Raw genomic sequence first — 57418 nt, forward strand, 5'->3', positions numbered from 1 at the left:
AATATACGCATCGAGCACATAGGCAATTTAAGCGGATTACCTCAAGACATTCAAGATGAAATTAATTCGGTAAGGGATAAAACTTCCGCTTATACGGGAACTGCAATTGTGCTCGGTATAAATTACGGAGCACATGATGAAATCTTACGAGCTATAAAGAAACTGAATTCCGACGAGATTGCTTCAATAAATGAAGAATCGTTTTCTTTAAAATTGGACACGGGGAAAATTCCGCCTGTAGACCTGCTTATCAGGACAGGTGGAGAAAAACGCTTGAGTAATTTTTTGCTTTGGCAAAGTGCTTATGCGGAACTTTATTTTACGGATACCTTGTGGCCCGATTGGACTGTAGAAAATTTATATGAAGCGATAGAAGATTATAAAAAAAGAAACAGGCGTTACGGAAATGCCTAATGTAATAAATGGAGAAATAAAATGAAAATAAAAAAACTTATTGAAAGGCTTATCATATTTTTTGTAGGAGCACCTTTAGTTTTAGCTTCAATTTATTTTTTACCTCATTATAATTTCTTGGTTTATCATATCGAATTGTTTATTGCAGCCCTTATTGCAAATTATGAGATCTATAATATTTTGTCTCAAAGGTCTCCTGCCTATCCTAAAAAGATACTTGCTTGTTTCGGTACGATTTTAGTTCTGTCATCATATCTGATAGGCTTACATGCCGTACCGTTTCAATATATCTTCATTGTGTTCGGCTGTGTAACAGTCGGAATGATGTTTATGGAAGTTATATTTTCATTCTCGGGAAATTTTACCAACAGCATTGCCCGTCTCACAACCGGAGTGTTTATGCTGATTTATCCTTGGGGGTTGACGGTTTTTTTATCTGCAATTGCGAGCCTTCCAAATGCAGGCGCCCTTATCATCATGTTTTTCCTTATGACATTCGGCTGTGATTCCTTTGCATGGCTTTTCGGTATGCTGCTCGGAAAAAACAACAGAGGTTTTATTAAGGCAAGCCCCAAAAAAAGTATTGTAGGTTTTATAGGCGGCTTCATAGGTTCCATTACAGCCGCCGTTGCTTCATTTTATTTTTTTAATAAACAATTTAACGGAAAATTAAAAGAGCTTATAATCATAGCTCTTTTTACGGCCCTCTTTGCCATAATCGGAGACATAATAGAATCTATCTTGAAGCGTTCTGCAGACGTAAAGGATTCGGGGAAGGTAATTTTAGGACGCGGCGGAATTCTTGACAGTATTGACTCCTTGCTTATAGCTGCTCCCGTATTCTATACCCTTTGTATGTTCTTATTAGGCGGCTTTTAATGGAAAAAAAAAGGGTTATCGTTCTTGGTGCCGGAGGCTCAATCGGAAAAAACAGTCTGGAAATAATAAGGAGATTTTCCGATAGGTTTGTTCTTGCAGGTTTTTCGGTTCATTCGAATTCGGATTTTGCAAAAACTCTTCTAGCCGAATTTACCGATGCACAATTTGTTTCTACAAAAAAAAAGAATTCTAATTTAAAACACGAGATAGATGCGGAAGCTGTTAGACGACTGATTGAAAAATCAAAGGCCGACATTGTTATAAACGGTATAGCGGGTTCGGCAGGCTTAAAGGCCTCGGTAGAAGTTATAAAAAGCGGCTTGGATTTGGCTCTTGCAAATAAAGAAACCATAGTGGAAGCAGGGGAGCTGATTTTTCAAGATGCCGAAAAGTCGGGCAGTACAATAATTCCCGTCGATTCGGAACATGCTGCGATTTTTCAGCTTATAAATGCCCACAAAAAAGAAAACATCGAAAAGATTATAATTACCGCCTCAGGCGGCCCCTTTTTAAATACGCCGAGAGAAAAGCTTAGCACAATGAAGCTTGAAGATGCCTTAAAGCATCCGACATGGAAGATGGGCGGAAAGATTTCGATAGATTCGGCTTCTCTTGCAAATAAGGCCTTGGAAGTGATTGAGGCCGTAAAGCTCTTTTCTTTTCCTCCGGAAAAAATCGAAGTTACGGTTCATCCTCAAAGTATAATCCATTCGATGGTGCAGTGTAAAAATGGAGAAATATTTGCTCAAGCCTCTCCTCCCGATATGAAAAATCCTATTTTAAATGCTTTAAGTTTTCCGAAGATGCCTGAAAGCTTTTTAAGGCCCTTGGATTTTTCTCAAATTATAAACTTGGAATTTATACCTCCCAGAACAGATGATTTTCCCATGCTGGCTTTGGGATTTGAAGCAGCTGGAAAAGGCGGAGCCTATCCCATAGCTTTTAATGTTGCAAATGAAGAAGCCGTTGATGCTTTTATCAAAGGGAAAATAGGCTTTACGGATTTAGCCGATATTACGCAAGAAGTTTTAAATTCGGATTGGACTATGAAACCTTCTTCTTATGAAGAAGTTTATGACTATGAAAACAGAGCAAGAGTGATCGCTTTGGCAAGGATACTTGACAGAGTAAACGGCTTGCAATAAAAATAAAACGGAATAATTTATGGTTAAGATTTTAATAGGTTTGATTATATTGAGTATCATGGTCTTTATCCATGAGCTTGGACATTTTATTGCCGCAAAACTCTGCGGTGTTGTGGTCGAAAGTTTTTCGATAGGCTGGGGTCCTGTTCTTTTTAAAAAAAAGAAGGGAGATACGGAATATAGAATTTCTGCAATTCCCATGGGCGGTTATTGCGGCATGAAGGGTGAAAAGGCCTTTCAGCAAGCTATCGAAGAAAATCTCCCTGCAATTCCGAAAAAAGAGGGAGAGCTTTACGGGGTGCATCCTTTTAAGAGGATTATAATTGCCTTTGCCGGCCCCTTTGCAAACTATATAAGTGCGGTTCTTGCTCTGGCTATTGTAAGTGCTATCGGTTCAAGCTATTATACAAGCTCGAATAAGATAGCTCCCGTTTACTATTATAACGAAGCCGACGATTCTCCTGCCCGCGAGGCGGATTTAAGGATGGGGGATATAATTTTAAGCATTAACGGCGAAAAGACCGAAACCTTTGCCGATATCGTGCGCCTCATTGTGCCTGAAGCAAAGGAAGAGGTTACGCTGGAAATAGAAAGAGAAGGACAAATCCTCACAAAAAAACTTAGGCCCAAGCTCGATCCAAAAACCGGTGCAGGCATAATAGGTTTTTATTCTTTTATTCCTCTTGAAATTGACGATGTAAAGCCTTCTTCATCTGCCGAACTTGCAGGGCTTAAAAAAGGCGATCTTATTACGGAAGTAAACGGAATTGAAGTTGCCAATACGATAGACTTAAACCGTGCCCTAGATGGTATAAGCGGCAAGACTGCCGAATTAGGCATTTTAAGGGACGGAAACAAGATTACAAAAACCGTAAACCTTATCAGAACCGAAAACGGAATAGACCTTGGGCTAAATATTAAAAACATCAAGGTAGAGATTCCAGGAACAGGCTTTTTTAAAAGCATAGTGAACGGCTTTGTTTTAACTCACAAGGCCTTTGTTTTGACATTTAAAAGTTTAGGCCTTTTGTTTAAGGGAGTTGATTTTAGGCAAGCCGTTTCGGGCCCCGTACGCATTACCCACATGTTGGGTGATGTTGCCGCCCAAGGTTTTAAGGCCGGCTTTTTAATCGGGCTTTCGGATATCTTAAACTTTGTAAGCATAATTTCTATTTCTCTTTTTATAATGAATTTACTGCCGATTCCGATTTTGGACGGAGGCTTAATTCTTTTTGCCTTTATAGAATTTATTTTTAGAAGGCAAATTCATCCGAAAGTGTTGTACTATGTTCAGTTTATCGGCATAGCCTTTATCGGCGTAGTTTTTCTCTTTGCCCTCTGGGGAGACATAGGATATTTTTTAGGAAGGTAAGTTTTTTAATATGAAGAAGATTTGTTTTACCATTATAGTTTTTGCTTTGAGTATTTTTTTGTTTTCTTGTAATGTAAAAAATGATGAAAAAATTGTTTCGGGTGTTTTTGAAGGAAAGGCCGAAGGCTTAATGGGAAATATAAGCGTAAGGGTTGTGATAGAAAAAAACGAAATTAAAAATATAGATATCTTAGAGTATGCCGATACGCCCGGCTACAGCGATACCGTTTTTGAATACCTGCCTAAGAGGGTTATCGAGAAGGACTCTACAGATGTGGACCTTGTGGCCGGTGCTACCTTAACGAGTAAGGCTTTTTTAGAGGCGGTAAATGACGCCTTAAAAAAAGCCGGTCTCTATGTCGAAAAAGAATAAGCCTTGTTAAGTAGGGATGCCCTATTGTACTACAATATTTACGAGCTTATCGGGCACTGTAATTATCTTTTTAATCTCCTTGCCTTCAATGTTGCGGACAGCTCCTTCATTCGATAAAGCCAGGCGTTCCAGTTCCTCTTTAGAGGTTCCTGCTTCTACCTCAAACTTACCACGGAGTTTTCCGTTTACCTGTACTACCACAGTGCAGGTTTGGTCAACGCAGAATTTTTCGACAAACATCGGCCAGTGAGAATAAGCTATCGATTCATCATTACCCATCTTTTGCCAAAGCTCTTCGGCCAAGTGAGGAGCGTAGGGGTTTAAAAGTTTTACAAAATTATACCAAACATAGTGGGGTATTTTTTTGTGCTTTGAAACCTCATTTATAAAAATCATCATCTGGCTTATGGCAGTGTTAAAGTTAAGAGAGGCTGTGTCCTCGGTTACCTTTTTTATGGTCTTATTTAAAAGAACTGTCAAGGTCTTGGTTTCAGGGGTCGAGGTATCGTTGACGGGAGTTTTATATATTTCTCTGTCGGATAGATTCCAGATTTTTTCCAAAAACCTAAATACGCCCATGATGCCGCTTGTGTTCCAAGGTTTTGAAACCTCTAAGGGGCCTAAGAACATTTCGTAGAGGCGCAGAGTGTCTGCCCCGTATTCCTTTATGATGTCGTCGGGATTGATAACATTCTTTAAGCTCTTGGACATCTTGGCTATTACCTGCTCAAGTTTTTCTCCGGTTTCGATGTCTTCAAATTCGGTTTCCGAGATTTTTTTAACCTTATCGACCGGAACAAGGCTTTTGTTTTTTCTCATGTAGGCAAAGGAGGTTATCATTCCCTGATTTACAAGCCGTGTAAAGGGTTCTTTTGTAGAGACCAGACCCAGATCATACAAGACCTTGTGCCAAAACCTTGCATATAATAGATGGAGAACTGCATGTTCGGTTCCTCCAACATAAAGATCTACAGGCATCCAGTAATCGCATTTTTCTTTGTCGGCAAAGGCTTCGTTGTTATGAGGGTCTATAAAGCGGAGATAGTACCAGCAAGAACCGGCCCACTGAGGCATCGTATTGGTTTCCCGTTTTGCTTCCTTTCCGCATTTTGGGCATTTTGTATTTACCCAAGAGTCAATAGCCGCCAAGGGGCTTTCTCCGGTACCTGTTGGAGCATAGCTTTCTACTTGGGGAAGGGTTAAGGGAAGGTCATGCTCGTCCAGTGGAACTATGCCGCAAGAGGGGCAGTGTACCAATGGTATAGGCTCACCCCAATAGCGCTGACGGCTGAAAATCCAGTCACGGAGTTTATAGTTTACGGCTCTTTTTGCAAGGCCCAAGCTTTCAAGATATTCCGTGATCTTTGTCTTTGCTTCTTCCGTTTTTAGGCCGTCAAATTGTTTTGAGTTTACCGAATAGCCGTCCTCGGTTGTACAAACCTTAGGCTCCTCAGAAAAGTCTCTTTTCCCGCTTTCCCATTCTTCTGCACCGGCTACAACCTTGATTTTAGGCAGATTGAATTGGGCAGCAAACTCAAAGTCTCTTTCGTCATGGGCGGGGACTGCCATAATTGCTCCCGTTCCGTAGGAGATTAAAATATAGTCCGAAATCCAGACGGGGATTTTTTGTTCCGTCAATGGATTGATTGCATAGGCTCCGGTAAAAACACCGGTCTTGTTTTTTGCAAGGTCTGTTCTTTCGAGGTCGCTTTTTTTTGCGGCCTCTTCGATATAAGCGGCAACGGCTTTTTCTTGGTTACTTGTAGTTATGCTTTTTACGAGCTCGTGTTCCGGGGCCAAGACCATGTAGGTAGCTCCGAAGATCGTGTCGGGGCGGGTTGTATAAACCTTGATTTTTTGCCCTGTTTCTTTTCCGTCCTTATCGACTAGGGCAAAGTCAACCTCGGCTCCAGTACTTTTGCCTATCCAGTTTTTTTGCATGATTTTGATGGATTCGGGCCAGTCAAGTTCATCCAAATCTTCTAAGAGGCGTTCGGCATATTTGGTTATCTTTAAAATCCACTGCCTCAAGTTTTTGCGTTGAATTTGAGCTCCGCATCTTTCGCATTTTCCGTCCTTTACTTCTTCATTTGCAAGGCCTGTTAAGCAGGAAGGGCACCAGTTGATGGGGGCTTCCTTTTCGTAGGCCAATCCCTTTTTAAATAATTGGAGGAATATCCACTGGGTCCATTTATAATAGGATTCTTCGCTTGTAGAGATTTCCCTATCCCAGTCATAGCTTAAACCTATCGATTTTATCTGCCTTCTAAAGGTTCCCATATTTTTTCGGGTGGTGATAAGAGGATGAATTCCCGTCTTTATTGCATAATTTTCTGCAGGTAGTCCAAAGGAATCAAAGCCCATCGGGTGGAGTACATTGTATCCGCTCATGCGTAAAAAACGGCTGTAAATATCCGTTGCAGTATAGCCTTCAGGGTGCCCCACATGGAGCCCGTCTCCCGAAGGATAGGGAAACATATCCAAAATATAGAGTCTCTTATCCTTAGGATAATTTTTGTCTTCAACTGTTTTAAAGGTTTTGTTTTCTTCCCAATATTTTTGCCATTTGGGTTCTATCGTGCTAAAAGGATAAGCCATATTTTACTCCAAGAAAATTGATGAATCTATCAAAATTGACGGAAAGTATTCTATAGAAAAGAGGAGAAAAATGCAAGTGCCGATGAAAAATGTACTTTTAAGAAATTCTTTTCAAAATTTTACTATTTATTCAACTTAGAACCCTATAATTATGTGAAGACAGGCAAAAATAATTTGCTGTTTTAAGGAGAAAAGTTATGTCAAATGAACAAACTATTTTAAACCCCAAAACCGATTGGGTTTTTAAGTTGATGTTTTCCAAAGGTGAAGAAGGCAACAAGGCTCTGATAAGCTTTTTAAACGCTTTTTTGGAAGATTCTTACGGTAAAATCAACAAGGCAGAAATCATAAACACCGAGCTTATTCGGGACAGGCCTTCGGGAGAAACTTACCGCCTCGATTTTTTGATTAAAACCGATAACGGCCTTATTATAGACCTTGAGATGCAGCAGTTTTGGAAAACAAATTATCATCGCAGAAGTCAAATGTACCTCATGCGCCTCGCTTCCCGCTTTTTAAAGACGGAGCCCAAAGAGGACGATTTTTTGTACGCAATAAGTCTTTCCGTTTTTGGCTGCGATGTTCCTAAAAATGCAGAGCTTGTAAGAATGCCTGAAAGCTCGATAATTCAATATCTTTATGTTGAATTAAACGAGCTAATAGTTTATACTATGAAAAAGAGATTGGAAGAGTATAGCTTAAAAGATTTTTGGATAAGATTTTTGACCAACTATGAAGAAGACAAAAAAAGCGGAATGTTGGAAGAATTGTGTAAATTAGAGGAGGGTATAAAAATGGCAGAAGCAACACTCTTTAGGGTAACTGATGAAGAGAGGCGAATGGCAATAGAACTCTCTGACGAAAAATACCGGATGTATGTGGAAGATGAACGCAGTGAAGCTAGAAGAGAGGGTTTGGCAGAAGGCTTACATCAAGCAAAAGTGGAAACGGCAAAGAACTTAATTGAAATAGGGTTATCTATAGAAAATATTGTAAAGACAACAGGCTTAAGCCGTGAGGAAATTGAAAAGATCAATTAAATAGGGGAGGACAGCCTCCCCGGCTTGTTACAAAATTTATGTTCAATTCTTATATTGCCCAGTTTCCGTTTTTTAGGATTTGAACTTGGGTTCCGTCTTTTTTTACGCCTATAACGGAAAGTTCTGGGCCGCCTACCATGAAGTCGACGTGAATGATCGAATTATTCATTCCTATTTTTTTCTTGTCTTCATCGGAAAATTCTGCTCCGCCTTTTATGTTTTCGCTGTAGGCATTTCCTATGGCAAAATGACAGGAGGCATTTTCATCAAAAAGGGTGTTTTTAAAAAGGACTCCGGTATTGCTGATGGGAGAGTCATCTGCGACCAGAGCTACCTCGCCCAATCGGCGGGCTCCTTCATCGGAATCTAATAGGGATTGAAGCACATCCTTCCCTTCTTTGGCATCGAAGTCTATAACCTTTCCATCCTTAAAGGTAAAATGGAAATCGTTGATAATTCTTCCTCTGGCAGCCAAGGGCTTTGTGGCTTTTAATGTTCCGTTTACCTTAAAAGCATGGGGCATCGAAAATACTTCTTCGGTTGGGATATTGGCCATAAAGACATCTCCTCGGGTGCTCTTGCCTGAGCCGCCTACCCAGCGGTGCCCTTCGGTAAGATATACTTCCAAGTCTGTTCCCGGGCCCTTGTATAAGAGCTTTTCAAAGGCCATTTCGTTTAAAAAGTTTTGATGTTTTTTTAAAGCGGCATCGTGTTCTTTCCATGCGGCGACTGGATCGTCCATGCTGACCCTTGTTGCATCAAAGACCTTTTCCCAAAGTTTTGTAAGGGCTTGCTCTTCAGGTAATTCCGGAAAGACCGATTTTGCCCAAGCCGGAGTAGGGTGGGCCGCAACGCACCATTTTACATGGTTTTCCATAGTGTATTTCATTATGGGCTTTGAAGCTATGGCTCTGGTTTTGTTCCATTCCGAAACTTTTTTTGCATCTGCATTTTTTAAGAGTTCCGGATTGTCGGCTACTATTGCAAGGCGATGATAGTTATTTTTATAAGCCGCTTCCATGTAGTTGATTTTAAATTTAGGCATTTCCTTAAAGATGCTTTCGTCTCCATAGGCATAGCGGGCAAGAGTCATCTCATCATCCGAAAAATCATAGACAACATCCTTAGCTCCCATCTTATAAGCCTGTTTTGTAACTTCACGAACCATGCCGATTGAGTGTTCGTTTACAAGTACAAATATTCCGTCGCCCTTTTGTATATTAAGGCCGACTTTTAAAATAAGTTCAACATACTTTTCTATATTTCGTTTAAAATCCATAAAATCCTCCAACGAATACTTATATGTCCGGTACTGTAACATAAATATGGAAAAAAGTAAATAAAAACTTGAAAATTCGGTTATTCAATGGTAAGATTATAATAGCTTTGACTAAGGTTTTCTTGGTCTTAAAAATAGGAGGAAGCTAATGAATAAAAAGCTTGTATGGATGATTTTTATAGCATTCATCATTGGTTTGGTTGTCGGTATCGTCCTTTGGCAAACAGGTGTAGATGTCGGCGGTTATGTAACTTGGGTATCGCCTTTTGGAAATATCCTTGTATCTATGTTAAAGATGATCGTTATTCCGGTTATCTTTTTGTCTCTTATTTCCGGTGCTGCTTCTTTGCCGACAAAGGAATTCGGTAAGATAGGAGTTAAGGTTGTAATCTGGTATTTTGTTACTTCATTGTTTGCAGCGATTGTAGGATCCTTTCTTGCCCTTGCCTTTAATCCGGGATCGGGAACTTCACACTCAGAATGGGCGAGCCTAATGAGTATGGGTTCAGCCGAGATTGCTCCGGCTTCTGCAGGCTCTCTTGCAGATGTATTTTTAGATATGTTCCAAAATCCCTTTAAAGCCCTTGCTCAAGGAAATTTCTTGGCTATCATAGTTTTTGCTATTGCATTCGGTATTGCTTTAAAAATAATTTCCGAGAAAAATGATGCAAAATTACAGGAAGGTGCAAAGCTATTTTTAAATATCGTTGAAACTTGTAAAGAAACCGTATTTAAGATGGTTGACTGGATATTGGCTTATTCGCCCATAGGTGTGTTTTGTTTAACTTCTGTAAATTTTGCACAATACGGTTCAAAACTTTTCGGCCCATATATAATGCTTACATTGGGTGTTGTTATCGGTATTATTGCAATGGTCTTCATTGTTTATCCCATAATGATTGCCGTTTCGACACGCAAGAACCCGATTAAGATTATGATGCAGATACGCGAACCCATGCTTACTGCCTTTGTTACCCGAAGCTCTGCCGCTTCTCTTCCCGTATCTTTGAGAACGGCAAAAGAAAACTTGCACATAAGCGATAACCTTTCATCATTCGCTCTTCCCCTAGGCTCGACCGTAAATATGGACGGGGTATGTGTTCACTTACCTATGTTTGCTGTTTTGGCTGCCAATATGTTCGGGGCGGATATCGGTTTTACAGCTCTTTTGGTTTTGGTAATTACGACAGTCCTTGCCTCGGTAGGTGCAGGCGGTGTTCCGGGCGGCAGCTTAATGCTCTTATTTATTATTTTGCAGAATATGAATTTGGATCCGGGCCAGATTGCTATTATAGTCGGACTCGCCCTCGGTATCAATCCAATCCTCGATATGTTTGAAACGATGAACAACGTTGCCGGAGATTTGGTCTGTACCTATTGTGTTGCCGATATGTCTGATATGATTGAAAAGGATTCTTAATCTTTTATTATTGTCATATCGTTTGCCTGATATTCGGGCATAAAGCGTTTTATAAGGCCGGTTTCAAATTGGATGTTTACTACAAGTTCTCCGCTTGAAGCATCGGCCTTAATTATTGCCCCGTAGCCGTAATCGTCGTGATAAATTTTTTCTCCCTTCTTCCATTTGGAAAGGAGGGGATGTTCTTCTTTTTTTGTGCTAAAATCGTCAGGGATTTGTTTCCCGAAGCTGCCTGAAAAAGCAGAATAAGGAGATGAAGCCTCCGAGATGTTTACGAGGTCTTTATCTATTTCGAAGATAAAGCGGCTTGGCTGGGTAAAGGTCAGGCTGCCGTATAGGCGGCGCGAGGAGCAGCTTGTCATGTAGAGTGCATCCTTTGCACGGGTGCAGGCTACATACATAAGTCTTCTTTCTTCTTCAAGCTCATCAAAGTTTCCGTTGTCGCGGGGAAAAACTCCCGTTTCAAGGCCCGTGATAATTACGTTTTTAAATTCCAAGCCTTTTGTGTTATGAATGGTGATGAGGTTTACGGAATCTTTTTTTTCTTCGGAGTCGGCAAGGCTTCTATCCAATTCGATGTGCTCTAAAAATTCGCTCAAGCCCTTTACCGAAAAATCGTAAAGCGATGCTGTGTTTGCAAGCTCATTTAAGTTTGCCGTCTTTTGAGTGCCGGAAGCCGAGTCTACCGATTCGTAATATTCGGCGAAGCCCGATTGTTTTAAAACCTCATAGATAAAAGGTGCCAAGCCTTCGCCCTTTGGTTCTTCTTTTTTAAAAAAGATGTCTCCGGCTTCTATTATGCTGCGTAATTCCTTTATTGTGTTTAAAAAATTCTTTAGGCCATCCTTGGCTTTTTTTGTGAGGGAGACCGAATTCATGAGAGCAGACATGGCCGAGATATAATCGTCCTTGGACTCCAAACTGAGCTCATCGCTTTTTTGAGAAAACATAAGCTCTCGGGAAAGATCTATTAATTTTTTTTGAGTAATTTCTCCCACACCCCGTGCAGGTTTATTTATGATACGCCTTAAAGAGACCTCGTCCCTTCCGTTTGAGATAAGAGCAAGAACGGCAAGCGCATCCTTTATTTCTTCCCTCTCATAAAATTTTAAGGTACCTATGACCTGATAGGGAATTTTTTTGTGTAAAAAATCCGTTTCAAAATTTAAGGATTGGGCGTTAGTCCTGTACAAGACAGCCCAGTCGGAATATGCTCCTCCGTTTTCGACCTCTTGCGATATAAGGCGGGCACAAAGTTCCGCCTCGGTTTCCTGATTGGGCAAAAAATAAATATGAGGCTTTTGTCCCTTTCCTCTTTCGGCCACAAGAGTTTTACCAAGCCGGCCCGTATTCTTTTTTACGACGGAATCTGCGACTGCAAGAATTTCCGAATAGGAGCGGTAATTTTTTTCGAGCCTTATTATTTTCGTGTTTTTAAAAGTGTCGGCAAAGGTTAATATGTTTTGAACCTCGGCACCGCGGAAACGGTAGATCGATTGGTCATCATCTCCTACAACGCAGATATAGGTATTTTCTCCTGTGAGGACTTTTAAGAATTCAAATTGGGCTATGTTCGAGTCCTGATATTCATCGACCATTATTACGGAAAATCGATTTTGAATAGAGGCTTTGATTTGCGGATTTTCTTTTAAGAGCATAACAGGAATCATGATGAGATCCCCGAAGTCTACGTTTCCGGTTTCTTTTAATCTCTTTTGATAGTCGGCATAGATTTTTGCAAACTCGGGATTAGGATCAACTTCCTGCAAAAGCGGATCATCGGGGAGAAGACAATAATCCTTTGCACGCGAAATTTTTTTTATGATACCGCGGGCTCCATTTTTTGTAAGAGCGGGAGAGGCTTGGGTTAAAAGGGAAAGAGCGTCGTCATCATCATAGATTGTAAAATTATGTGAAAGCCCTGCCCATTCCGCATACATGCGTAAAATCCATGCTCCAAATGAATGAAAGGTTCGGATCATTGCCCGCTCTGCTCTTTTATCCAGATGAGATGCTCTTTCGGACATTTCTTTGGCTGCCTTGTTTGTAAATGTTACGGCGAGGATGCGTTCAGGTTCGATATTATGTTCGCCAATAAGGTATGCAATCTTGGTAGTAATAACCCGGGTCTTCCCTGAGCCCGCTCCCGCAAGAATCAAAAGAGGAGAACCCTGATGCTTAACAGCCGCAAGCTGCTCTTCATTAAGAATGTTCAAATAATCCGGTTGAGCCAAAATAATCCTCCCAAAAAAATTAAAAACCTTTCAGTTAAGCTAAGGTTTTGCATTGTACCACGTTTTTACGGATTGTACAAGGGAAAGAATTGAAGGGATTGATTGATGGTGCTAGGCTGAATTTAAAAATCGGTATTAAAATATTCTTTTTTCCAGTTCGTTATAAAAATATTCTTCAATGTTTGATTTCTTTAGGTTTTTAAATACCGCCTCCCATGATAATTGAATAAAGTTTCGGCTGTCTTTCAATGAATTTATAAATAATTTAAAATCGGAATCTTGATTCTCGTTAGAAAATAATTTTTGGGGAGCGAGATTTATCAGTTTAAAATTATTTTCTGCAAATATATTTCCTATAGTCCAATTTCTGATTAATTCATAATATGATGATTTTTTTGCCGCTTCAATATCGGTATAAAATTTATCCAATAAGTATTTATCATAATTTCTATTGTCTGCTGCTTGCTTATCATTTCCGGATTTTACTTTTACTTCTACAAACACTGATTCAGACTTTGTGATAATTATAATATCCGGTTCCGTGTAATATTTTTTGTCTTCTCCGAGGCTGTCACAGATATGTTTTAATTTTTCCGTACATCCCGAATTACGATTTATTTGAGGAACTCCCCACATTAGAATTTCCAAAATTCCATTTTCCAAATTAAATATTTGTTGCAAGACAGGAAGTTTATCATTTACAAGAAAATACTTAATGAATATCCAGCTGACGGCATCCTCGGATGTGGAAAACCCCAGTTTAATTTTCTTATTTTCTCTATTGGCTGTGTTTAATGTTTTTTCAAGAGTTTTATCCAGATATTCTAATAAATTATTAGGAATATTATTTCTGTAATCTTTATAAATAAGGGTAGGATTTACCTGGGCATTTGATGCTCCGATTTGACACTGTATACAACGCCTGATACAATCCTCGTATTTTGAGGCTTTTTTTGGTTTGATATCAAATTCCTGCATGATGGAATTACACTTAGGACATTCTATTTTTTCCATATTTACCTTCTTTCCCTAGTCATTATAACATATTTGGAGTAAATAAAACAATTGTCGTTTAAACCTGCATCCATACACATATTCGGCCTTTTATGGTATAATATAAGCCGTAGGAGCTCACGGTTACATGAAATCTAACCCCATAAAAAAAATAACCTTGTGTATTATTTTTCTCTTTGCTTTAATTTTAATAGGAATTGCAGGCATAAACATCTACATGCTTAACTATTCAAAACCTTATATTTATAAAAACATTTCCGCCTTGCCGGAAAAATATGTTGTAATCGTACCCGGAGCTAAGGTATATAAAAACACGGTTTCACACGTTGTGAGGGATAGGATCGAGGCCGCCGTAAATTGTTTAAAAAACAAAAAAGCTGAAAGAGTTTTGATTTCAGGCGACCACGGAAGAAAGGGCTATGATGAGGTAAACAGAATGCGTATTTTTATGCAGGATGTTTACGGCACTGATGAGAATCTAATCTTTATGGATCATGCTGGTTTTTCTACCTATGAAACAATGTACCGTGCCCGGGAAATCTTTTGTATTGAAGATGCCGTTGTGGTAACACAGGCCTTCCATACCGCAAGAGCCGTCTACATAGGAAGAAAACTAGGCCTCGATGTTATAGCCTATGAAGCTCCTGAGGTTTTAAGGTACAGCAGGGAAACCCGTATAAGCTGGGAAATAAGAGAAGCCTTGGCAAGGGTAAAAACCTTCTTTTTGGTAATGTTCAATGTGAAGCCTACATTCCTCGGTAAGAAGATACCTATAACGGGAAATGCAAAAGACTCATGGGATTTTTAAAAATAAAGCGTAAAAATAAAGCTAAAAAATGAACTTGAAAAAAACGGATATTTACGATAAAATAATCATAGTTAGTTTATATTGACGGAGGAATCTATGTCGTATGAAACTCTTGTTGAACAGATAAAAACCTTACCGGATGTTTGTTTGGAGGATATTTCCAAATATGTGCAGTTTTTAATGTATCAATATGGACACGAAAAGATGTCTCTTTTAAAAGAATCGGATGAAGAATTTGAAGCCAATATGAATAAAGGTTTTACCGATATGATTAATGGAAATGTAACTCCTTTAAAAGATGCTTTTGGAGAAATAGAGTCAAGGTTTATTTGATGAAATACCAAGTTGTTATTTCAGATCAAGCAAAAGAAGATTTGAGCAGTATTTATTCTTACATATTAAATAATTTAAAATCAAAAATTAATGCCGATGCCGTTTTTAAGCGTCTTTATGAAGCAATGCAAGACTTAAATTTTATGCCGTATAGGTATCATCTATATCCAAAAGAACCATGGTTATCTCGTGGGATAAGATTCTTTAGTGTAGGTAATTATTCAATCTTTTACGCAGTTGATGAAGATACTTTAACTGTTACAATTATTCATGTGGTTTGCGGAGGTATACAATATGAGATTCCTGCTTCTGAGGGTGGAATCGACGGATTATTAAATAGTGGAAAAATTGAGCGAAGATGAGACTTTTAGAATTCAAAAGAACAAAATTGTTCGATGGCATTGAGGATGGACTATTCGATAAAGATTTTCAATTAAATATAGAGGGAAAATCTGTGTTATTTATTGTGGATGACATTACTCCACATAAATTAATAGACTGTCCGGTCAAACAAGATGTAATAAATAAATTGCATCTGGAATCAGATGGCATATCCAATATTGTGACAAAAGAGCAGCGATTACAGGTTTATTACTTAAATGAAGATGATTTGTTGATTATCTTTTCAATGGGTGAATATCAACCAGGAAGATACATGCTTTTCCTGGAAGGAGTCTTTCTTAAACTGAACTTATTTCCAACTTAAATAACTCCTCTGGATTACCTTGTAGAACTCTTGGAATTCTCTGGGCAAAGTATTTCTATTTTCCAAGGGGCTTTAACTAATTCAGGATTGAAATATAAATAGCTAAGGAGTATTTTATTATGTTACATACTCCAACTGTTTTTGTAAAGAAATTTCTCCGTTTCACTCATTTGCCCAAAGGGATGGCCAATTTCGATCCATTCGGTGCTTGTGCTTGCTGCAATGGGTCGCCTTGTACAGCTCCCGTTATAGACTGGACCCATAAAAAAAATAACCTTATGCATTATTTTTCTTTTTGCTTTAATTTTAATAGGAATTGCAGGCATAAACATCTACATGCTTTTTGGTAATGTTCAATGTGAAGCCTACATTCCTCGGCAAGAAAATACCGATAACTGGAAATGCAAAAGACTCATGGGATTTTTAAAAATAACCCCGCCCGGCCGTTCAAAAGACAGCAAGGCGGGGTTATTTTTAGATAATCGTAAAATCGATTAGATGTGGATAAATGCTCCGGGGCCGAGGGGCAGACCGAAGATGTACCAAATAATCATGAGGCCTATCCATGAAAGCAAGAATGCTATTGAATAGGGTAGCATGGTTGAAATCAATGTTCCAAGCCCCGAATCTTCATCGTATTTTTTCATAAATACAACAATCATTGCAAAATAGCTCATCAAGGGAGTGATGAGGTTTGTACTTGAATCTCCGATTCGGTATGCAACCTGTGTTAAGGCAGGTGAAAGGCCGAGGTTTACCATCATGGGAACAAAGATAGGAGCCATAATAGCCCACTTTGCAGAAGCCGAGCCCATGAAGAGGTTAAGGAAGGCCGAAATAATAACGAAGGAGATTATAAGCGGCAAGCCTGTAAAGCCGATGCTCTTTAAAAAGTTTGCACCGTTTACCGAAATGATTGTTCCGAGGTTTGTTTTTCCGAAGTAGTTTACAAACTGTGCAGCGAAAAAGCTCAATACGAGATAACCGCCCATCGAGCTCATGGCATGCGACATACCCTTAACGAGGTCATGTGAAGAATTAATCTTTCCTGTTTTCTTTCCGTAGATAAGACCGGGGATCAAGAAGATTAAAAGAATTACCGGCAAAAGACCTCCGTGCATAAAGTTTGAAATTGAGCTTTCCCCTGTTTTAGGATCGATTTCTCTTAAAACTGCAAGCCCGGGGAGCTTGGGAAGACCGAAAAGGCCGATAATTAAAAGAACTAAAACTACTAAAATTGAAATACCCGCGAGTTTCAGTCCCTTGTTTTCAACATCGGAAATAGGCATGTTGTCCGGCTTGTATGAGCCGTTATATGTGCCTAAGTTTTTTTCAACAATTTTTTCCGTAACAAAGGTACCTACAACCGTAAGAAGGAAGGTGGAAGCAATCATAAAGAACCAGTTACATGTCGGGTCGATAGCTATATCCATTCCTGCGTTATGTAAGGCTTCAACAGTGATGCCTGTCAAAAGCGGATCGATTGTACCGAGCACGAGGTTGGCAGAGAAACCTCCCGAAACACCTGCGAAAGCGGCGGCAAGACCTGCCATCGGGTGGCGGCCTGCATTAGCAAATACGATGGCTCCAAGGGGAATAACTACAACGTATCCTGCGTCTGAAGCGATATTGCTCATAATACCTGCAAAAACAACAACAACAGTCAAAAGTCTGGGGTGAACGCCTGAAAGAAGTTTTTTAAGAGAGGTATTGATAAGTCCTGTCCACTCTGCAACACCTACACCGAGCATAGCAACCAAAACCGTTCCCAAGGGTGCAAAGCCTGTAAAATTCTTTGTAGCGGTGTTTAGAATGTACCTAAGACCGTCAAGGTTTAAAAGCGAAACAGCTCCAATAGTAACTTCTTTTCCCTTTTTTGCATCAAAGTAGGTAACGGGGGTACCGTAGGCTTCTGCGAGTGCAGAAACGATGATTACAATGATACTTAAAATTAAGAAAATCATAGCAGGATGCGGCAGTTTATTTCCGATCCTTTCAACTCCTTTTAGGAAGCCTGAAACTTCCTTGTTCTTTTTTTATCCATGAAGAACTCCTAGAAAATGTATTTGCCTATGTAAAAAGGCAGTTTCGGCATTATATATGATGATTCAAAATATGACAAGTTGGCTTTCTTCAAATTCGTCTGATATTTTAAGATTAGATTATTGATTTTTTTCCGAATTTTTATTATTTTTTATACATGAATATAGATAAGTATACAGTTAAGGCATCGGAAGCCGTTCAAGAGGCTTCTTCGCTTGCCCAAAGAGACGACCACAGTCAGGTTGAAAGTGAACATCTTTTGTATGTTCTTTTAGAACAAGAGGACGGAATTGTTCCGCCTTTAGTAGAAAAAATCGGAGTAAGTCCCGAAAGTCTTTTGGATGACCTCGATAAAATGCTTGACAGAAAGCCCCGTGTTACGGGACAGTCCGCTCAAACTTATATTTCGCCCTTACTTGCAAAGGTTTTTGCAAATGCCGAAGGCTATGCAGATAAATTAAAAGACGAATATGTTTCTACCGAACATCTTTTGCTTGCCCTTGCAGAGTCTAAAGACGAAACGGGAGAACTTTTGCGCTCACGCGGTATCAATCTAAAAAATCTCCTTTCTGCGCTTAAAGAAATCCGCGGAAACAACAGGGTAACGAGTGAAAATCCCGAATCTACATTTAGAAGTTTGGAGAAATTTTGCCGTGACCTTACACAGCTTGCAAAAAATGAAAAGATAGATCCCGTAATCGGACGGGATGAAGAAATAAGGCGGGTAATGCAGGTTCTTTCCCGCAGAACAAAAAACAATCCCGTTTTAATCGGAGAACCCGGAGTCGGAAAAACGGCCATAGTCGAAGGCCTTGCAAGGCGTATCGTTTCAGGCGACGTGCCCGACAGCTTAAAGGGAAAAAGACTTTTATCCCTCGACCTCGGAGCCTTGGTCGCAGGAGCAAAATTCCGCGGCGAATTTGAAGAAAGATTAAAGGCCGTAATTTCCGAAGTGCAAAAATCCGAAGGCCGAGTCATCCTCTTTATCGACGAGCTTCACACCCTTGTAGGTGCCGGAGCAAGTGAAGGTTCGATGGATGCTTCAAACTTATTAAAGCCGGCCCTTGCCCGAGGAGAGCTCAGGGCGATAGGAGCCACCACCTTAAACGAGTACCGAAAATACATCGAAAAAGACGCCGCCCTTGAACGCCGCTTCCAGCAGGTTTACTGTCCCGAACCTACGGTTGAAGACACAATAGCAATCCTGCGCGGCTTACAGGAAAAATATGAAGTTCATCACGGGGTACGCATAAGGGATGAGGCTCTCATAGCGGCAGCCGTACTTTCCAACCGTTATATCACAAACCGCTTTTTGCCCGACAAGGCAATCGACCTTGTAGATGAGGCTGCAAGCCGTCTTAAAATGGAAATAGAAAGCCAGCCTGTAGAGCTTGATCAGGTTGAGCGAAAAATTCTTCAGTTGAATATCGAAAAGGTTTCTATAGGAAAAGAAAACGATACGGCCTCAAAGGAAAGGCTTTTAAAACTTGAAGAAGAATTGGCAGAGCTTTCTTCAAAACGGAATGCGATGCAGGCCCAATGGCAAAACGAAAAGTCCCGCATTAACGAATCCCGCAAATACAAGGAAGAATTGGAACAGCTCCGTATCGAAGAAACCAAGTACAGCCGCGAAGGAAATTTAAACAAGGCTGCCGAGCTAAAATACGGAAAAATTCCCGAACTCGAAAAGAAGATAGCTGCCGTTACTGCCGAGCTTGAAAAAAAGGCCGGCCAACAGGGACAGCTTTTACGCGAAGAAGTTTGCGAAGAAGACATAGCCCGAATCGTTTCAATGTGGACAGGTATTCCCGTTGCAAAAATGCTTGCAAGCGAGATGCAAAAATTCTTGCAGCTTGAAAAAGTTTTACAAGCCCGCGTCGTCGGACAAGATGAGGCAGTAAGGGTTGTTTCGGATGCTATAAGAAGAAACAAGGCAGGTCTTTCAGACATGAACCGTCCCTTGGGAAGTTTTTTATGTATAGGCCCCACCGGTGTCGGTAAAACCGAATTAGCCAGAACCCTAGCCGACTTTTTGTTCAATGACGAAAAGGCCCTTACCCGAATTGATATGAGCGAGTACATGGAAAAACATTCCGTGAGCCGCCTGATAGGAGCTCCCCCCGGATATGTGGGCTATGATGAGGGAGGCCAGCTTACCGAGGCCGTAAGACGCAGGCCCTACAGCGTAATCCTCTTTGACGAAATCGAAAAGGCCCATCAGGATGTTTTTAATGTCTTTTTGCAGATTTTGGATGATGGGCGGCTTACCGACGGGCAAGGCCGTGTAGTCGATTTTAAAAACACAATTATAATTATGACCAGCAACATAGGCTCCGAGTATATATTGACCGCAAAGGACATGGGAAGCATAAAAGAAGAAATTAACCAAATCCTCCGCGATAATTTTAGACCCGAATTTTTAAACCGCATCGACGAAATCCTAACATTTAACAGGCTCGAAAAAGAACATATCCGAAAGATTGTCGATATTCAGCTTAAATCCGTTGCAGAACGCTTACAGGCTCGCCGGCTAGGCTTAAAAGTTTCGGATAAGGCTAAGGATTTTCTTGCAGACATAGGTTACGACCCGATGTTCGGTGCCCGCCCCCTAAAAAGGGCCATACAGGCCGAGCTTGAAAACAAACTCGCCCGCGAAGTCCTCGAAGGCAAATTCCCCGAAGGAAGCACAATACTGGTTGACAAGGGAGAAAATAGCCTTATCTTTAAGAAGGGATAAGAGGATGCTCAGTCCTTTTCTTTTATAAGATAATGCTTAAAACCCGGCTGCTACATTTTTGTAAAGGCCGTCTTAAAGATAAAATCCATATCGCTGTTCTCTTCGATGAGGGCAGCGAGTTTATCCAGCTCTTTTTCGAGCTCGGCATCGCTTTGGGCTTGGGTATTGCATTTTTTATCATCGTCTATGAGGCTGTCCTCATCGGCAAGTTCCAAGTGCATGTAGGGGATAGTTGCTATCACAGGAATCTTTACAAGGTCTTCAATCATCTTGATGCCGGGATCTAATAGGCTCTTATCTCCGCGGAATTTATTTATAATCATGCCCTTAATCCTCTTCCTGTCTTTTTCGGGGAGGAGCATTACGGTTCCGTAGAGCTGGGCAAAGACGCCGCCCCTGTCTATGTCGGCAATCAAGAGAACGGGAGCATCGGCCATCTCGGCCATGCCCATGTTGACAATGTCGTTTTGGTTTAGGTTTATTTCGGCAGGACTCCCTGCTCCCTCTATGACCACAATATCGTTTTCCTTTTCAAGTTTTTGAAAAGTTTCCAAAATCATAGGTTTACAGGCCTTTTTATATTCAAAATATTCCCTCGCTTTCATCTCCTTTTTTTCTTCTCCTAAGATTATAACCTTAGAGCCTACGTCCGTTTTGGGGATGAGGAGAATCGGATTCATTTCGGGACGGGGCTCAATACCCGCAGCCCTCGCTTGAAGGGCTTGGGCACTGCTTATTTTTTTCCCATCAGATGTGGTAAAAAAAATCGAGGACATGTTTTGAGATTTAAAGGGAACAACTTTTAAGCCCTTCTTTTTAAAGATTCTGCAAAGGCCTGTACAAAAAAGGGACTTGCCTGCAGAGGAGGTAGTCCCTTGAATCATTATGCTTGCCATCGGTTTAGAGCACAAAGGCTATAAGGTGGGCGACAAAGCCTGCAAAGAGACCGCCGATGGTGTGGCTTAAAATAGCTTTGCCCGTCATCTCCTTCGTGTCGAGAGCATCCATCATTGCGATATGGGTAGAAATATAACCGCTCCAGCACATACAGATAGCTGTAAAGACTGCTATATCGTTTGCATTTATTTTTCCGGCGAAAGACATTTCTTTTACAATGCCGAGGGCTGCTCCTGTAGAACCTAGAGCCGTAATCGGAACGGAGATAGCTTCAGGGCTGCTGAAGCCGTAAATAGGGTTCAATATAAAACTTAGTTTTTGACCAATCCACGGAAGAACAGCGATTCCTTCGCGGGCTCCTCCTGTATATGTACCGTCGGCACTAGGGCCGTTTGTAAGCATTATAACTATTGTGCAGATAATTACTACGCCCGGAATAATAGCCAAGCCCATGCTGACACCCGATTTGCCTCCGTCAAGCATGGCCTGAATAAACCTTCCTCCGGCTCCGCCTTCTCTGACTGGGCGCATTTTTTCGGGGATGGGCTCAATACTTTTTGTGGAAACAAAGGCTTCCGTTCCGTAGCGTTTTTTTGAAAAGTAAATCATCAAGCGTACTGAAACTATACTTCCGGCTATGGCTCCGACATTTCCGATTAAAGCTGCAGGAACTGCCGATTTTACGTTTAAGCCCATCATTGCCGTTGTGGTAATCAAGCCCATACCGAAGGCTGTACCGAGGTTTGTAAGGGCAGGAAGCTGGTACTGTTTAAAATAGCGTCTAAAATTATCGTCATCGGCAAGGGTTAAAATTGCGGGATTATCCGATAAAAAACAGTTTAAGATACCGAGGGAGGAGGCTCCCGGTAAATCGTACAAGGGTTTCATCAGTTTGGACAAGATTTTGTTAATCAAAGCGATGGTTCCGAATTCCGAAAAAAGCCCCGAAACGGCTCCGGCCAATACCGCTACAGCCATTAGATACAAACAGATATTGATAAGCAAATCAAAACCTGTTTCCATCATGGTCTTAATCATATTTACGCCGCCCATAACCGAGCCGACCCCAAAAAAGAAAGCAGAAAACAAAGCTAAAAATATAAAGTTTTCTGCCCCAATTTCTTTCTTAAAAAAAGATTTAGTTTCCATACCTTTAAGCACTCCAAAGCAACTTGTAAGTTATTTTTGGATTATATTCAAACTAAAGTTTTTTTTCAAGCAGGGGATAAGTTAACGATTATAAATTGAAGATTAGGAATTTACATAATCCCGTTTTTAAAGGCAAAGGCGGCAAGCTGTGTTCTATCTGAAACAAAGGTCTTATCGAATATTACGGAAATATTGTTTTTTATTGTGCCTTCCGAAAGCCCCTGTTTGTAGGCAATCTGTTTATTGGAAAGCCCTTCCGAAACAAGTCTTATAATTTCTATCTCCTTTTGGCTTAAACCGAACTCGTCTTGAATTTCAGATAAGGGCCTTATAACTCTTTCTTCCGCTTCTTCATGATTTTCAAAAAGCATGGTTTTTGCAACTTCAGGATTTATAACGATGTTCCCTGAAATAGCGGCCTTAATTCCGTCATAGATTACATCCGGCGAACTGTCCTTTAAAAGATAGCCCGATGCTCCGTATTGAAGGGCCTTTTGAATATATTCGGTATCGTTAAAGGTTGTGAGAATCAATATTTTTATATCGGAGAAACTCTTTTTTATTTTTTTTGTTGCTTCTACGCCATTACATTCCGGCATCCTTATATCCATGAGGAGAAGCTCAGGATTTTTTTCTTCGCATATTTTTAGTGCATCGTTTCCATTGCTGCCTGTTGCAATAACCTCAATATCGGGATAGGATTGAAAGATAATTTTTAGTCCCTCGCATATAAGTTTTTCATCGTCTACAATAGCTATTCTCATAAGCTTAATATAACACAGTTTGCCTGGGGAATCAAGAACAGCTTTTTTCGCTTAGATTTAACGTGAGGCAATGCGAGCTCTTTACAGACTGATTCATTTTAATTAAAATTAAAAAACTTTTATTTTAACATTTTAAGAGGTATTATATTTTATGCAAAATTTATTGGATAATGTTCAAAAATGGCTTTCGGAAGATTCGGTGAGAGGCGATATTTTTTGGCTGCTTGCCGTTTTGGCTGTTTCTTTTATTCTTCATAAAGTGTTAAAAAAAATATTGTCTGGAACGGTAAAAAAAATATTGTCACGCATTACAGCCAAAACGAAGAGCAAACTGGATGATTATATTTTTGATAAAATTCATATAGAACGTGCTTCGCTTATTATATATATTTTTGCCTTTAATTTTTTGTCTCTAAAATTAAGTTTTGGAGCCGGGCTTATGCAAAAACTTGCAAGCCTTATTTCGATATGGATAATAATAAGACTTTTGCACGGCCTCTTGGACGGACTTACAGCCTATACTGAAAATGAACCACGATTTGCGGGAAAGCCATACCGCAGTTATGTTCAGGTTTTTATCTTAATTGTTTATATTGCAGGCTTTATCATTGCTGCAGGAACAATCAGCGGAAAGTCCCCATGGTCTCTTTTAAGCGGAATAGGAGCTATGACGGCTGTTCTTCTTTTGGTATTCCGCGAGACGATTCTTTCCTTTGTGGCAAGCCTCCAGATTTCTTCCTACGATTTGGTTAGAAGAGGCGATTGGATTTCTGTTCCTAAATATGATGCCGACGGAGATGTTACCGAGGTCGCCTTACATACGATAAAAATTCAAAACTGGGATAAGACTATTTCCGTTTTACCGACAAGCGACCTAATGCAAAGCGGTTTTAAAAACTGGCGTGGAATGCAGGAAACCGGAGGAAGACGCATTAAGCGTTCAATCTTTTTGGACGTTTCTTCCGTAAAATTTATGGATGAAGAACTGAGACGCAGGGTAGGGAAGATAGACCTTTTAAAATCCTACTTTGCCGAAGTCGAAAGCTCGGACATAAGTGCCCAATACGGCAGCGATACGGAACATCCCTTAAACGATAGAAGGCTCACCAATATCGGCACCTTTAGGATGTACGTTACGCGCTATCTTCAAAGCCTTGATACTTTAAGAAAGGACTTGACCTTTTTGGTACGGCAGCTTGAACCGGGAGCTACAGGCGTTCCCATGGAGATTTATGTTTTTACTGCAACCACCGACTGGGGGGAATACGAAAAGATTCAAGCCGATATTTTTGACCATCTTTTTGCGTCCGTCCATGAATTCGATCTTAGAATCTTCCAGTATCCTGTAGGCGGCTTTTTAGCAAACAAGTAACAGAGCAAATAATCTAAAGTCTCTATTGAATATTTGGCTCTCATTTTATATAATTGAGTATGCATAAAAATAATAGGAAGGGCTTAAAATTATATAAATTCCTTAAATATGTGCTTTTTGCAATAGTACTTATTATAATTGTAGGTTCCGTTTTTTCTCTTTTTAAGAAAAAAAACACCGGCGAGGTTTTAAGATCTGAAAGTCCTTCGGAGATACGCGGAAAAAAGGCTCTTTATTCCGACTTGGGGAGGCTTAGGATTCCTACAGCCGATGCCAACTCCGGTACCCTTGTAGTTTTTCCCGTTTTGGAGTATAATTCTGAAGATAAGGCCTTTGAGGAAGAACTTGTCCAAAAGAAGGAAGATATCCGAAAAAGCCTTATTGACTGGTTTTCGCAAAAAACCGTATATGAGCTTTATACCATGCCTGAAAACGAGGTTAAAAAAGAAGTGTTGGCCGAGATAAATTCTATTCTAAATTTATCGCGTATAAAACGCATATATTTTAAAGACTTCGTTATTTTGGAATAAGGTTTATAGAATCATATTTTGGAGGAATTGAAATGAACGGACAACCCGTTGCGGCTGCGCAAGTTATTATAGCTGTTGTTCCTATAGTCGGTATTGTTATGGCCGGCGTTTTAATTTTTTTCTACTTATTTTGGCGTAACAAGCAGATAATCTGTCAAATTCAAACTAAAACATATATTCCGATAAAATTTAATTTGTCGGGTTTTTGCCTTATTTCGGGCATTCTTTTGCTGATGATAGGAAGCGTATTGACCATTTTATTTTCTGTCATAGACGGACTGAGCTACGTACTTTTAGGAGGTCTTGTACCCTTAAGCTGTGGTATAGGCCTTTTGCTCTACTATTTTATTTCATCAAAGGCCGGAAAGGAGAAGCTGAAAGATGATTAAATTTTCAAATTTACTCAGAAAAGAATCTCCTGAAGCCGTGCAAGACCGCCTCTTATGTAAGGCCGTCCTTGCAGGAAATACCGAGGCCTTCAGCCTAATTGCTGCAAAGTATCAAAAGCGTGTCTATTCTTTGGGAATGAGTTTTTTTAAAAACCATGATGACTCGGAAGATTTTGTGCAGGATATAATGCTTAAAACTTTTTCGGCCCTGCCTAAATTCCGCGGAGAGTCTTCTTTTTCTACGTGGCTTATGAGGATTGCCTATAATTCGGCTATCAATTCGGTTAAGCGTAAAAGAGAATTCGTTTCCGCCTTTGACGATTTTGAGATAAAAACAAACGATTTAACTCCCGAAGAAAGGCAAATCCAAAACTGTGTAAAAAATGCAATCAGACGGGCTGTAAACGATCTTCCCGAAAAATACAGAATATGTATCGACCTTTATTTCTTTTATGATATGCCCTATGCCGATATAGAATCCGTTACGGGTATACCCGTAAATACGATTAAGTCCCATATTTTCCGCTCAAAAAAAATATTAAAAACCGAGCTTGAAAATCAAGGAATTTACGGACAAGAGGAAAGCCCCGAATATCCCGTTTTATTTAAATTGAATTTGGCCTATGACATGTAATGAAGCTATTAACCGTTATATGATTCTTGATAAGCATGAGGCTGTTCCTTTTGCAGTTACCTTTCATCTTTTGCGGTGTAAAAAATGCCGAAGCCTTGTCCGTGCTCTTACGCAAGCTTCAAATCTATATACTTCTTCTTTTCAGACCAAGGCAGATGATGCGCTTACGGAAAAAACAATGGTAAAAATTCAGGCTGCAATTCCCGATCTTTTAAGCCTGCAGGCAGAAAAATACCGGCTGCCCAATGTAAGTATTTTGCCTTGGGCCGTCGTAGGCATATTGATGATTGTCGGCCTTGCCTACATGCCGTTTACAGAGATAGGTAAATGGGCTGCAGAGAATTTTAAGCTTCGTTTTGTTATTCCTTTTGCCCTTGTGTTTTCAGTATTTGTAAGCGTCTATTCGGCTATCTTTGTTTACCGTAATCTTGACTTTTTTGTAAAAAAATTCGATCTAAAAAAAGAGAAGGCTTAGTGCCATACGGCGACAGGATTTATCGTTGCTCCGTTTTTGTAAACAGTAAAATGAACGTGAGGGCCGGTGCTTCTTCCTGTTGTGCCTACGGTTCCTATCTTGCTTTGAGCGGTAACATATTTTCCGCGTGAGGTTAGAATGGAATTCATATGCCCGTAAAGGGTTTGATAGCCTGAGTGATGCCTTATTATTACATAATTGCCGTATACATTACTGTAACCTGTTGCGGCTATGGTTCCCGGAAGGGCTGCATAGATGGGGGCGCCGCGGTATGTTGCAAGGTCTATTCCGTTATGAAAGCTCCTCTTTCCCGTAAATGGATCCCGTCTCCAGCCGTAACGGGAAGTTACCCTGTATCCTCCGCGTATGGGAGACTTAAAGAGGTCTCCGTTTATTTCTTGAAGGGTTACCCAGTCAAGTTTTGCATCGGGCAGAAAGATGGCAGCTCCTGCTTTTAGTACGTTGTTATCCGAAATGTTATTAACCAGAGCTAATTTTTCAAGTGAGATTTTATAGGTGTCGGCCAATTTTTCAGGGGTATCGCCTTTTTTCGGGGTATAAACAATTCCGTCCATTGAGGGAATCTTTAACAACTGTCCTATTTGGAGGGTTCTTGTGTTTCTAAGTTTGTTTAAGCTTATAATCGCATCCTGACTTACCCCATAGCGGGAGGCTATTTCTCCTACCATATCGCCTTTTTTTACGGAATAGACTATGTAGTCGAGAGGCGGTAGGGTTATTTCCGAAATTTCCTTATCAGGTCTAAAAGTCGGCAATCTTGTATCTCCTCCGCCCATTCCGTCATCCAATACGGTTTGGGAAGTACCAATGGGAGTGGATATATCTAAGGCGAAATAGGCTGTACCTAGCACCAAGAGAAAAACGATTATACCTGCAAACAAATAGTTAGTTTTTTTCATTATGAACCTGCAAAACTTTTTCCATTTAATTATCGGCAAAAAAGCGGAATTTATTCACTCTTTTCGAATAGAATTATAATAAAAAACAAAAAAAATTGCAAGGTAATAGGCAACCTTAAACCTTTTAAACTGTCTAAATAGTTATGAAAGAAGAAAAAATTAAACGCAGATATTCTATAGGTGAAGAAATTGCAAATGCCGTAACTCACGGCATAGGGGTAGGTCTTTCGATTGCAGCCCTCGTGCTTTTAGTTATAAGGGCTGCCCGTTATGCTCCGCCGGATTTAAAGGCCGGTTACGTAGTAGGCTTTACCATTTTCGGAGCTTCCTTAATAATCCTCTATCTTTTTTCGACCCTATACCATGCTCTTCCGCTAAAGGCAAAAAAGGTATTCGGAATCTTCGACCACTGTTCAATCTACATACTGATAGCAGGAACCTACACGGCCTACTGCCTTTCGGCCCTTCACGGAGCTGTCGGCTGGACAATCTTCGGCATTATCTGGGGAATGGCTGTCCTGGGCATAGTTTTATACTCGATATTCGGAAGCAGGGCAAGGATTCTATCTGTTATTACCTATATCCCCATGGGGTGGCTCATCATCTTTGCGGCAAAGCCCTTAAAAGAACAGTTGCCGCTTTTAAGCTTTAGGTTTTTAATTATAGGCGGAATTATTTATACTGCCGGTTGTATTTTTTATGCAATGAAGAAGGTAAAATGGGCACACAGCATCTGGCACCTCTTTGTTATAGGCGGGAGTATAATGCATTTTTTTTCGCTTTATTACAGTCTTTAAAAAAGAAAAGTGGGCCCAGCTGGACTTGAACCGGCGACCCGCGGATTATGAGTCCGCTGCTCTAACCAACTGAGCTATGGGCCCTTAAAAGAGTTTTGAGTATATCAAAAACTTTAAAACTTGTCAATCGGTCAATGAAAAATATACATCCGTGTATATTTTTCATCTTAGAGTTTTGCTTATGCAAAACTCTCGAAGTTGGAACCACCGCCGTCCATGGCGGTTAATGAATATACATCCTTGTATATTTTTCATCGCTTATTTGCCGGTTTTCGGTAAAAAATTTGCTTCGTTGTTCACCAAGTTGGGAGATGGTTTGGGGCCGAATTCGCTGACTCCGTATTTATCGAATTTTTCTGCCGGTTCTTTTAAAGGTGCCGAAAAGCCCAAGTCTATGTCCGAAAAAGAAGCACTCATCGAGATAAATTTTTTAGGCTTGGACGGCGAAAGGGCTAAAATTTTATCGGTATAAGCTTCTCCCTCATATAAGAATTTTTCACATTTTTGTTTTGTTACAAAGAGGTTGCAATCCGCCTTTTCTTCGGCTATTTGAATCTTTGCCGTTGAGGTGTTTAAGCAAAAATCGGCCGCAGTTACAATCCCGTTATTAAAGGTAAGGCTGCCGTTTGAAAGTGCAATCAGGCTGTTTTTTAATCGGGAGCCTGTAATTTCAGCCCGATTAAAATTCCCCGAAACCGAAAAATGGACGGCCTTTATGCCTTCAACTTTTATTGAAGAATGGCTTGCAAGAATTCTGCATGATTCAAGTAAAAAATCTTTTGGGACATAGATAAAAAGTTTTCCGCTTGCCGGTTTTATCTCGGTAAACCTTAACTTTTTTTTATGTTCAACTATCGAAAGTTTTGTGCCCGCACTGAGCTCCGCTTTATAGGCTATTGTGTCCCCGTCATAGGCGCTTATAAAAATATCGACTTCCGACACGGCGGCTTCTATATTTACAACCCTCTTTTGAACCCTCGTCAATGTGTCAAAATCTTGGGAAAAGAGGGCAGGGGAGTAAAATAGAAAAAGAGAAAAAAAACATAAACCAAAAAGTTTAACCTTCAATTTTTGCATTTTCGTTCCAATAATAGGAATCGGGATAATTTCTTTTTCCGAAAATTGCCGTACCTACTCTTATTAGGGTTGAGCCTTCTTCGATAGCAACTTCAAGATCTCCCGTCATTCCCATAGAAACAACCTCCATCGAAACATTGGGAATGTTTTTTTCGGTTATTTCTTTTCGAATTTTTTGCAGGAGCTTAAAACAAAGTCTCACCTTATCCATATCATCGGAAAAAAGTCCTATTGTCATAAGGCCTTTTATTTTTAAGCGGGGAAGTTTTGCAATTTTTTCGGTTAGAGCAAGTGCTTCTTCAGGCTTACATCCGAATTTGCTTTCTTCTTGAGAGGTGTTTACCTGGATTAAAATATCCATGGTCTTTCCCTCGGATTCAAGTCTTTTGCTGAGCTTTTCGGCTAAGTCAAGCCTGTCGACAGACTCAATGCAGTCGGCATATTTTATTACGTCCTTAATCTTATTGGTTTGTAGGTGCCCTATAAAATGGGTCTCATGTTTTACCGACGAAAGAGGTTCATACTTTTCGCATAGTTCCTGAGCCTTGTTTTCTCCTATTAAAAGTTCACCGTATTCAAAGGCCTTTAAGATTCTCTCCGGTGTAACGGTCTTTGTTGCCATAAGAAGCCTTACCTCTTTAAGATCCCTTCCGCAGGCCTTACAAGCCTTTTCCATCCGTCTATGCACCTCTTCCAAATTTATTTTAATATCGTCCTTCATAAATTACCTCACATTTGTTTATGGTATAATCATATTTACTATATTGCAAACATGTGTTCGAGTCAAGGTACCGATATTTTCACACAAAAATCTTGATATTTGTATAAAACCGTGCTATACTGTACCATAGTGACAGACAAACGCACCGATAGCAGCTGCAAACATTCTCATAAAAAAAGTGCAAAAAGTTTTGCAAAATCACGGTAAGTTGTAAAATAAATTGCCCTAAAAATAAATAAAAAAGGTTCATCTGAACCAAAAAACCATTATAATGAAATTAGGAAAAACAAAGATAATGGGGAACAGATGAACCAAAACAATGATACCATAAAAAGTAAAAAATGGAAACACCTTAGCGAAAAAGAAAGATATGCGATAGAAGCATTATTCAAAAGCGACCATAACGCAAGACAAATTGCACAGTCTTTAAATAGGGATAGAAGAACGATACAGAGGGAGATAAAAAGGGGAATGGTAATAAAAGTAACAGAAAATCCATATGTAAGCCGTAATCCAAAAGTTCCTGACTATCTTGAAAAAATAGTTTACTCGGCACGAAAAGGACAACAAAGAGCCGATAAAATGAAATTACTAAAAGGCCGTGGTTTAAAAATAGGTAAGGATAAAAAACTTTTACATTATTTGGAAACATGTATAGCGGATAATAAATTTTCTCCTGATGCTGCTATAGGACAAATAAAAGAACTAGGCTTACAGTTTCCGGTTATGATATGCACCAAAACTGTATACAATATGATAGACAGAGGGGATTTTTCTAGGCTTACAAACAAAGATTTACCTGTAAAACGCAATAAAACTAAACGAAAATATAAAAAAATAAGCAAAATTGCTAAAAACAACATAAAAGGACGCAGTATTGAACAAAGAAGTGAACAGATAAATAAAAGACAGGAAAAAGGACATTGGGAAATGGATTTGGTGGTAGGTAAAGGAAGATGCTGCTTACAAGTTATGACTGAAAGAGTTACTAGAAAAGAATTAATATTTAAAATCCCCGATAAAAAACAGGAAAGTATTAAAAAAAATATAGATATGCTTGAGATGAAATATAAAGATGAGTTTAAAGAAATATTTAAAAGCATAACCATGGATAACGGGACTGAATTTTTAGACCAAGAAGGCCTTGAAACCTCTTGTTTAAAAGAAGGAGAAAAAAGGACAACTTGTTATTATGCACATCCTTATAGTTCTTGGGAAAGAGGAAGCAATGAGAATGCTAATAAATTAATTAGACGCTTTATACCAAAAGGAGCAGATATAAGTAAATATAGTGACATACAAATAAAACAAGTAGAGAATTGGATAAATAATTATCCTAGACGGATGTTTGGCTATAAAACGGCCAATCAAATGTATACATGAATTTCATAAAAATGGTATTTTTTGGGCAATACCTCTTACAATTTATAGTTTTGCAAAATCACCGTGCAAAGTACTTGACATAAAACCGCATATCGGCACAAAATTCACAGCTTCACAGCTTCACAGCTTCACAGCTTCACAGCTTCACAGCTTCACAGCTTCACAGCTTCACAGCTTCACAGCTGAGAGCTTCCTGTGCCCAAATAAAACAATCACCCACAGCCAAATTTTCTCACATAAAAAAGTATGTTCTACAGATTGGAACAATTCACCAAAAACAAAATCTTATATGGGGTTTCCAAAGGGGTTTCCCCTTTGGCAGCGCGGGAAAAAGAGGGGGTCATAGGGGGAGAGAAAACCCTGCTCTGAACGGGGTGTTCTCTCCCCCTAAAAGAGGAGTTAACTTATGAAAAAACTTTTAAAGATTTTAACAACAATTGCGGCAGTGCTGGCAGCTGCACTGTTTTTTGCAGGGTGCAAACAGTTTTTAGAAGACCCTGAAGAATTCCTAGGCTACTGGTCTAGCGAAGTTGTTCCTATTGACTTCAGCATCAATAAGCCCTATCAAATGAGTAATGACGGAGCACTGTGCATACCCTCTGCAGACGATGTAAAGCTTAAGATAAAACTGCGTAATCCGAGAAACTTTACCCTCATTATGCCGACCTCCGTCTTCGATGCGGGGAAAGTTATCAATTTCCCCGGGTTTCCTTCAGATCAGCAGCCTAGATACAACATTGACTACACCTTTAAACAGACAGGCGATATGCTCGAACTCACATACAAAGACACATTTTTAAAGGCACACGAGTGGAGTAACGGCGGCATAGGACCCGAAATTACCCTTATTTCGACGGACGGCAGAAAATTCAGTAAAAAGTTCAGTCTGAATATTGAAGCCAATACGCCTCCGCCCGAAATCAGCGATATAACGATAGCAAAGACGCAAGTCGGCGGGTTCTACGCACTGTGTTTTGATGAAACCGTGGGCATGACACCTATATTGAACGGAAAGCGTTTGCATAAAGACATCAAAGCTATCCACATACAAAAAGAAGGCGGCTCAGAAGAAACAATTCCTCTTACCGTAAAGGAGGATGGATCCGGATTTTATATACCTTCAACTCCACCGGAAGGTCTTTTATCATCAGTTGATACAATATTTGACACACCTCCCGGCCCTGGAAGCTGGACAGTTTATATTAAAACGTACACGGAACTGGCAGCAGATGGTGCTCTCCCCAAAAAATACAAGGTATGGCTGACCGATAAAAAAGGCCTTTCTTCGGCACCAAAAGAAGCGAAGACCTTAGGCTCTATCCCCGATATAAGCGACAATACGAAGGCATGGAAAAATCTAAAAAAAGCCGTAGAAAAGGCCTCTGAAAACGGCGTTATAATCGTAACGGGTAATGTGAAAGCAACTAATGACTCCGGAAACAACGGCGCGATCAGAGTAAAGAGAAAGATTACCATAAGAAAAGCCGGGAGTACAGCCTGTGAACTCAATGCAAATAAAACTGAGCTTGGTATAAATGCTCACCGTATTTTTATCGTAGAAAATAAAGGGGATCTCATGCTCGAAAATCTGACGCTCACAGGCGGTAAGGCGGAAGCGGATTCATATGGCATAAAAGAAGGCGGCGGCATATTGGTCAAAACGGGTGGCAAGGCGAAACTTAAAAATTGCTCTGTTACGAAGTGCGAAGCAGGGGCTAGCGGGGGAGGCATCTATTCAGAAGGCGAGCTGATCTTGGACAAAGCAACTATCGGAGGTTCTGCAGCCGACGGCAATAAGGCAAAAATGGGCGGCGGTATCTATCTTAGAGGAATAAATGCTTCAGGCACGATGGAAAACAACAGCATCGTTTCCTACAATGAGGCGAGCGATATCGGCGATGTATCCAAAGGCGGCGGAATTTGCATTGCGGTAGGAGCTCATTTTACTATGAAAGAAGGCACAATCAGCTATAATAAAAGCACGGAGAACCCCGGTAAAACGGCATACGGCGGCGGCGTGTGCGTAGTTGGAAACAAGCCTCTAACTACCGATCATGCCTCTTTTACTTTACAAGATGGAACGATCGATCATAACACCGCAGAATATGGCGGCGGAGTTGCGACAAGTGACGGCGGTGTGTTTACCATGGCAGGCGGTAATATCAATGATAATGAGGCAAAACAGTGCGGAGGCGGAGTCTCCGTACATGGAGCCATGACAATGACAGGCGGCACTATCAGCCAAAATAAATGTACGACGTCGGATACTACTCGCGGCGGCGGCGGAATATTTTTGTGGTTAAGTTTTGGCGGCCAAGTGACTCTTAATATGTCGGGCGGTACTATAAAAAACAATACTTCAACTGGTTTGGGGGCAGGCGTATTGGTAAAGCATGATTACAGGGTTAAAATGCAGATGTCCGGCGATGCACAAATTGACGTAGACAACGATGTGTATTTGTCTTCTTATATGGACTCTGCCGCAATGATAACCGTTGCCGGTACTCTGTCGCAGAATCCAGCGGCATGCATTACGGTAGCGGACGGCCAATACCAGGAGTCCACGCAAGTGCTTATTGGCAATATACCGCAAAACTACAAAAAGTTTGAGGTAACGCCGAAAAGTGGTATTCCTTGGTATGTCGCCTCAAATGGTTATTTGACGCTTACGCAGCCTTAATAGCAACGGTGGGGTATAATTGTTTTGAAAACCGTGCAGGATGCACGATTTTCAACAGATTTACAGCTTTTGCGGCATAATGCAGCGGCTGGCGATAATGGCTCAATGCGGGTTCTTAGGGGCGCAGCCCATAAGCGGAATTTTGGAGAAAAGAGGGGTTATAGGGGAGGGTAACAACCAACGCAGTTTCAAGGTCAAACACCTTTCTTCCGAAAAAGGGGTTTAGCCTCGAAGCTTTGCCGGCTGTACGCCTTGAAGCTTCGCTGGCTGTACTTCCCCTAATTTACAGTTTTTCAATCTCTTCTTCGGGGAGGCCTGTAACCTGCATAATTTTTTGTATCGAATCTCCCAACTGTTTTAAGATTTTAGCTGTTTCTTTCTTGTTGTTATAAGTACCTTCCGTAAAGCCTTTATACCTAGCGTCCATCTCAAAAGTAGACATTAATCTATATTCTTGTCTTGCCTGTGATATTAGGGGGAGAGAACACCCCGTTCAGAGCAGGGTTTTCTCTCCCCCTATAACCCCCTCTTTTTCTCGCGCTGCCAAAGGGGATACCCCTTTGGAAACCCCGATTTATTACAATTAAAAAAAATAATAAATTAGTAAAAAAAATCCTTTGCGCCATTTATATCTTTGTGGTTAAATAAAAAAATAAAACCACAATGGTACGAGAAAGGGGTTTAGCCTTGAAGCTCCGCTGGCTGTACGCCTCGAAGCTCCGCTGGCTATACTTCCCCCTGACTCCTTTTGACAAAAATTTATAATGCGGGTATAATCGCAGGGTATGAACAAGGCTATATCCGTTTTAAATAAAACCAATCCCATCTCGGCCGAGCAGGCATTGGAGCTTATTCTTGAGGCTTTAAGAGAACTGGTCGATTACGAGCTTGCCGTTGTGATGGGCTTTGAAGATAAAAATGTTTTAAAGGTAAGAAAGGCCATAGGCCCGCTTTCTTCAAAATTATTGGACGATTTTACGATTAACTTAAACAAACGGAAAGATATCGCCCGAATTTTAGATGAAAGAAAGGCTTTTTTGTTTGATGAAAATATTCCCCATGTCGATACCTATGACGAAATCATGAAGCTGCCCGAAAATCATTCTTGTTTGGTTGCTCCCCTTTACATAGGAGACAAGGCTATCGGAATGATGACCTTGGATCACAGTATGTGTTCCCGCTTTACGCCTGAAATCGTCCGTTTTATATCTACAATTTCAAAACTTATTTCGATTGCTATGGTCCAAACGGATGCATCCCAATCCCTTATTCAAAGAACCGAAAGCCTCCTGCTCGAAAGAAATGTTTTGCTCACCGCTTCGACAAATGTTTTTAAGGATATGGTCGGTTCTTCCCGGGCTTGGACTACGGTTTTAGATTCGATAAAGCTGGTTGCGGCCTCTGATGTGCCGGTTTTAATTTCGGGAGAAACGGGAACGGGAAAAGAACAGGCAGCCCGCACCATTCACAGGCTTTCCAACAGGGCCGAAAAACCCTTTGTGCCCGTAAACTGTTCTGCCCTTGTGCAGAGCCTTGCCGAAAGTGAAATCTTCGGGCATGAAAAAGGCGCCTTTTCGGGGGCTGCCGCCTTGCGGAAGGGACGGTTTGAACTTGCCGACGGCGGCACCCTCTTTTTGGACGAGGTAGGGGATTTGCCCTTTGATTTACAGCCTAAACTTTTGCGTGTTCTTCAAGACGGAAAATTCGAGCGTGTCGGCGGGGAAAAACCCGTTTCTGTGGATGTGCGCATAATAGCCGCAACCAATGTCGATTTGGCCGAGGCCGTTTCGATGGGGCGCTTCCGTGAAGACCTGCTTTACAGGCTGGATGTTTTCCCGCTAAGGCTTCCGCCTTTGAGGGAACGCGATGACGATACGGCTCTTTTAGCCGAACATTTTATTTCGGATATACGCAAAAGGAAGGGCTTTGAAAACACGAGCCTTTCGATGGCTGCAATCGAAAAACTTATGTCTATGCCTTGGCATGGAAATGTACGCGAGCTTAAAAATGTTGTAGAGCGGGCTGCAATTCTTTCCCAAGGCGGAGAAATCCCTGCCGAACACTTGGTGCCGGGAACAAGAGAATTCTACATTTCAAACGCTGCGAAAAAGCCCCTAAAGCCTGCCGTAAATAAGGAGGCCGAAAAAGATAAGGTTTTGCCTGAAGATATTAAACCTTTTGATGAGGCTCAAACCGAGATTATTCAAAAAGCTCTTTTAGCCTCAAACGGAAAAATTTACGGCAAAGACGGAGCTGCCGCTCTTTTAAACCTAAAACCGGGAACCCTTCAAAGTAAGATGAAAAAACTGGGCATTAAGTACTAAAAAAGCCGATTAAGTTATCTTGCCGGTATACAAGACTACTTAATCGGCTTTTAGCGGGACCGGAGGGACTCGAACCCCCTACCTACTGCTTAGAAGGCAGTTGCTCTATCCTGATGAGCTACGATCCCAAGGTTTTAAGGATCGGGATGGAGGGATTTGAACCCCCGATCTTCTGGTCCCAAACCAGACGCCTTAGCCCCTAGGCTACATCCCGATGCGAGTGAACATAATACGCAAAACGGGAATGAATGTCAAGACCTAGGAGCAAAGGTTTTTATAATTTGATTTTTAATCCAAGCTTTAAACCTATTGATTTTGCTAAATTGGGAAGTACGCTGGGCTGTATACTTACTGAACTGCTGGAGTTACCGATTTTTGTTTCTCGATTTCCTGATAGGGGTTTATAGTATAGTGCCGAAGCTCCTGCATACATTCCGAATTTTCCTGTAAACATATAAGAAGCGGTAAAATTTATTCCTCCGCCTAGGTTAAAGTAACTTTCGGTTACTATAGCACCTCCGGTTGCCCACTGAAAAGCGGAACCGCCGAATGCAAAAGCTCCGCCTAACAAGAGCTCAAAACCTTTTCCGGGCTTAAATATATAGCCTACTCCAAGCATTGTATCATTTACAAATATATTGTTAAATGTAAATGTAGTATTTGCAAAGACAGCCCAGTTTTTGGGAAGAGGGTAGGAAATACCTATATTGACGCCTCCCAAGCTTTTTGACCTTATTCCATGGTATTTAAAACCGTCATAACCATAGCTGTTATTGATTTTATGTAATTGGTGGTTGTTATAAGCCCCTCCGACTTCCAAATCCAAACCGATCGATCTTGCCGTCAGCATACCTGTAAAAACCAAGGCAAAAACAAGACAAACAAAAAATAATTTTCTGTTCATAAAATTCCTCCAAATGAGTAAAATTGTATTATAAAATACTTATATTGTACTTGAGTATCCGATAATTCTCAAAAATTGTCAAGCTGTCCGTTAAATGTATCGTTAAATTTTAGTCTTGACAGAATTCAAAATAAAAAGTACAATTTTGCTATGTTAGACTATAAATTTATTAAAGAAAATGTTGAAGCCGTAAAACAAAATATTAAAAACCGGCACATGAATGCGGATGCCGATAAGGCAGTAGAACTGTATGATAAGCGTACTGCCCTTGTTACTTCTTTGCAGAACCTGCAAAAAGATCGAAACGATAACTCACAGTCAATGAAGCAAAAATTAAGTCCCGAAGAAAGACAAAAACTGGTCGACCAAGGGAAGTCTATAAAAGAAAAAATTGCCCAAGCTGAGACTGAACTGACCGAGGCCGAAAAAGCCTTGCATGAGGCTGTAAGTAAAATTCCGAATATGGCCCATCCCGAAGCTCCAGTCGGCAAAGAAGATTCCGACAATTTGGAAGTTAAGCGCTGCGGAACCGTGCCCAAGTTTGACTTTGAGCCGAAGGACCATGTTCAGTTAGGCCAAGATTTGGATCTAATCGACTTTGAAGCCGGTACAAAGGTTTCAGGCGTTAAATTCTATTTTTTAAAAAACGAAGCCGTATTTTTGGAGCAGGCTCTTACGATGTACGGTCTTAACATATTGCGGAAACACGGGTTTAAACCCTTTATCACTCCGGACATTGCAAAAGAAGAAATCTTATACGGTATAGGCTTTAATCCACGAGGCGAAGAATCAAACGTCTATTCTCTTGAAGGCGAGGGCACTTGTTTGGTTGCAACTGCCGAGATTACTCTGGGCGGCTATCACTCGGACGAGATTATCAAAAAAGAAAGCTTGCCGTTAAAATACTGCGGTCTTTCTCATTGCTTTAGGCGTGAAGCTGGAGCCGCCGGACAGTTTTCAAAGGGGCTTTACAGGGTTCATCAGTTTTCAAAACTCGAAATGTTTGTTTATTGTACACCTGAAGAATCGGATGCCCTTCATGAGGAGCTCCGCTTAATTGAAGAAGAAATCTTCAACGGTTTGGGAATTCCTTTTAGGGTTGTCGATACCTGCACCGGAGACCTTGGAGCTCCTGCATACCGAAAGTGGGACTTGGAAGCATGGATGCCCGGAAGAAACGGAGGAGAATGGGGAGAGGTTACTTCTACTTCAAACTGTACCGATTATCAGGCACGCCGCTTAAATATACGCTACAAGGACGATGACGGTAAAAATAAATTCCTTCATACCTTAAACGGAACTGCTTTGGCGATGTCGAGGGCTATGATAGCCGTTTTGGAAAATTATCAGCAAGCCGACGGTTCCATTAAGATACCGGAAGCTCTTGTTCCCTATTGCGGTTTTGATAAAATCGGTTAAAACGGTGCAAGTCCCAGCCGCTTAAAATAAACGGCAGATAAACTTTTTGATAGTTTTAGATATCAGGTTTGTATAAAAAAAGGCCGGAGCATTGTCCGGCTTTTTTTATGTTGTTGATGTAAGCTCCGAAATATTTTTTTTCCATTGGTAGAGCTTATTTTTATCTTCCCATTCAATTAGTTTTATGATTTTAAAGTTTTTACGAACTTTAGGATTTTCAAAATAGGCGACGGCAAAGTTCCCGTTTCCTATGTAAATGATTTCTTCGCCTTCTTTTAATTCTTCCGCTTTTTTTAAAAATTCGATAACGCAGTCAAAGTGTACAGGCAGGCCGCTTTCCTTATCGGCAATGGCCGAGCTTAAGTCCTGTATAATTTCGCCGCATTTTGTGCATTTGTATTCGGGATATTCTATTTTTTTAAAAGCCGGTTCTCTGTTTTGGCCTTGAAAAGTTTTAGCTTTTTTTATTTGTCCGTCAAGGGGGCGTTTTTGCGGGGTATCATCTTCCCGTTTTTCCGTCCTTTGACTTCTCATAGGTTTAAACCTTCTTTTACTCATATTCTTATCCTCTTTTTGCAATTCATATTTTCGTAATCGAGTCCGCCGTTCAGCACTCTTTCCGTTATGATTGAAGCCAGTCTATAAATAGCGGCATTTATGTACTCGGGGTCTTCAAGTTTTAATTCCATTGCATGAATTTCCTCATCCGTTAGTACGGTATTATGGGTAGAGGTATTTTTTTTAGGTGGAAATAAATTCACACTAGTCATAGCAATCTCCAAAGGCGTCTTTTAAATGTAATATCTCAAGCGGCTGTTCCAAAAAAGGGTTTGATCGTAATACAATCACATCAAATCTTATATACATCTTATTATATTTTCGATTGTTTGCGAGAAAATGTTTAGCGGTTTTTATAATCCTCTCTTGTTTTTTTTTATTGATAATAAGATCTAAATCTGATAGTTCAGTTTTTAATAAGGTTTTTACTTCTATAAAAACCAGAATCCCTCCGGATGATGTTTGCTCCGTTTTATCTAAAGCGATTATATCTATCTCTCCGGTGCGTGTTCTCCAATTTTTTTCCAAGATAAGATAGTCCTTATCGGTCAGCCACTCGGCTATTCGACTTTCTCCTTTTGAGCCCAGAGAATCCATTATTTATTTCTGTAAGTTCGCGGATCTATTGCCCGAACTATAAAAAGATTTTTATTTTTCTTTAAATCTACAAGCTCTGAATTCTCATCCAAAATCTCTCCTGTTGAGTCAATTAATATACGGATGAAGGGGCGCATCGGTGCTTCCGGCGAGCTTTTAATTACTCTGGCAAGAGAAGCATCATTCATTAAAACGATGGAGCCTATAGGATAAATTCCCACACTTCTAATCATGGCCTTTATTATTTCGGGATCGAAAATGCGGGCATTATCTGAAAGAAGGTTTTTCATGGCTTGATATCCCAGCATTAAATCCCTGTATGGCTTGGGCGTTATCATTGCGACAAAGGCATCGGCTACGGTTATAATTCTTGCTCCTATATCTATATCCTTTCCTGAAAGACCGTTAGGATAGCCCTTGCCGTCCCATCTTTCGTGGTGCTGCATAATGCTCAAGGCAATTTCCCGTGTGTACATGAGTTCACTCATAGCTGTCTTGTAGCCATAGGCAGTGTGAGCTGCAACAGCCTGCTTTTCAATATCAGTCAGGGTTTCGGTTTTATTGAGGATTTTTTGAGGTATTTTAATCATTCCGACATCGTGTAAGAGGGCTGCGATAGTTATTTCGTTAATTCTATTTTTGGGAAGCTCAAGAGCTTCGCTTAAAATGATGGCTAAGATAGCCGTATTTACGGACGAGCGGGCCAAATTATCTTCTTCAAGTTCGGTTCCCAATATAAAACCTACGCAAAGAGGAGGATTTTTTCTGACCAGTTCTATCAATCTTGTTGCATGATAGTTTACGGGCATATTATCCACCGGTTTTCTGGCTTTGAAATTTTCAAATACTTTTTCAAGGCTCTTTATAATTTCCAGATATTCGGTATGGAGCTGCATTGAGCGGGAATCTTGTGTAAGCTTTAGAATGCAATCGGCAGAAATTTCTTCAATTTCGGATCTTTTAATTTTGGTTCCGCTGATGGGATAGTCTTCTTCAACTTCCTCTATTTCTCCCGGATCTTCAAGATCTTCAATCTCATCAACTTCATCAAGCTCTGCTATTTCGTCATTCATGGTCTCTCCATCAGGTACAGGATCGCCGGCAGTAACAACATATTGAACTTTCCATCTTTTTAAAGTGTTCAATTCATTTTCGCTTAATGCCATACCTTTTAAAAGAAACATGTTTTTCCCGTCATCAAAAAATACGGGAGCCGAAAAACGCTCTCCAATCTTTAAATCAGCCGTTTTAATTTTTTTTAACATTCCAAATCCCCTTTAAGTTAATCCTTTTTCAGCAAAAAGGCAAAGATAGCGGCAACAGCTTTATATGTATACTCAGGAATACATGAACCTATTTCGTGGTGGATAAGAATGTTTGCCAAGGTTTCATCTTCTACAATTTTAATTTTGTTGCGTTCGGCTGCCTCTTTAATTCTTTTTGCCGTCAGACCCCTTCCTGATGCCGTAATTATCGGCGCTTTTGCCTCTAAAGCATAGCTAAGGGCTACTGCACAATCAACTTTCTTTTTATCTGTTTTTGTCATAACTCCATTATATCACAAATATAAAAAAAAACAAGGAAACAAATAAATTTTCAAATTTTTTTCTATGTAACTTGACTTAAGAGTTATTGTTTTAGTATTATAATTATGTAGTGAGGTTAGATATATGCGTAAATTAAAAAATCCGCTTTCAGCGATGGCCGGAATTTTATTGATTATGCTTGTTTCGGTTGTTTTTCTTTCAGCCCGATGTTCAAGTAATCCCGAAAATGCTTCTACAGTGTATGCCGATCCGGGGTTAAAGACCGAGCTGAGTAAAGAGTCTGTTTCGGCTCTTGAATCTCTTCAAAAAGCAAATCGAGAGCTTACTTCCATGATTTTACCCTCGGTAGTTACCCTTGATGTTGTAGAAACAAGAAAGGTTCAAAACAATATAGACGGTTTTCCTTGGTTTTTCTTTAACCGCCCTCAAGATCAAAAAGACGGTCAGGGGGAAAGGGAATATGAAGCCGAAGGTATGGGCTCAGGTGTTATCGTAAGAAAGACGGGAAAAACCTATTATGTTCTGACAAACCAGCATGTTACAGGCAATGCCAAGACAATTTCCGTTATGCTTTATAACGGGGATAAGGTTCAAGGTAAGTTAATCGGTTCTGATCAGAGGAAGGACGTTGCCCTTGTTTCCTTCGATTATGATAAGGATTTAAGGGTTGCCGTGTTGGGAGACTCAAATACCGTACAGGTAGGAGACCTTACATATGCAATCGGTGCTCCTATGGGTTATGTGTCTACCGTTACAAGCGGTATTGTAAGTGCGGTAGGCCGTTCAGGCGGACCGAACAGAAATAATATAAACGATTTTATCCAAACGGATGCAGCGATAAATCAAGGCAACTCAGGCGGCCCCTTGGTCAATATCTATGGTGAGGTTATAGGCATAAATAACTGGATTGTTTCATCAAGCGGCGGGTCTCAAGGTCTTGCCTTTTCGATTCCTATAAACAACCTCAAAAAAGCTATCGATGATTTTATTACTTCGGGTGAAATCAAATACGGTTGGCTCGGTGTTCAGCTTCTTGAAATAAACGATAAGTTTAGAGAAAACTTAAACTTAAAGGATATTGAAGGTGCTTTTGCAGGACAGGTATTTTTAGGTTCTCCTGCGGATAAGGGCGGTATAAAGCCCGGTGATTATATTACCGAGGTAAATTCGACAAAGGTTAAAAGTGTTGACGATATACTGCGTGTTATCGCCGACTTAAAGCCCGGAGAATCTTCATCTTTTAAGATTTTACGAAAAGGAAAAGAAATTTCCGCAACCGTAAAAATAGAAGAAAGAGATGAAAAAAACGTAGCCGACTCTTCCAAACTTTGGCTCGGTTTTGTTCCGTCTCCTTTGACTGATGAAATTATAAAACAACTGGAGCTTAAAAAAGGTCAAAACGGTGTTTTGGTAACAAGTTTACAGGCTAAGAGCCCTGCTGCCGTTATGAGCTTACAGCCCGGCGATCTTATAGTAAAGGTTAACGGAAAAGATGTAAAAGATGTTTTGAGCTTTTATGATGAGCTTTCAAACGCAAAGGGCGAGATTTGGTTTGACTTTATAAGAGAAGGTCACAATTTGGTTACCCCAAAGATTAAAAGATAAAATCTTTAAATAATTTTACCTCCTTTTTGGGCTAAGGCGGCATACTTAAAACCGTGCTGTTTTAGCCCTCCTTTTATCTAAAAAGATATTAAAAATCAATATTAAAAACATCATAATAGGGAACCAATCCTTATACGAGGCATAAAATGTTTTTTTGTGCTCATAGACGGGAACTTCCGTATAAACGGATTCTGCCTCGAAGAGGGGCATGTCCGAAATAATTTTTCCTTTAGGGTCTACAACTACGGAGTAGCCTGAATTGGTTGAGCGTACCAAGGTCGTTCTAAGCTCTATGGCTCTAAAATGAGCCACTACAAAATGCTGATACTCGGCACTCTTTGTTTTAGACCAAGAATCGTTTGTTATGTTTATAAGAACCTCACTTCCAGCATTGTGTAAATTAAGGCAAACTGCAGGAAAAGCATCTTCAAAGCATATGGGAACAGTAAAATTGACCGTCTTTCCTTCCGAATTTTTAATACCGAATACCTTATATTCGGTTCCCGGATTCCAGCCTGAAGAAAAGCCGACCAGCTTATCAAAAAAACGGACAACAAGGGGGTTGTCTATAAAAGGAATGTACTCGGCAAAGGGGACGAGTTGGATTTTTGAATAAATATCTAAAATTTTCCCTTCAGGAGATAAAAGATAGGCTGCGTTATATTGTTTTTTTCCGTCTATATACGGGGAGCCTACTATGATCGGGGTATCCGTATCGGCTAAAAAACGGGTAAATGGGTCACCATAAGGAAGAATTCCGTAAAAATCCTCGTTGTCCTTGTAAGGAACTATAAGGGATGACTCGCTCCAAACTATAAGATCCGGCTTTTTGTTTGCAGAAAATATCGCCTTACGGCTTAAAGCTTGAGAGGTTTTTATATTTTCTTCAAATTGGGAGTTATCCCATGGATCGGTGTTTTGCTGGACAATTACGGTATTTAAAAAGGTTGCAGGCTTCATTTCTATCGACAGAATTGTTATTCCGTAAATGTTTATAATTAAAACCAAAAAGGCTGTAAAAATCAGGGGGCTTTTAATTTCGGTTAAACCTTTAAAAAAGGCCTTTGAATTTGCCGAATACGCATACGTTTGTAAGGCTTCGCCTAAGCAGGCTGCAATGAGGGGGACAATAAAAGAAAGCCCCCAAACTCCCGTTATATCTACAAACTGAATAAAAGGCTTTAAATTAAAGCAGATCATCGGGGCCGTTCCCCAAGGATAGGCTAAAAAGCCTGTAGATTTTGCAAATTCCCAGAGGAGCCAAACGGCGGCAAAGAAAAAGGGGCGTAAACTTTTCCTTTTTTGAAGGCTATGATAAAGTAAAAAGCCGAAAGGCATTGCTATAAAAAAATATGCAAGGGTGCTGGCTCCAAGCGTAAATATTGCAAAATCTTCAAAAAATGCAAGCCAAAAACTTGACATCAAATGTACAAAAGAAACAAAAAAACCGTACAAAAATGCCGCTCTTTTATGTGAGCCGCAGTTAAGAAGTGCATAGTATACTAAAACTAATCCTGAAAAACCTGCAATAGCAGAGCCGAAATTTAAAATTTCATTGGGGATTCCGAAAGAAAATAGGACCGAAGAGATAAAAATAATAAAAAAAGATAAAAAAAATCGCATATTTACACATCTATTTAATCATTTTTATTGAAAAATTTCAATATAACGAGTATTATATATTTATGCAAAAAATAGTTACATTTCATATTGACGAATATGGAGATGAACCTGAAGTATGTGCTGCCGCTCCGGGGCGGTTTCATCTTCTAGGTGAACATACATGGTTTGCACAGGGAAATACTCTTTCCATGAGCATTAATCACTATTTATATGCTTGTGCATCCAGGCGCAGTGATAATAACTTTAGGCTGTTTTCAATTTCGCTTAATGAGCGGAAAAAAATATCTTATTCAGGTCTCAGGTATAAGAGGGAAGACAGATGGGCTAATGCGGTTAAGGCCGTTATTTCGGCATTTAACGACTTCGGACATCATGTTTCCGGCTTAAATTTTACTATTTTGTCCGAAATACCTGCGGATGCGGGCTTGGGAACGCCCAACGCTCTTAAAACGGCAACAGCCCTCATATTGAGGAAGATGTTTGCCCCAAAACTTACCAAAAGCGATTTGGTAGATATTCTTGAACATGCTAATGTTCAACATTTAAATACTTATGCACATAGAGCGGATATTTTATGTGCTCTTTTTGCAAAATCCAATCACTGTGTGCGTACCGACCATCGAAAAAAAACTGCGGATATTTATCCTTTTCCAATTGAGGGGCATTCCATTATATTAACGGATTCCCGTGTCCCGCGCATAATTGCCCGCGAAGAATTGACGGCCAGATTGGACGAATGTGTCGAAGCCTATGAGTTGGTAAAAAAACAGCCGGATATGCCGAAAAATATGATGCATTTGACCGAAAAAATGCTTGAAGAAATCGATATCCCCGAATCGGTGAGGAGAAGGGTTACCTATATTATAAGAGAATCTTTAAGTGTTGATGAAGCTGTGGACGCCCTAAAACGCAAAGATAATATAATGCTTTCACGTATCTTAAACCGCTCGCATGACGGGCTTAGAGACCGTTTCGAAATTTCCTGCCCCGAATTGGATTGGCTGGTCAAACGCTCCCTTGAGTTTATGGAGCCTTCGGTAACTAATCTTGTGTGTTCACGAATGACTGGAAAGGGCTTTGGCGGATGTACTTATACTATTCTTAGAGATGAAGATGCAAAAGCTTATATAGAAAAAGTTGGAGATTACGAAAGAATTTTCGGATTTAAACCTTTGATATACAAGGCTAAGCCTACAGGCTCTGCAAGAACATTTTAACAAGGGCTTTAAGATTGGTGAATTTTTAAGTGTCTTTCTCTGCTATTGTGTAAAAAGTTTTTTTTCTGTATAATTTGAAAAAGGGAGGGTTTCATGTATTCCGAATTAAAAGAGGGTGTAAACCTATATAACAAAAAAGACTATCAAGAAGCTTTAGTTTTCTTTTTAAGTGTAAGTACTGAAGATGTTCTTATAAAAATCGAAATAAACTATTATATAGGACTAATATATTCCCGCTTATCGGAGTATGAGCAGGCTCTTGAATATCTTGAGCAGGTAGTAACTGCAAGCAAGGATATTGCAAAGGTTTATCAATGCAGATTGATATTAGCCTTTATCTATGCAAATACGGGCCGAACCAGACTTGCAGAGTTTGAGCTTTCAAAACTTATCGAAGCCGGTTATGAGTCGGTACAGGTTTTTTCTTCATTGGCCTATGTTTATTATGAACACCACGAAACCGAAAAGGCCATCGAGTATTACGAAAAAGCCTTAAAAACCGCTCCGGAAAACAGCACGGCCCTAAACGGCCTGGCCTATATCTTGGCCGAAACGGATAGAGATCTGACACGCTCCTTGCTCCTCTGCAAAAAAGCCGTAGAAAAACAGCCCGAAAATCCGGCTTATTTGGATTCGATGGCTTTAATCTATCATAAGATGAACCTCCCTTCGGAAGCTAAATCCTATATTACTCGAGCTAAAGAAAAATTACCCGATAATAAGATTATACTCAAACACTTTGAAATGATAAGTTCTGATGCACGGGAGGCTTAGGATGAAGTTCGGTAGAAAATGTTGTATAATTGTTTTTATAATCTTAGTCTTATTTACTCTTCCTGTTTTTTCACAAGATAAGAATTTTACCGATAAGCCGTCCTCGTCGGATAAGAGGGTTGCTTCCGAAGAATTTAGGCGGGGTGTTCAAGCCTATTATCGAGGAACCTTTAACGAAGCCATCCTTTTATTCGAAAAAGCTCTTTCTTATCTGCCCGATGAGTCCTTAATTTTAGATTGGCTTGGAAAGGCCTATTACAGCTCCGGTGTTGAAGGTGCAGCCCTGACTCAGTGGGAATTAGCTGAGGCAGCAGGTTACGGCGGAATGCTTTTAAAAAACAAGATAGAAATTCTAAAAGAATCGAGGAGCCTTACTCCCTATTCTTCAGATAACATAAAGTATGTGGAAAACTCTTCTTTTAGCTCAAAGAACGGCACTGTAGAGCTTTTCCGCCAACCTCTTTCGATAGCGGCTGTTTCCGACGGCTCCTTTTGGATGACGGCTTACGGCTCAAACGAGCTTTTGCACTTTAATGTAAACGGTATTATCTTGGACAGAACAAAGGGGCCTATTCAGGGCTTTGACAGGCCTTTCGATGTTATAGCCCTATCGGACGGAAATCTCTTGGTTTCGGAATTTGCCGCCGACAGGCTTTCTCTCCTCGATAAAAACGGCTCTTTTATAAAATCTTTCGGAACAAGAGGCCGCGGGAACGGAGAATTTATAGGCCCTCAGTTTTTAGCTGAAGACGAGTACGGCAATATCTATGTTTGCGATTTTGGAAATGCAAGAATCGTTGTTTTTTCTTCTGCCGGAGAGCCTCTTTTTACCTTTGGAAAAAAAAGCGGCCTTTTCGGGGGCTTTACGGCTCCTGCGGGGATAGCTGTAGTTGACGGGCTTGTCTATGTTGCCGATGCAATAAAGGGCGCTGTTTATACCTTCGATACGGCGGGTAACTTTGTTCAATCCCTCCTGCCTGAAGGCACCTTAAAGCAAATAGAATCCCTTAGGGAATGGAACGGTAATCTGGTTGCTTCTGCAGGGAATAAGGCTTACCTTATAGATATTGCTTTTTCGACTGTAAGCGAGTTGACAAGTCTGGGAAATGTTCCTACAAAGATTACGGCTGCGGTTCCCGATGTAAACGGAAGTCTTCTTTTAATCGACCATAAAAATCAAACGGTAGAAATAACTTCAAGAATAAATGAACTTGCAGGCGGCCTTTTTGTATTGATAAAAAAAGTTTATTCAGATAAATTCCCTGAAGTCTTGGTTGAAGTGAGCGTACAAAACCGCGACGGCAAACAAATTGTAGGTTTGACTCAGGATAACTTTATAATCACGGAGGGAAACAGACCTGTTGCCGATTATTCTTTGACCGGTTCTTCCTATCTTAATAAAACTTGCGATATAGCCGTCATTGTTGAAAGATCTCCCAATTCCTTAAAGGAAAAGGCCTTAATAGAGGCTGCCTTAAAGGAAATTGCAGAAGCAATGCAGGGCAGGGGAAAGATAAGCCTTATTTCAGCCTCATCTATTCCCGCTCTTGAGGGAAAATTCTCTCCTGCCGATTTGATAACCCTGCCTAACCGCATAAAGGCTCCGGCCTCGTCCGACTGGAAATTAGATCTTGCTTTGAGGCTTGCCGTCGGGGAGCTGATAAATTCCGAACAAAAAAGAGCCGTTCTTTTTTTGAATTTCAGCGATCCTAATTCGGATAATTTTAAGCAGTATAATTTAAACGACCTTGCTTCATACATGAAAAATAACAATATACGTTTTTACCCGATTAGTTTAAAAAAGGGAGCTCCTGCTTCCGAAATGAGCTATCTTGCAAAAAAGACTGGCGGTAAGACCTCATACATCTATGCCGAAAGGGGGTTAAAACCTCTTATTGATGATATTATCGAAAAGCCTTTGGGAATGTACCAGCTGAAATATACTTCTACCATGTCCACCGACTTCGGTAGGTCATTTTTACCCGTAGAAGTAGAAGTACAGCTTTTGGAAAGATCAGGCCGGGATGAAATAGGGTACTTTGCTCCCTTGGAGTAGGGGAATATCTCTACTGCCTTGTTACTTGTTATTGAGGCTTATTTTTTGCGCTTTCATAAAAAACAGGTTCCTTTTTTGTTCTTTCCGGATTGATATAAACGTCCATTTGCGGGAAGGGAATATTTATTTCAGCTTCTTCGAAGAGTTCGGCTATAAGTTTAAAAATAGAATTCTTTATAACAAGAAAATCTTCATTTTTTCCCCAAGCATAGAAGGCAACTTCAATACCGGAATCTGCATAAGCCGACCAGAAAACAAATGGCTCCGGGCTTTTTAGAATTTGAGGCACTCGGTTCGGGATTTCCATTAAAACGGATTCTACCTTTTCCATGTCGCTTCCGTATGCAACGCTTATCTTTGTTTCGATTCTCCTTATCGGGAGGCTTGAGTAGTTTATGAGGTTTCCCTTTATGACTACCTCGTTCGGAATACGCACTATGTTTCCGTCAAGGGTTTTTACCCTGATAGCCATAAAGTCAATCGATTCTACATTTCCCGTTATGTCTCCAAGCTGGATACGGTCGCCTACCTTAAAGGCTTTTTCGGCAAGGACAAAGAAGCCTGAAATTATATTAGACACCGAGGTTTGGGCTGCAAAACCTATGGCAACACCGGCAATACCTGCGGCTCCTACAAAGGCATTTATGTTTATACCGAGCTTTTTGAATATCGTCATCAAGATAACGGCCAGACAGGTGTATTGGAGAATCTTTGTTATAAGGTTTTGAATTGCAGGGCTTACCTTGTTCTCCGTAAATTTTTTAAGCGATTTAATTATAATTTTAAAAAAGATGTATGTTATTAAAATTATCCCCAAGAAAGACAATATGGATATAAAAGAGGGAAGGGTAAAGTTTTCCTTAACAAAAGTTTGTATTTGTTCTAAGTTTATGTTCATTTTTTTAATCTATCAAATTTTTTGTAAACTTCCAAGAGGTAGACAAAGCCTTACATTTATAGTATAAAATCATATGAAGTACGGTATTTCTGCTATAGCATTTGACATTGACGGTACACTTTATCCTTCATGGCGCTTTAATTTACGTATAATTCCATTTCTGTTAAAAAATTTTAATTTTATGTCTGCTTTTAACAAGACTCGAAAAGATATAAGACTTTGGCAGGAAAAGAACCCAGATAAAGTTTTAAGCAACTTTTTTGATTTTCAAGCAGAAATCTTGGCAAAACACGCAGGAAAAAATAAGGAAGATGTTAAAAACTTTTTGGAGACGGAAATTTATGAGGGATGGAAAAAGCGTTTTGCAAGGATAAAACCTTACTTTTTTGCAAGGGAATCTATAGAGGAATTTAAAAGATGCGGGCTTAAAATAGCCCTTCTTTCGGACTTTTTACCGGAACAAAAAAATGATGTGTGGGGTATTTTACCCCTCTGTGATGCCGCTTTCGGGACAGAGGCTATAGGGGCATTAAAACCTTCTCCTCTCCCCTTTAAACGGTTGGCAGAAGCCCTTGATCTGCCTTGCGATAAGATTCTCTATGTGGGAAACAATCTAAGGTACGATGTTGCAGGGGCCAAGGCAGCAGGAATGCACACTGCCTGCATAAAGAGCAGGTTATTTATCTTACTTAAAAAAGTTTTTGCTCAAAAAGATAATGAAAAACCGGATATTTATTTTTCAAACTATCGCCAATTATTGAAATTTATGATATAATTTGATATTATAAGCGTAAAAAAGGGTGGGAATTTATAATGAATGATATTTTATTCAATCTTATAACATTGGTAATTTGTATAGGTATTATTATTGCTTTTAGACAAAGCGATAAAAATAACCGATCCATCGAAAAAGCAAAAAAATACGGGGATAAAATAAAGGAAGATCTGGAAGCTTTTGTAAACGAAAAGAATTCTACTTTAAGCGATCTTTCCACGGAATTGGGAGTGCAGCAAAGTAAGGCTATTGCTACAGTAAAACGGCTTGATGACCTCCGTGCCATGTTTTTAGAACAAACCGAAACGGTAGAAGCACGCTCTGCCGCCATTCAGGATATTGATAGATATATTACCGAATCCGGGCAAACCATTCAAAAACTTATGGATATGACGGCCTTGGCAGAAAAAAATTTAATGGAAATTACAAGGGAAGCGGATTTTGTAGATTCTCTTGCAAAATCGATTAACGCTGCAAGGGCTCAGCTCAATAATCTCACCGAAAGTATTCCGGAATTAAAACAAAATTTTGCAGCCGAAGCCGATGCCAAATTAAGCGAATATAAAAGCAAAATATTGGATGAAATGGGCCTTGTAATCAACGATGTTGAAAACCGCCTTGCCTCGGCCCAAAGAGATACGGGCGAACTCTTGGAAGTAACATCAATTAAACTTCAAGACTTATATAAAGAAGCATATAATTCTGCAGCAGACAAGGCGGGAGCTCTTCAGGAAGCTGCCTTTGCTAAGTTAAAGGAAGAAACTGCAGAAAGGGTTCAAAGCTACCGCAAAGAATTTGAAGAAACAGCTGCAGAGATAGAAACCCAAATGGATGACAATTTAAACCGGACAAGGCAGATGGCTTCGGATTTTAAGGCAGAATGGGAAACTCAGGCAAAGGACTATCTTGCTCAAATGCAGTCGGATTTTTCCCGGACCGAAGAAAATATTTCGTTACGTATAAATTCCATATCCGAAAAATTGAAGGAAACTGAGGATGCCGTTTCGGTACGTTCTGATGCGATTGCTGCCGATTTAAACCAAACCGAAGCTACAATGAGGTCTCAGTTTAACAGCCTTGCTTCTAACTTCCAAGATAACGTAAATTCTCTTTCTAAATTTACGGATAAAAAGTTAAATGAGTTTAAGATTCAAACTGAAGAAAGATTTACCAAATTTGAAAAGGCTATTGAAAACGTTGACAGCTTAAAAGAAGAAATCGAAAAATCTCAAGACCTTATTAAAAATGAGATTATAGCCGACTTCTCTTCTTACGTAAATTCGGCCAAACAAAGTCAGCAAAACTTTTTTAACGAGTTTACGAATAATTCGGAAAAAATCCGTGAACGCATGAAGGCCATAGATGCAGGTATCGATGACCTAAAAGCAAAGGCCTATACAAACGTTTCGGAAAAATTAAAAATGTTTGAAGACGACTTCTTTGCGGATCTTGCGAAGAGGAGCGAGGCTATTAATCTAAGCTTCGATCAGTGGAAAGATGATGTTTCTGCCAACATGACCCTTCTTGCTTCTGAAAACGAATCGGCACGGAAGGATTTGGAAGAAAAATATAAGGCAGAGCTGCGGGTAAGGCTTGGTCAGGCAGCCGAAGAATATAAAGCTCTTTTTACCAAACTGGATGAAAAGGTTAAAGATGTTGAAGCCGGTTTAAATTCACGGGTTTCTGCAATGGACGGCACTGTAGAGCAATATATAGAATCTTTCCGTGCAGACGTAGATCAGATAAAAGCAAAGGCATCTCAGCAGCTTGAAACTGAGCTTGCTTCATATAAGGAGCAGGTTCGAGAGGCTGTATCCAATCAAAATGCAGAGCTTGAAAATACTTCAAAGGGCATGCAAGAAAAACTCCTTTCAATTCGGGAAGAATCGGAAGCCAAGTTTGAAACTATTAAAAAGGATTTTGAAACTTGGAAGAACCGCACGGATCAGCAGTTTACGGATGCCCGTTCATTCTTTGACGAGAAGATTACAAACTTTGCCGGCTTAACGGAAAATGCAATTAAAAATCTTGATGCCAAGTATAATGCCCAGTACAAAGACTTTGTAGCAAAGAGCGGAGACGCCTTTAACGGTATTCAGGCGAAGCTTAATTCCGTTGATACTAAGGTTGCATCTGCAAACAAGGCCATTGATGAGCATGCTTCAGAAGTTACAAACCGCTTTAATACCGAAGCAGAAAAACTAAATGAGGTAATCAATAAAAGAATTAAGGAAGCCGCTTCTGAGGCTGCGCTGTCCGTACAGGGCATCAATGATATGATTCTTGAAGTTCGTAACCGCCTTGATGAAACCCAAGAGAAGGTTCGCGAAAAGATAGAGGCTGATGCAGACCGCCTAAATTCGCTTATAGAAGAAATAGATAAAAAACAAAATGACTTTATTACACAAACCAAGGTCTTTGAAAGGGCTGATGAATTAAAAGAAGGTTTGGAAAAAGATATTGCTTCTCTTAAAAATGAGGTTACTAAATTTGAGGTTTATAAAAATGCAATGGATGATCTCACTCTTCAATATGATAAGGTTACTCATTTGGAAGAGGAAGCAAAACAAAAGGTCAGCCGCTTTATGAATGAGCGCAAAAACATTGAGCTTCTTGAAGGCGAGTTTATAAAACTTAATGCTCTTTCCGATTCGATGGATAAAAAAATCATCGAGCTTACTGCCGTAAATGATGACTTACAGCAATACCAAGTTCAAATTAGAAGATTGGAAGAAGGTATCGGTGATGTAAACACCCGCTATGAAAGGCTTGAGAAAAAAGAAGCCGTATTAAATCAAACTCTTGAAAGCATTGATTCCGCTTTTGAAAATTTAAAGACTCTTGAATCGGATATTAAACAATTTAAAACTGAGGTAAGTGTAATTCCTCCCGAGATGGAAAAGATAAAGGTAACGCTTGAAACTCTTTTATCAAATCAGGGAAGGGCAGAAGCTGTTTGCGAAAAGATTGAGAGCGTCGATTCTACATTGGAAGATTTGAACTCCAAGATGGATAACCTAAAGCAGGCCAGAAGCTGGCTTGCCGCCACCGAAACCAGATTAAAAGAAATTTCGAGCGAATCGGAAGCTCAGCTAAAGCTGATGGCAGATCTCTTTAAGGGCGAAAAACCCGAAAGAAACGAAAGCGGAAGTCCGTCATTAAATGTGCAAGAAAACGTACTAAAACTGTCACGCCAAGGCTGGAAAAACAATGAGATTGCAAAGGCTTTAAACTTATCCCTCGGAGAAGTAGATCTTATTCTTGAGTATGCCGACAAAAGATAAGGCATGAGGCAAGGGCGGCAACGGCCTTGCCTTTTCCTATTATTCCTATGCCTTCTCCGGTTTTTGCTTTTATAAAAATTTGCTCTTTTTCTATTTTTAAAATACTTGCTATTGATTCTCTTATCTCTTCTCTGAAAGGAAGTATTTTTGGTTCTTCGATTATTATTACGCAGTCAATGTTTTGAATCTTCCATCCTGCTTCGCTTATTTTTTCCCGGACTGTTGATAAAAGTTCTGACGAATTTGCGTCCTTCCACTTTTTATCGCTCGGCGGAAAAAATTCTCCTATGTCTCCCATTCCGCAGGCTCCGAGGAGGGCATCTGTAATAGCATGAAGGAGGACATCTCCATCCGAGTGGGCTTTTTCACCTTTTTTAAAAGGAATATGAACGCCTCCCATCATAAGTTTTTTTCCTCTGACTAAGCGGTGTAAGTCGTAGCCTAGGCCTGTTCTCATTTTATATCTTCCTTAAAAGTTATTTTTTTGTTGGATACTTCTCCCGTGCAGATAAAAACGTCTCCGGCAAATTCTCCGTAAATTTCGCTGTCGTCTGTATATTCTTTTCCGTTTTCTAGGGCTTGTTTATGAGCTGCCAGTATCTTTTCAAAGTCGAATCCTTGAGGGGTCTGTACCGAATATACGGAACTTCTTTTTAAGTGTTGGGTTATTTTACCGGATGTATCGGCGATTTTTTGTGTATCAACGGCTTGATAGCCGGGAATTACCGCCTCCCGCTTGCTTACCTCATCGGAGACTCGTTTTATAAGCTCAGGGTTGACCCAGGGGCGGGCTCCGTCATGGATTAATACAAAGTTAAAATCGGCTTCTTTTTTTTCTTTAACCTCGCCGAGTTTAACAAGGGCTTTAAAGACGGAAGTCTGTCTTGTATCGGCACCTGCCGTAAAGATTATTTTTGTATTTTTTTTAAGCAGAGCTTTTTCAATTCTTTTATCGTTGAAGATTAAATTATTTGCGTCCGAAATATCTTTGGCAGGAACAGTAACAACTATGACTTCAAACAGCTTTGTTTGTAAAAATTTTAAAAGGCATTCGGAGAGAACCGTAACGCCCTCTCCGTATTCAGGTAATCTTAAATATTCTTTTTTTGTATCTAAATTCATTCGTTGGGATTTGCCTGCTGCAGTTATTACGGCGGCAAAGCCTAAACTTTTAATCGTCCTCATACATATCCGAGTCTTCTATGTCGTCTTCATCCATATCGTCATCATCAAGTCTTTCATCATCATTTGCGATTAAATCGTCGTCGTCGTCATCATAGTCATCCTTGAATTTTTCGATTGGGCCGCCTAGCGGTTCAAGGTGTAAGTGTATAGCTGCCTCTACTTCTGTTTTTGTCATCTTTAATGCCGCTGCTATTTCGTCTTGAAAAATTCTATAGGCTGAGTCATAGAGCTTTCTTTCCTGAATGGGAAGCTCCTTTGTTTTGCTGCGTTGGTAGAGGGAGCGTACGACCGAGCCTGTGTCCAAGATTTTTCCGCTTTTAAATAGGTCCATATTCATTTGATAGCGGGCCTTCCAATCTATCGGGATAGGTTCAAAATCTTCGGATAGGAATTTGAGGGCGGCTTCAGCTTCTGCCTTTGTTACTATACGTCTTATTCCCAGATTATCGATTCCGGTAATAGGGACTAAGACCGTCATATCCGAATCGGACAGATAAATAACATAATAGTCAATGACTTCTCCGGCTATCTCTTTTTTGGTAATATCCGTGATAGTACCGACGCCCTGACCCGGGTAAACGACAACTTCTTTTGCTGAAAAAACAAATTTCTTACTCATACGTTTGAGCATTATAGCATAAATACCTTTTTTAGTCTACGAGGCCGAATTTAGTTGAATCTTAGCTGTATGAAAAGTCGCTGTCGCCGATAAATTCGCGCAATATGGATTGTCCGTGTACAAAGCTGGCCGGAAGCGGTAGAAAGTTTCCTAAAAAGGTTAACAGCCTCGATGCTTCGTTGTATTCCTTTTGGTTCGGCTTTACTGCTTTTAAAAGCGGTTCTGCATAAACCTTTAAGACTGAAAGCTCATAGTCCAGGGCCGTGTTAAAGACAGCATCGGCATTTCCTTGGAATGGGAAAATATATTTTGATTCTCCGCTTCTTACATCGCCCCACATTCCTATTGTTCTTGCTGCAGGGCTTCCTCTAAACTGGGCATCTCGGACTATGCGTCTTATAAGTCTGTTATCCGATGTAGGGATGCGGTTATGGTCATCCAAATTAAGTTGGGTTAGAGCCGAAAGGTATACCTTAAATTTTAATGACTCGTCTATTTTTGCCGTAAGCTTATTGTTCAGAGCATGGATTCCTTCAAGTATAAAGATTGTGTTTTGTTCAGGGGTAAACATCTTACCTTCAGGTCTGCGGGCACTTACCTTAAAATCGTAGGAAGGCATTTCGACTGTTTCACCATTGAATAGACGGAGAAGGACATCGTTTAAGAGCTCAATGTCCAGAGCCTCAACACATTCAAAGTCGGGCCTTCCGTCTTCTTTTTTCGGTGCTTTAGCAATACCCAGATAAAAATCGTCAAGGCTTATAACCTTAGGTACATACCCAAGAACCTTAAGCTGCATTGAAAGTTTTTTAGCCGAAGTGGTTTTTCCGGAACTTGAAGGGCCTGCTATCAGTATTACCCTTGCGGTTTTTTTAGCCGTTATTTTTTTTGCTATTTCGGCAAGTTTATTGTTTTGAAGTATCTCAGTAATTTCTACATAGTCTTTTATTTTTCTTGAGGTAATTAAGTCGTTCAACTGACCCACCGATGAAACGCCTACAAGTTTTCCCCATTGTTTATATTCTTTATAAATTTCAAAAAGATGGGGAATGTCTTTAAATTCCGAGAGCTTTGTAGGAGATGATGTCCTCGGAAACCTGAGTAAAAAGCCGTCTTCATAGGGCATTACATCAAAGACCTTGACTTCACCTATTCTATCCATGAGGGGTTGGAAATAGAGGTCTTCATAGTTGCCTAAACGGTTTATTAAAATTCGGGGTTTACTCGTGTAGTTTAAAAGTCTATGGGTTTCGGGTTGATTTGAGTGTTCGAATTTTTCCAAGGCTTCTTCGTAGGAAAGCCAGCGGGTATCGATAGGCATGTCTTGAGCTACCATTTCATCCATTTTTGCCTTTATAGCCTTAAAATCCACCTTACTTGAATTTTTTCCTTCAAGGGTGTAATAATAGCCGTAATCCAGGCTGTGTCCCATTAAAAGCCTTAAGCCGGGGTATAGTTCTTTTGCTGCAGCAGCTAAAATCAGACAGAGAGTCCTTCGGTAAAAATTTGAGCCTTCACGATCGGCTAATGTTACCGGTTCTATATTGGATTGTACATCGATGGTTTTGTTTAAGGGTACTACCAAATTGTTTACCTTTATGCCTACTATGGGAGCAGGGCAGGCCGGAAAATATTGTACCAGCTCACGCGCCGACACCGGATTAACAAATTCTTTTTGAGTTCCGTCAGGAAAAGTTATTTTAAATGAAGCCATAAGACTCTCCTCTTTATTTTTCTATCTTTAATTATACCATATTTTTTATAAAAGTCCAGCTATTTACGTATAGTTTGACAGGTTCGTAGTCTTGACAAAATTTTTTTTCTCAAATAAACTTTAAGTTAAGATAAAT

Annotated in this window: 52 protein-coding genes, 3 tRNA genes and 1 pseudogene (1 of these 56 cut by a window edge); 29 read left to right on the plus strand and 27 right to left on the minus strand. The window is 40.1% G+C overall.

Features of this window, described 5'->3' with window-relative positions; genetic code table 11:
- The 5 genes in view from uppS to HYB91_RS02075 are tightly spaced (at most 21 nt apart) and all read left to right on the plus strand, a layout consistent with a single transcriptional unit that may run on beyond the window.
- Positions 1 to 414: the 3' portion of a polyprenyl diphosphate synthase gene (gene uppS / locus HYB91_RS02055; RefSeq protein ID WP_002667740.1), read on the plus strand. Its footprint begins 270 nt before the window's first position; 414 of the gene's 684 nt are visible here — the last part of the coding sequence; its start codon lies off the left edge, out of view; the stop codon is at positions 412 to 414.
- Between the two features lie 21 nt (positions 415 to 435).
- On the plus strand, positions 436 to 1293 hold the full coding sequence (locus HYB91_RS02060) for a phosphatidate cytidylyltransferase (RefSeq protein WP_253719590.1): 858 nt from the start codon (positions 436 to 438) through the stop codon (positions 1291 to 1293).
- Positions 1293 to 2438, plus strand: coding sequence for a 1-deoxy-D-xylulose-5-phosphate reductoisomerase (dxr, locus tag HYB91_RS02065; protein WP_253719591.1), 1146 nt, complete (start codon positions 1293 to 1295; stop codon positions 2436 to 2438). Before HYB91_RS02060 ends, dxr begins: the two co-directional genes overlap by 1 nt.
- 19 nt (positions 2439 to 2457) lie before the next feature.
- Complete coding sequence (rseP, locus tag HYB91_RS02070) at positions 2458 to 3810, plus strand: RIP metalloprotease RseP (RefSeq protein WP_253719592.1); 1353 nt, start codon at positions 2458 to 2460, stop codon at positions 3808 to 3810.
- Between the two features lie 10 nt (positions 3811 to 3820).
- On the plus strand, positions 3821 to 4183 hold the full coding sequence (locus tag HYB91_RS02075; RefSeq protein ID WP_002674274.1) for an FMN-binding protein: 363 nt from the start codon (positions 3821 to 3823) through the stop codon (positions 4181 to 4183).
- Positions 4184 to 4204: 21 nt separating this feature from the next.
- Here the strand turns inward: HYB91_RS02075 and leuS are convergent, their stop codons facing one another.
- Positions 4205 to 6781: a leucine--tRNA ligase gene (gene leuS, locus HYB91_RS02080; protein WP_253719593.1), complete on the minus strand. Its 2577-nt coding sequence runs from the start codon at positions 6779 to 6781 to the stop codon at positions 4205 to 4207.
- Between the two features lie 197 nt (positions 6782 to 6978).
- On the opposite strand from leuS, the gene HYB91_RS02085 reads away from it, so the two are divergent.
- Positions 6979 to 7821, plus strand: coding sequence for an Rpn family recombination-promoting nuclease/putative transposase (locus tag HYB91_RS02085; protein ID WP_253719594.1), 843 nt, complete (start codon positions 6979 to 6981; stop codon positions 7819 to 7821).
- Between the two features lie 49 nt (positions 7822 to 7870).
- Here the strand turns inward: HYB91_RS02085 and HYB91_RS02090 are convergent, their stop codons facing one another.
- Complete coding sequence (locus HYB91_RS02090; protein WP_002675788.1) at positions 7871 to 9100, minus strand: aminopeptidase; 1230 nt, start codon at positions 9098 to 9100, stop codon at positions 7871 to 7873.
- A gap of 148 nt (positions 9101 to 9248) precedes the next feature.
- Here HYB91_RS02090 and HYB91_RS02095 point away from each other — a divergent pair, with 148 nt between their 5' ends.
- The gene (locus HYB91_RS02095; protein ID WP_002667755.1) at positions 9249 to 10520 is read left to right on the plus strand and encodes a dicarboxylate/amino acid:cation symporter; all 1272 of its coding nucleotides are present in this window, start codon (positions 9249 to 9251) and stop codon (positions 10518 to 10520) included.
- On the opposite strand, the gene HYB91_RS02100 is transcribed toward HYB91_RS02095, so the two are convergent.
- Both HYB91_RS02100 and HYB91_RS02105 read right to left on the minus strand, forming a co-directional pair.
- Entirely contained in the window at positions 10517 to 12754 is a 2238-nt protein-coding gene (locus tag HYB91_RS02100) for an ATP-dependent helicase (RefSeq protein ID WP_002675786.1), read from the minus strand. The genes HYB91_RS02095 and HYB91_RS02100 overlap by 4 nt on opposite strands.
- 135 nt (positions 12755 to 12889) lie before the next feature.
- A complete protein-coding gene (locus HYB91_RS02105; protein ID WP_002675784.1) occupies positions 12890 to 13768 on the minus strand; it encodes a hypothetical protein in 879 nt (292 codons plus the stop codon).
- Between the two features lie 127 nt (positions 13769 to 13895).
- Here HYB91_RS02105 and HYB91_RS02110 point away from each other — a divergent pair, with 127 nt between their 5' ends.
- The 5 genes from HYB91_RS02110 to HYB91_RS02130 all read left to right on the plus strand — a co-directional run bounded on the left by HYB91_RS02110 (position 13896) and on the right by HYB91_RS02130 (position 16113).
- Positions 13896 to 14576 carry a SanA/YdcF family protein gene (locus HYB91_RS02110; RefSeq protein WP_002675783.1) on the plus strand — a complete coding sequence of 227 codons (681 nt, stop codon included), beginning with the start codon at positions 13896 to 13898 and terminating at the stop codon, positions 14574 to 14576.
- A gap of 96 nt (positions 14577 to 14672) precedes the next feature.
- Complete coding sequence (locus HYB91_RS02115) at positions 14673 to 14909, plus strand: hypothetical protein (protein ID WP_002675781.1); 237 nt, start codon at positions 14673 to 14675, stop codon at positions 14907 to 14909.
- The gene (locus tag HYB91_RS02120; protein WP_002667766.1) at positions 14909 to 15271 is read left to right on the plus strand and encodes a type II toxin-antitoxin system RelE/ParE family toxin; all 363 of its coding nucleotides are present in this window, start codon (positions 14909 to 14911) and stop codon (positions 15269 to 15271) included. Before HYB91_RS02115 ends, HYB91_RS02120 begins: the two co-directional genes overlap by 1 nt.
- On the plus strand, positions 15268 to 15615 hold the full coding sequence (locus HYB91_RS02125) for a hypothetical protein (RefSeq protein ID WP_002674291.1): 348 nt from the start codon (positions 15268 to 15270) through the stop codon (positions 15613 to 15615). Before HYB91_RS02120 ends, HYB91_RS02125 begins: the two co-directional genes overlap by 4 nt.
- Before the next feature lie 336 nt (positions 15616 to 15951).
- Positions 15952 to 16113 (plus strand): hypothetical protein, encoded by a 162-nt coding sequence (locus tag HYB91_RS02130; RefSeq protein ID WP_196218695.1) that lies wholly within the window; start codon positions 15952 to 15954, stop codon positions 16111 to 16113.
- On the opposite strand, the pseudogene HYB91_RS02135 reads toward HYB91_RS02130, so the two are convergent.
- Positions 16110 to 17651, minus strand: a pseudogene (locus HYB91_RS02135) (AbgT family transporter); the annotation flags it as partial. The gene HYB91_RS02130 and the pseudogene HYB91_RS02135 sit on opposite strands and share 4 nt — an antisense overlap.
- 164 nt (positions 17652 to 17815) lie before the next feature.
- Here HYB91_RS02135 and clpB point away from each other — a divergent pair.
- On the plus strand, positions 17816 to 20395 hold the full coding sequence (gene clpB, locus HYB91_RS02140) for an ATP-dependent chaperone ClpB (RefSeq protein ID WP_002675778.1): 2580 nt from the start codon (positions 17816 to 17818) through the stop codon (positions 20393 to 20395).
- Positions 20396 to 20445: 50 nt separating this feature from the next.
- Here clpB and HYB91_RS02145 read toward each other — a convergent pair whose 3' ends face one another.
- The 3 genes from HYB91_RS02145 to HYB91_RS02155 form a co-directional block, all read right to left on the minus strand.
- A complete protein-coding gene (locus HYB91_RS02145) occupies positions 20446 to 21291 on the minus strand; it encodes a cobyric acid synthase (protein WP_002675776.1) in 846 nt (281 codons plus the stop codon).
- Positions 21292 to 21295: 4 nt separating this feature from the next.
- The gene (locus HYB91_RS02150; RefSeq protein ID WP_253719595.1) at positions 21296 to 22441 is read right to left on the minus strand and encodes a CD0519/CD1768 family membrane protein; all 1146 of its coding nucleotides are present in this window, start codon (positions 22439 to 22441) and stop codon (positions 21296 to 21298) included.
- A 110-nt stretch (positions 22442 to 22551) separates the two neighbouring features.
- On the minus strand, positions 22552 to 23205 hold the full coding sequence (locus tag HYB91_RS02155; RefSeq protein ID WP_002675771.1) for a response regulator transcription factor: 654 nt from the start codon (positions 23203 to 23205) through the stop codon (positions 22552 to 22554).
- 151 nt (positions 23206 to 23356) lie between these two features.
- On the opposite strand from HYB91_RS02155, the gene HYB91_RS02160 reads away from it, so the two are divergent.
- Genes HYB91_RS02160 through HYB91_RS02180 form a run of 5 tightly spaced genes read left to right on the plus strand, consistent with a single transcriptional unit; the run spans position 23357 to position 26605 of the window.
- Positions 23357 to 24577, plus strand: coding sequence for a mechanosensitive ion channel family protein (locus HYB91_RS02160; RefSeq protein WP_002675769.1), 1221 nt, complete (start codon positions 23357 to 23359; stop codon positions 24575 to 24577).
- A gap of 59 nt (positions 24578 to 24636) precedes the next feature.
- Positions 24637 to 25107, plus strand: coding sequence for a flagellar basal body-associated FliL family protein (locus HYB91_RS02165; RefSeq protein ID WP_002675768.1), 471 nt, complete (start codon positions 24637 to 24639; stop codon positions 25105 to 25107).
- A gap of 32 nt (positions 25108 to 25139) precedes the next feature.
- A complete protein-coding gene (locus tag HYB91_RS02170) occupies positions 25140 to 25496 on the plus strand; it encodes a hypothetical protein (protein ID WP_002667789.1) in 357 nt (118 codons plus the stop codon).
- Positions 25489 to 26130, plus strand: a complete 642-nt coding sequence (locus tag HYB91_RS02175; protein WP_002667790.1) for an RNA polymerase sigma factor — start codon at positions 25489 to 25491, stop codon at positions 26128 to 26130. Before HYB91_RS02170 ends, HYB91_RS02175 begins: the two co-directional genes overlap by 8 nt.
- Positions 26120 to 26605 (plus strand): hypothetical protein, encoded by a 486-nt coding sequence (locus tag HYB91_RS02180; RefSeq protein ID WP_002675767.1) that lies wholly within the window; start codon positions 26120 to 26122, stop codon positions 26603 to 26605. Before HYB91_RS02175 ends, HYB91_RS02180 begins: the two co-directional genes overlap by 11 nt.
- Here the strand turns inward: HYB91_RS02180 and HYB91_RS02185 are convergent.
- Positions 26602 to 27525, minus strand: coding sequence for a M23 family metallopeptidase (locus HYB91_RS02185; RefSeq protein ID WP_002667792.1), 924 nt, complete (start codon positions 27523 to 27525; stop codon positions 26602 to 26604). The genes HYB91_RS02180 and HYB91_RS02185 overlap by 4 nt on opposite strands.
- 143 nt (positions 27526 to 27668) lie before the next feature.
- Between HYB91_RS02185 and HYB91_RS02190 the strand changes: the two genes are divergently transcribed.
- On the plus strand, positions 27669 to 28322 hold the full coding sequence (locus HYB91_RS02190) for a PAQR family membrane homeostasis protein TrhA (protein ID WP_002675766.1): 654 nt from the start codon (positions 27669 to 27671) through the stop codon (positions 28320 to 28322).
- Between the two features lie 10 nt (positions 28323 to 28332).
- Here the strand turns inward: HYB91_RS02190 and HYB91_RS02195 are convergent.
- The 3 genes from HYB91_RS02195 to HYB91_RS02205 form a co-directional block, all read right to left on the minus strand.
- A tRNA-Ile gene (locus HYB91_RS02195) sits at positions 28333 to 28406 on the minus strand.
- Positions 28407 to 28580: 174 nt separating this feature from the next.
- Positions 28581 to 29399 carry a DUF4097 family beta strand repeat-containing protein gene (locus HYB91_RS02200; RefSeq protein ID WP_002675765.1) on the minus strand — a complete coding sequence of 273 codons (819 nt, stop codon included), beginning with the start codon at positions 29397 to 29399 and terminating at the stop codon, positions 28581 to 28583.
- Positions 29380 to 30120 (minus strand): YggS family pyridoxal phosphate-dependent enzyme, encoded by a 741-nt coding sequence (locus tag HYB91_RS02205; RefSeq protein ID WP_002675762.1) that lies wholly within the window; start codon positions 30118 to 30120, stop codon positions 29380 to 29382. The genes HYB91_RS02200 and HYB91_RS02205 overlap by 20 nt, the downstream gene beginning before the upstream one ends.
- A gap of 306 nt (positions 30121 to 30426) precedes the next feature.
- Between HYB91_RS02205 and HYB91_RS02210 the strand changes: the two genes are divergently transcribed.
- Both HYB91_RS02210 and HYB91_RS02215 read left to right on the plus strand, forming a co-directional pair.
- Positions 30427 to 31503 (plus strand): IS30-like element ISTde2 family transposase, encoded by a 1077-nt coding sequence (locus HYB91_RS02210; protein ID WP_253719447.1) that lies wholly within the window; start codon positions 30427 to 30429, stop codon positions 31501 to 31503.
- Positions 31504 to 31909: 406 nt separating this feature from the next.
- On the plus strand, positions 31910 to 34183 hold the full coding sequence (locus tag HYB91_RS02215; RefSeq protein ID WP_002675761.1) for a right-handed parallel beta-helix repeat-containing protein: 2274 nt from the start codon (positions 31910 to 31912) through the stop codon (positions 34181 to 34183).
- 283 nt (positions 34184 to 34466) lie between these two features.
- On the opposite strand, the gene HYB91_RS02220 is transcribed toward HYB91_RS02215, so the two are convergent.
- Positions 34467 to 34625 (minus strand): hypothetical protein, encoded by a 159-nt coding sequence (locus HYB91_RS02220; RefSeq protein WP_002675760.1) that lies wholly within the window; start codon positions 34623 to 34625, stop codon positions 34467 to 34469.
- Positions 34626 to 34968: 343 nt separating this feature from the next.
- Between HYB91_RS02220 and HYB91_RS02225 the strand changes: the two genes are divergently transcribed.
- Positions 34969 to 36507, plus strand: coding sequence for a sigma-54-dependent Fis family transcriptional regulator (locus tag HYB91_RS02225; protein ID WP_002675759.1), 1539 nt, complete (start codon positions 34969 to 34971; stop codon positions 36505 to 36507).
- Between the two features lie 54 nt (positions 36508 to 36561).
- Here the strand turns inward: HYB91_RS02225 and HYB91_RS02230 are convergent.
- The 3 genes from HYB91_RS02230 to HYB91_RS02240 all read right to left on the minus strand — a co-directional run bounded on the left by HYB91_RS02230 (position 36562) and on the right by HYB91_RS02240 (position 37411).
- Positions 36562 to 36635: transfer RNA gene (locus HYB91_RS02230), tRNA-Arg, on the minus strand.
- Between the two features lie 13 nt (positions 36636 to 36648).
- Positions 36649 to 36721, minus strand: a tRNA-Pro gene (locus HYB91_RS02235).
- 60 nt (positions 36722 to 36781) lie between these two features.
- Positions 36782 to 37411, minus strand: a complete 630-nt coding sequence (locus HYB91_RS02240; protein ID WP_002675758.1) for a hypothetical protein — start codon at positions 37409 to 37411, stop codon at positions 36782 to 36784.
- Positions 37412 to 37561: 150 nt separating this feature from the next.
- On the opposite strand from HYB91_RS02240, the gene serS reads away from it, so the two are divergent.
- A complete protein-coding gene (gene serS, locus HYB91_RS02245) occupies positions 37562 to 38830 on the plus strand; it encodes a serine--tRNA ligase (protein WP_002675756.1) in 1269 nt (422 codons plus the stop codon).
- 105 nt (positions 38831 to 38935) lie between these two features.
- On the opposite strand, the gene HYB91_RS02250 is transcribed toward serS, so the two are convergent.
- From HYB91_RS02250 to HYB91_RS02270, 5 genes are read right to left on the minus strand one after another with little or no spacing between them, the layout of a single operon-like run.
- Positions 38936 to 39388: a hypothetical protein gene (locus tag HYB91_RS02250; RefSeq protein ID WP_002675755.1), complete on the minus strand. Its 453-nt coding sequence runs from the start codon at positions 39386 to 39388 to the stop codon at positions 38936 to 38938.
- Positions 39385 to 39600, minus strand: a complete 216-nt coding sequence (locus HYB91_RS02255; protein WP_002675754.1) for a hypothetical protein — start codon at positions 39598 to 39600, stop codon at positions 39385 to 39387. Before HYB91_RS02255 ends, HYB91_RS02250 begins: the two co-directional genes overlap by 4 nt.
- A complete protein-coding gene (locus HYB91_RS02260) occupies positions 39593 to 39985 on the minus strand; it encodes a YraN family protein (protein ID WP_002675753.1) in 393 nt (130 codons plus the stop codon). Before HYB91_RS02260 ends, HYB91_RS02255 begins: the two co-directional genes overlap by 8 nt.
- Positions 39985 to 41250, minus strand: a complete 1266-nt coding sequence (locus HYB91_RS02265) for an HD-GYP domain-containing protein (RefSeq protein WP_002675751.1) — start codon at positions 41248 to 41250, stop codon at positions 39985 to 39987. The genes HYB91_RS02260 and HYB91_RS02265 overlap by 1 nt, the downstream gene beginning before the upstream one ends.
- 17 nt (positions 41251 to 41267) lie before the next feature.
- Complete coding sequence (locus HYB91_RS02270) at positions 41268 to 41531, minus strand: EscU/YscU/HrcU family type III secretion system export apparatus switch protein (RefSeq protein ID WP_002667815.1); 264 nt, start codon at positions 41529 to 41531, stop codon at positions 41268 to 41270.
- 124 nt (positions 41532 to 41655) lie between these two features.
- On the opposite strand from HYB91_RS02270, the gene HYB91_RS02275 reads away from it, so the two are divergent.
- Entirely contained in the window at positions 41656 to 43137 is a 1482-nt protein-coding gene (locus HYB91_RS02275) for a Do family serine endopeptidase (RefSeq protein WP_253719596.1), read from the plus strand.
- Positions 43138 to 43182: 45 nt separating this feature from the next.
- Here HYB91_RS02275 and lnt read toward each other — a convergent pair whose 3' ends face one another.
- Entirely contained in the window at positions 43183 to 44760 is a 1578-nt protein-coding gene (gene lnt / locus HYB91_RS02280; RefSeq protein ID WP_002675747.1) for an apolipoprotein N-acyltransferase, read from the minus strand.
- Between the two features lie 62 nt (positions 44761 to 44822).
- On the opposite strand from lnt, the gene HYB91_RS02285 reads away from it, so the two are divergent.
- From HYB91_RS02285 to HYB91_RS02295, 3 genes are all read left to right on the plus strand, one after another.
- Positions 44823 to 45977 (plus strand): galactokinase, encoded by a 1155-nt coding sequence (locus HYB91_RS02285; RefSeq protein WP_002667821.1) that lies wholly within the window; start codon positions 44823 to 44825, stop codon positions 45975 to 45977.
- 93 nt (positions 45978 to 46070) lie between these two features.
- Positions 46071 to 46751, plus strand: a complete 681-nt coding sequence (locus HYB91_RS02290) for a tetratricopeptide repeat protein (protein WP_002667823.1) — start codon at positions 46071 to 46073, stop codon at positions 46749 to 46751.
- Position 46752: 1 nt separating this feature from the next.
- Entirely contained in the window at positions 46753 to 48807 is a 2055-nt protein-coding gene (locus HYB91_RS02295) for a hypothetical protein (RefSeq protein ID WP_002675744.1), read from the plus strand.
- 28 nt (positions 48808 to 48835) lie between these two features.
- Here the strand turns inward: HYB91_RS02295 and HYB91_RS02300 are convergent, their stop codons facing one another.
- Positions 48836 to 49705 (minus strand): mechanosensitive ion channel family protein, encoded by an 870-nt coding sequence (locus HYB91_RS02300; RefSeq protein WP_002675741.1) that lies wholly within the window; start codon positions 49703 to 49705, stop codon positions 48836 to 48838.
- A 73-nt stretch (positions 49706 to 49778) separates the two neighbouring features.
- Between HYB91_RS02300 and HYB91_RS02305 the strand changes: the two genes are divergently transcribed.
- Both HYB91_RS02305 and HYB91_RS02310 read left to right on the plus strand, forming a co-directional pair.
- The gene (locus HYB91_RS02305; RefSeq protein WP_002675739.1) at positions 49779 to 50480 is read left to right on the plus strand and encodes an HAD family hydrolase; all 702 of its coding nucleotides are present in this window, start codon (positions 49779 to 49781) and stop codon (positions 50478 to 50480) included.
- 38 nt (positions 50481 to 50518) lie between these two features.
- Positions 50519 to 53764, plus strand: coding sequence for a SpiroCoCo family coiled-coil protein (locus HYB91_RS02310; RefSeq protein WP_002675738.1), 3246 nt, complete (start codon positions 50519 to 50521; stop codon positions 53762 to 53764).
- On the opposite strand, the gene ispF is transcribed toward HYB91_RS02310, so the two are convergent.
- From ispF to HYB91_RS02330, 4 genes are all read right to left on the minus strand, one after another.
- Positions 53736 to 54221, minus strand: a complete 486-nt coding sequence (gene ispF, locus HYB91_RS02315; protein WP_002675737.1) for a 2-C-methyl-D-erythritol 2,4-cyclodiphosphate synthase — start codon at positions 54219 to 54221, stop codon at positions 53736 to 53738. The genes HYB91_RS02310 and ispF overlap by 29 nt on opposite strands.
- A complete protein-coding gene (locus tag HYB91_RS02320; protein ID WP_002675735.1) occupies positions 54218 to 54949 on the minus strand; it encodes an IspD/TarI family cytidylyltransferase in 732 nt (243 codons plus the stop codon). The genes ispF and HYB91_RS02320 overlap by 4 nt, the downstream gene beginning before the upstream one ends.
- Positions 54936 to 55568, minus strand: coding sequence for a CarD family transcriptional regulator (locus HYB91_RS02325; protein WP_010689757.1), 633 nt, complete (start codon positions 55566 to 55568; stop codon positions 54936 to 54938). Before HYB91_RS02325 ends, HYB91_RS02320 begins: the two co-directional genes overlap by 14 nt.
- 61 nt (positions 55569 to 55629) lie before the next feature.
- Positions 55630 to 57282, minus strand: coding sequence for a nucleoside kinase (locus HYB91_RS02330; RefSeq protein WP_253704329.1), 1653 nt, complete (start codon positions 57280 to 57282; stop codon positions 55630 to 55632).
- Positions 57283 to 57418 lie beyond the last annotated feature (136 nt).

This window comes from Treponema sp. B152 (assembly GCF_024181665.1).
GTDB lineage: Bacteria > Spirochaetota > Spirochaetia > Treponematales > Treponemataceae > Treponema_B > Treponema_B denticola.

Bases quoted from the DNA above. Each gene is read 5' to 3' on its own strand.
- HYB91_RS02220 (WP_002675760.1), bottom strand. From the start codon at position 34,625: ATGTCTACTTTTGAGATGGACGCTAGGTATAAAGGCTTTACGGAAGGT.
- HYB91_RS02185 (WP_002667792.1), bottom strand. From the start codon at position 27,525: ATGAAAAAAACTAACTATTTGTTTGCAGGTATAATCGTTTTTCTCTTG.
- HYB91_RS02210 (WP_253719447.1), top strand. From the start codon at position 30,427: ATGAACCAAAACAATGATACCATAAAAAGTAAAAAATGGAAACACCTT.
- HYB91_RS02160 (WP_002675769.1), top strand. From the start codon at position 23,357: ATGCAAAATTTATTGGATAATGTTCAAAAATGGCTTTCGGAAGATTCG.
- HYB91_RS02155 (WP_002675771.1), bottom strand. From the start codon at position 23,205: ATGAGAATAGCTATTGTAGACGATGAAAAACTTATATGCGAGGGACTA.
- clpB (WP_002675778.1), top strand. From the start codon at position 17,816: ATGAATATAGATAAGTATACAGTTAAGGCATCGGAAGCCGTTCAAGAG.
- HYB91_RS02060 (WP_253719590.1), top strand. From the start codon at position 436: ATGAAAATAAAAAAACTTATTGAAAGGCTTATCATATTTTTTGTAGGA.
- HYB91_RS02095 (WP_002667755.1), top strand. From the start codon at position 9,249: ATGAATAAAAAGCTTGTATGGATGATTTTTATAGCATTCATCATTGGT.
- HYB91_RS02110 (WP_002675783.1), top strand. From the start codon at position 13,896: ATGAAATCTAACCCCATAAAAAAAATAACCTTGTGTATTATTTTTCTC.
- leuS (WP_253719593.1), bottom strand. From the start codon at position 6,781: ATGGCTTATCCTTTTAGCACGATAGAACCCAAATGGCAAAAATATTGG.
- HYB91_RS02150 (WP_253719595.1), bottom strand. From the start codon at position 22,441: ATGGAAACTAAATCTTTTTTTAAGAAAGAAATTGGGGCAGAAAACTTT.
- rseP (WP_253719592.1), top strand. From the start codon at position 2,458: ATGGTTAAGATTTTAATAGGTTTGATTATATTGAGTATCATGGTCTTT.
- HYB91_RS02205 (WP_002675762.1), bottom strand. From the start codon at position 30,120: ATGAAGGACGATATTAAAATAAATTTGGAAGAGGTGCATAGACGGATG.
- HYB91_RS02305 (WP_002675739.1), top strand. From the start codon at position 49,779: ATGAAGTACGGTATTTCTGCTATAGCATTTGACATTGACGGTACACTT.
- HYB91_RS02255 (WP_002675754.1), bottom strand. From the start codon at position 39,600: ATGACTAGTGTGAATTTATTTCCACCTAAAAAAAATACCTCTACCCAT.
- HYB91_RS02270 (WP_002667815.1), bottom strand. From the start codon at position 41,531: ATGACAAAAACAGATAAAAAGAAAGTTGATTGTGCAGTAGCCCTTAGC.
- HYB91_RS02085 (WP_253719594.1), top strand. From the start codon at position 6,979: ATGTCAAATGAACAAACTATTTTAAACCCCAAAACCGATTGGGTTTTT.
- HYB91_RS02295 (WP_002675744.1), top strand. From the start codon at position 46,753: ATGAAGTTCGGTAGAAAATGTTGTATAATTGTTTTTATAATCTTAGTC.
- HYB91_RS02215 (WP_002675761.1), top strand. From the start codon at position 31,910: ATGAAAAAACTTTTAAAGATTTTAACAACAATTGCGGCAGTGCTGGCA.
- HYB91_RS02105 (WP_002675784.1), bottom strand. From the start codon at position 13,768: ATGGAAAAAATAGAATGTCCTAAGTGTAATTCCATCATGCAGGAATTT.
- HYB91_RS02320 (WP_002675735.1), bottom strand. From the start codon at position 54,949: ATGAGGACGATTAAAAGTTTAGGCTTTGCCGCCGTAATAACTGCAGCA.
- HYB91_RS02115 (WP_002675781.1), top strand. From the start codon at position 14,673: ATGTCGTATGAAACTCTTGTTGAACAGATAAAAACCTTACCGGATGTT.
- HYB91_RS02260 (WP_002675753.1), bottom strand. From the start codon at position 39,985: ATGGATTCTCTGGGCTCAAAAGGAGAAAGTCGAATAGCCGAGTGGCTG.
- HYB91_RS02225 (WP_002675759.1), top strand. From the start codon at position 34,969: ATGAACAAGGCTATATCCGTTTTAAATAAAACCAATCCCATCTCGGCC.
- HYB91_RS02130 (WP_196218695.1), top strand. From the start codon at position 15,952: ATGCTTTTTGGTAATGTTCAATGTGAAGCCTACATTCCTCGGCAAGAA.
- dxr (WP_253719591.1), top strand. From the start codon at position 1,293: ATGGAAAAAAAAAGGGTTATCGTTCTTGGTGCCGGAGGCTCAATCGGA.
- ispF (WP_002675737.1), bottom strand. From the start codon at position 54,221: ATGAGAACAGGCCTAGGCTACGACTTACACCGCTTAGTCAGAGGAAAA.
- HYB91_RS02200 (WP_002675765.1), bottom strand. From the start codon at position 29,399: ATGCAAAAATTGAAGGTTAAACTTTTTGGTTTATGTTTTTTTTCTCTT.
- HYB91_RS02075 (WP_002674274.1), top strand. From the start codon at position 3,821: ATGAAGAAGATTTGTTTTACCATTATAGTTTTTGCTTTGAGTATTTTT.
- HYB91_RS02325 (WP_010689757.1), bottom strand. From the start codon at position 55,568: ATGAGTAAGAAATTTGTTTTTTCAGCAAAAGAAGTTGTCGTTTACCCG.
- HYB91_RS02175 (WP_002667790.1), top strand. From the start codon at position 25,489: ATGATTAAATTTTCAAATTTACTCAGAAAAGAATCTCCTGAAGCCGTG.
- HYB91_RS02170 (WP_002667789.1), top strand. From the start codon at position 25,140: ATGAACGGACAACCCGTTGCGGCTGCGCAAGTTATTATAGCTGTTGTT.
- HYB91_RS02120 (WP_002667766.1), top strand. From the start codon at position 14,909: ATGAAATACCAAGTTGTTATTTCAGATCAAGCAAAAGAAGATTTGAGC.
- serS (WP_002675756.1), top strand. From the start codon at position 37,562: ATGTTAGACTATAAATTTATTAAAGAAAATGTTGAAGCCGTAAAACAA.
- HYB91_RS02265 (WP_002675751.1), bottom strand. From the start codon at position 41,250: ATGTTAAAAAAAATTAAAACGGCTGATTTAAAGATTGGAGAGCGTTTT.
- HYB91_RS02165 (WP_002675768.1), top strand. From the start codon at position 24,637: ATGCATAAAAATAATAGGAAGGGCTTAAAATTATATAAATTCCTTAAA.
- HYB91_RS02330 (WP_253704329.1), bottom strand. From the start codon at position 57,282: ATGGCTTCATTTAAAATAACTTTTCCTGACGGAACTCAAAAAGAATTT.
- HYB91_RS02275 (WP_253719596.1), top strand. From the start codon at position 41,656: ATGCGTAAATTAAAAAATCCGCTTTCAGCGATGGCCGGAATTTTATTG.
- HYB91_RS02240 (WP_002675758.1), bottom strand. From the start codon at position 37,411: ATGAACAGAAAATTATTTTTTGTTTGTCTTGTTTTTGCCTTGGTTTTT.
- HYB91_RS02190 (WP_002675766.1), top strand. From the start codon at position 27,669: ATGAAAGAAGAAAAAATTAAACGCAGATATTCTATAGGTGAAGAAATT.
- HYB91_RS02145 (WP_002675776.1), bottom strand. From the start codon at position 21,291: ATGGCAAGCATAATGATTCAAGGGACTACCTCCTCTGCAGGCAAGTCC.
- HYB91_RS02090 (WP_002675788.1), bottom strand. From the start codon at position 9,100: ATGGATTTTAAACGAAATATAGAAAAGTATGTTGAACTTATTTTAAAA.
- HYB91_RS02180 (WP_002675767.1), top strand. From the start codon at position 26,120: ATGACATGTAATGAAGCTATTAACCGTTATATGATTCTTGATAAGCAT.
- HYB91_RS02310 (WP_002675738.1), top strand. From the start codon at position 50,519: ATGAATGATATTTTATTCAATCTTATAACATTGGTAATTTGTATAGGT.
- HYB91_RS02125 (WP_002674291.1), top strand. From the start codon at position 15,268: ATGAGACTTTTAGAATTCAAAAGAACAAAATTGTTCGATGGCATTGAG.
- HYB91_RS02285 (WP_002667821.1), top strand. From the start codon at position 44,823: ATGCAAAAAATAGTTACATTTCATATTGACGAATATGGAGATGAACCT.
- HYB91_RS02250 (WP_002675755.1), bottom strand. From the start codon at position 39,388: ATGAGTAAAAGAAGGTTTAAACCTATGAGAAGTCAAAGGACGGAAAAA.
- HYB91_RS02290 (WP_002667823.1), top strand. From the start codon at position 46,071: ATGTATTCCGAATTAAAAGAGGGTGTAAACCTATATAACAAAAAAGAC.
- HYB91_RS02300 (WP_002675741.1), bottom strand. From the start codon at position 49,705: ATGAACATAAACTTAGAACAAATACAAACTTTTGTTAAGGAAAACTTT.
- lnt (WP_002675747.1), bottom strand. From the start codon at position 44,760: ATGCGATTTTTTTTATCTTTTTTTATTATTTTTATCTCTTCGGTCCTA.